This window comes from Ensifer sp. M14, from assembly GCF_003355565.1.
GTDB lineage: Bacteria > Pseudomonadota > Alphaproteobacteria > Rhizobiales > Rhizobiaceae > Ensifer.
This window is the reverse complement of sequence record NZ_QJNR01000007.1, coordinates 342,890-400,560: the sequence shown is the minus strand read 5'-3', so window position 1 is coordinate 400,560 and position 57,671 is coordinate 342,890. Positions and strand designations below refer to the sequence as shown.

Below are 57,671 nucleotides of genomic sequence, written 5' to 3'. Positions count from 1 at the left end.
TCGAATACATGATCGCATAACCGACCGCGTTCCCGCGAGACACGTTGTCACTCAACTCGCTGTCGTTGGTGTACATGTAATGGATGCCAAAGCGGAGGTCGCTGAAGCGGTTACCGTGGAAGACATTGCGCTTGCTTGCGTTGGTCGAAATGCCGTCGCGCCCGTAGCTGATATCGTTCTCGATGACTTTTGCGCCCGGAGCGTTCCATATCGTCACGCCGTTCCCCGATTCGCTCAGACGGCCCTCCTTGTAACCGACAATCCGGTTACCGCGTGCGACAGAGTCTTTCGCACCGTGTAAGTAGACGCCGAACAGGTTGTCGGTGATCGTGTTAGCCTCAATGACCGCGCCTTCCGCCGTTCGCGCCGCGAAAACCCCGGAATCAAGCGCGACCAAATCGTGCCCAGAGCCGCTGATCAGCAAATTGCGGACCGCCACACCGACGCCCGAGATCGTCACGACGCTCCCCTTGCCGTTTCCAACAATGGCTGCCCCGTCATCGCCGACTAAGGTGACACTCTTCGAAATCTCTATTGGCCCGCGATGCGTTCCAGCCCGCAGTCTGACAACATCCCCGGATGCCGCGCGTTCGATCACGGGCTGCAACTCGTCCCCTGGACTCACAGTGAACTCAGCCGCGGTCGCGCCGAATGGTGTGGCGCTCAAAACGAGCGCCACACCGAGCCAGGCTATGTTGGCAAAATGCCGCATCATGCCCCCTGGGGCTCAACGAACATACGGCCCTTCATCTCCATGTGCATTGCGTGGCAGAACCATGAGCAATAGTACCAGTAAACACCCGGTTTGCTGGCCTTGAAGGTGACGGAAGCAGTCGCTTGCGGTGCAACTTCCATGTTGATGCCGTAGTTCACGATCGCGAACCCGTGGGTGAGGTCCTCGACCTCGTCGATGTTGGTGACGTACACCGTCACTTCATCCCCCTGCTTGACGCTGAAGCTATCCAGACCGAAGGCCGGAGCAGCGGACGTCATGTAGACCCGGACTTTGTTGCCATCGCGGATGACCTCGGAATCGATCAACAGATCGATATTGTCAGCCTTGGCCTGTGTAACCGCATCCGCGAAGAATGGGTCTGCGCGGTTCCACAAATGCACCGGATTGATCTTTGACGCGTGTACGAGCGTCGCGTCGTGAGGTTCGGCGAAGGTGGGATTGTCGTGCACAATGACCATCTCATCACCGGAGATGTCGATCAGCTGATCGTTCTCGGGTTTCAGCGGTCCGACGTTAAGGTAACGGTCCTTGGAGAACTTATTGAGCGAGACGAGCCACTTGCCGTCAGCCTCCTTGGTTTGCCCCATCGAAGTGTGGTTGTGACCTGGCTGATAGTGGACATCGAGCTTCTGCCGAATTGGATCGACCTTCTCGCCGGCATAGGCGCGTTTCGCGTCATCAATATTCCACTTGCAAACCTGGCTGTCGATGAACAGCGTCGTGTAGGCATTGCCCTTGCCGTCATAGGCAGTGTGCAGCGGACCAAGCCCGAGCTCCGGTTCGGCAACGACGGTATCGCGGGGCTTGATCTTGTCGGCGAACAGGTCGTCGAACTTGCGCACGTCGAATACCGTCACCGTCGGCGACAGCTTGCCGTTGGCAACCACATGGATCCCATCCGGCGCGGTATTCATCCCGTGCGGGCTGTTAGAGACCGGAATATAACGCGTGAACGGAGAGCCTTTGCGTCCGTCCAATACGGGGACGCCGCCCATTTCTTTGTACTCACCCTTGGCAACGGCTTCTTCGATCCGCTTCAGATTGAAGACGACGACCCAATCCTGTTCACTGGCCATCATCTCGGCGAGATTGACGCCCTCTTCCGAGTTATAGCACGTCGCGAAAGCGTATTTGCCCTGATAGTCAGCATCGACGTTGTCGAGGTTGCCGTCGACCATTACCTGCCAGGCGACCTTCATGGTCTCACCATCGACAGCCGTGAAGATGGCGCTGTACTGCTTGTGGTCGTCGAGCACTTTACCGTCGTTCGGGATCGGCACGCGATCTTCGCCATTGCAGAAGACATAACCTGTCTTCGGGTACTTCTGGACCCGCAAGCCGTGAACCGTGTGCTGGTTCGGCAGTTGAATGATCTTGTCGCACTTCATTACATCGAGCCGGATGCGGCATACGCGCGTGTTTGCCTTGTCGTTGGCAAACAGGTAGCGCCCGTCATAGGTGCCGTCCGTGAACGACGGGTGCGGATGATGAAGGTCACCGTTGAGATAAATCCCACCCTGCTCCTTGAGAAACTCGACCGTTTCCGGAAGCAGCCCTTCCGTCAGGACCTTGCGGCTCTCGTTCGTTTGACCCCAGCCGGTGGCGCTGCAGCGGTTGAAAACAGGAATACGCATCATTTCGCGCATCGACGGTACGCCAACGATCCTCACTTCGCCGGATTGTCCGCTCGAGAAGAACGCGTAGTACTCGTCCAGTTCGCCCGGCTTAACCTCCCAAGAAGCACCAGATGCTTCCTGGGCGCGCGCGGGAGTAGCCGCGCCGCCCGAGAGCCCCAGGGTCCCGCCGACACCAGCGACACCAGCCGCCGCTGCCAGCGCTGTCGATCCCAGGATCTGACGTCTGTTCAGGCGTATTTTGCTATTCGATTCTTCCGACATATTGCCTCTCCTTAGATGGCTGCTTCAGGATTGGTTCCGGAAGCCTCTTGAGGTTTAGGAATGGGTGCCCCCTTGTGGGTGACCTCTGTTTTCGCTGGTTTGTCGCCTCGTGACGCGGGTGTCGACAGCGCCATGAATTTCTCGCGCTTCAGCCGAACCTGGATCATGTGCGGACAGCGTTGATCGTCGTGGTAGAGTTCTTGGCAGTGCATGCAATAGATGCACTCGTTGACGTTGATCTGGCCCTCTGGGTGGATCGATTGAACCGGGCATTCCTTGGCACAGCGCTGGCAGGGCGAGCCGCATTCAGGCCAACGCTTCAGCCATTCGAACATGCGGATGCGTCCTGGAATGGCCAGTGCCGCCCCGAGCGGGCAAAGGTAGCGACAGTAGAAACGCTCGATAAAAAGCCCGGCCGCCAACAGCGTCAGCGCAAAGATGACAAAGGGCCATTCACGCGCAAACTTGAGGATTATCGCTGTTTTGAAGGGCTCGACTTCCGAGAACATCTCCGCCAAGGCGATCGAGTAAAGCGATAGCCCAAAGAGGCCCAGGAAGATGATGTACTTGATTGGCCACAAGCGCTCGTGCAATCCCCAGGGGAGTTTTACCTGAGGCACTTTCAGCCATTGCGCAAGGTTGTTCGTCAGTTCCTGGAGAGCGCCAAAGGGGCACAACCAGCCGCAGAACGGGCCTCTGCCCCAAAACAGGAGTCCCGCGGCGACGGCGGCCCAGAGAATGAACACCAAGGGAGCCGAAAGAAAGAACTCCCAATGGAACCCCGTGATCAAAGCATTGAAGAATGTCAGTACGTTCACGACCGACAATTGGGCATTGGCGTACCATCCAAGCCACACGAGCGTGAACAGCAGGTAGCCGCGTCGAACCCACTTGAACAGTCTCGGCCGTTTAACCAACCAGTCCTGAAAGAAGAAGATCAACGTTAGAACGAGGAGCGCGGCGATGGTGACACCTGCGGTCAACCTGTTCATGTCCCACATCGTCATCCACAGTGGCTTCTCTTCAGGAAGCGGCTCTGCAGGCGCGGCTTCCGACACTGGCGCGGCTTGAACGCCAGCTGGCTCCGCTGCGGGTACCTTCTCAATCGTGACGTAGGAATCCGGAAGTGTGTAGCCGAGATTGTATGGAAGAATTGCCTTCTCGCGGCCACCTGCCCCACGTTGCACCAGCAACTGCAGCTCGAACGGCTGGGTGACGTCGAACGAAAAATCCTTCGGAACTGTAAAAAGTGCTATCTCGCGTAGACGAGGAGCTCCTTCCGCCGAAAGCGAAGCAATTCGCGTGTGGTCGCGATCCCGAAACCGAACGCCTTGCCCATCTTGCAACAGCTCGATGCGATCGAAGATCCCACCGCGAACATAGCCGGAGCCCTTGAACGAATAGGCACCGTCACCGGCGACGAGGATCGCGGATTGATCCGGTCCCAACGATTGCGCCAAGCGCTCGTATGCAATGTCTCCCAGCAACGACCGACCGATGAGCGGCACGCTGACAGGAGCAACAAAGAGGTCGATGAAACGGGCCTTCGCATCGCGTGTTTCGGGTCGATCAGCGGCTTCCGGTCTGCCAGCCTGACGAAATCCATCTGAGACTTCTCCCACGGTCAGGCGGAGGCTCCGGACCGAACCGTCACCGATGAGCGTTTGCCAATCAGAGCTGCCCTGCTTCGAAACATCCACCTTCTTCGTTTGGAGGACGTTCGCGGCCAAACTATCGTTGCTGCCGTCAAGCCGCTTGCTCCGAATGAGCTGGACCGCCGAGCGAACCACGCTGTCCCCCATCACCAGGACGGTCACGGTGGCCCCGCTGACGATGTCAACCTGGGGCGGACGGTCCGCCCCGGCCGCGACGCGCCCCATGTCCTTGCCGATAAAGGAGTTGAGTGCGGCGACGACTTTCGCCTCGGGAATGCCGATCAAGACAATCGGTTCCTTGTGGTCGACCAGGCGAAGGCCGTGGATGACACCCTTGGGGTCAATGCCCACCAGGATATGGATTGGCTTTCCGGAGTAGCCTACTGAGCTTGTAAAATCCGAGTTCAAATATGCGTAGCCCAGTAGCGCCTCGCCTTTGTAAACAGGCGCAATCGGCGGTTCACCCTGAGCGGGACCAATCCTATCCGCCTCGGCGAACAATTCGTTGGCTGCGACCTTCTCGAGGTATGACGACAGTTGGGCAGTCGCACCTATCGCCGCTGGAGAGGATGCAATGGCGGTCGCGGCCAGGACGAGCGCCAGCACCAGAAATCGGTGGAGACCGCGATAGAAAGCTAATATCGGCACATCATTTATCCCGGTGGTCGTCTGCATCACTGCCCTATTTAGACAGTCTCAGAACCTCGCGGTTTGATCTTGATCAAACAATAAGCGGAAGACCTAGTGCAGCCTTAGACTTTGTCGACCCTGAAATGGGCAACCTTAAGAGGCGGAACAAGTGATGAACCAACAAAATGAGGAAGCCTGGGACCTCGAAACCCTGGATGACCTTCTGGCTGTGGCTCGGGCTATGGAACAGGATGCAATTGACGGATACATCGCTCTTGCCGCGCGAATGCGATCAGAGAACCAACCCGAACTGGCGCTGGTTTTTGACCGCCTCGTCGCGGAAGAGGAATCGCATCTTTCCAAGGTGAACCAATGGATTGGCGATCGACCAGTTGTCCAAGCGCACCCGGCAGAGGATCTTTTCGACGATGAGGGCGCAGGCGTCGTTTCGCCCGAATTGCTCAACTCATACCGTGCATTCTCGATGGCCGTTCGGAATGAAGAACGCGCGTTCGTATTCTGGACGTACGTCGCCGCGCATACACGATCGGCGGAAATTCAATCTGCCGCGGAACGGATGGCTCGCGAAGAGTTGGGCCACGTTTCGACGTTGCGCCGGGAGCGGCGGAAAGCGTTCCACGAAATGCGGAGGGAAGAGAATTACGGAGTTCGGAACACCCTTGACGCTCTGGAAAACCGTCTAGCAGGCTTCCTGGAAAAAACGGCGCTCGATTCCGACGACACGGGGATCCCGCAACTTGTTGCCCAGTCTCGCGCTCGCGCCCAAGAGCTGTCAACCGATCGACCTTTATCGACGCCACTGTTGTCGAGCCTTTCTCAGGCAGCGTTGGATAGCCCTCTTCCCTTGTGCGAGCTACTTCTCGACTGCTATTTGGATCTGGCTGAGCGTTCGACGGAAGACGATGTCCGCAAGCGTATGCAGATATTCGCGAGCGAGCTGGTCCACTTACTGCACAGTTTGCGGGGTCGAGGCGCAAGCTGAAGGATTTCGCCCCTTTTCTCCTCAACCCCATAGCTACACTATGTTAGCCCGTACTGTCGCAGTCAGATACCACATCAGGATGGAACTATCTCTGATTGCCGAAGTTTAGCGGTCACGGCGGAACGAGGCCGCCGGGTTCAAGTTGAGGAGATCTGACATGTTACGCGTTGTTAAGTTGGTATTGCCGGCCACGATGGCTGCAGCATTCGGTGTTTCGGCGTGGGCTGCGGACCACGAAGTAAAAATGCTCAATAAGGGGACGGGCGGCGCAATGGTTTTCGAGCCGATGCTTGTCAAAGCGGAGCCCGGGGATACAGTTTCGTTCGTTGTTGTAGACAAGGGCCACAATGCCGAAACGGTCAAGGATCTGATCCCGGAGGGCGCGGAACCGTTCAAGGGCAAGATCAACGAAGCAGTCAAGATGACGGTCAGGGCGCCAGGTGCCTACCTTATCAAATGCACCCCGCATTTCAGCATGGGTATGGTTTCCCTCATCGTTGTTGGCCCCGGCCCCAGCAATCTTGACAAAATAAAATCGGCGAAAATGCCGAAAAAAGCCAAGGAGCGGGTCGAAGCGGCTTTGGCTGGCCTATAGTCTTCACGATCAGTCATTCACACTCCGCTCATCCTAAAGAAACTCCGCGCGTGAGCGGAAATATAGACTAAACGAGAGGCTGCTCACACATCGGGTCGAAAGGCCTTGATCCTGGCAGGATCCGTTTCGACCCGGCCCGCGCCGATCAGATCGAGGCAGTAAGGCACCGCCGCGAAGATCGTGTCTAGGCTGAAACGAATAGAGCTCGGCCTGCCAGGTAGGTTAATAATCAGCGTTTTGCCCCGGGTGCCGGCCGTCTGGCGCGACAGGATTGCTGTCGGCGTCTGCTGGAGGCTGGCACTCCGAAGCTGCTCGCCAAATCCGGGCAGTTCCTTTGACAGAACCTCGCGCATCGCCTCAGGCGTCTGGTCTCGCGGAGCGGGACCGGTACCACCCGTGGTAAGGATGAGATCGGCTCCATTATTGTCACTGAGCGCAATCAGCGTGTCTCGTACGGACGCAAATCCGTCGGCGATCACGCGCCTCAAGATGGAACAGGGTGACGTAACCACCTCTGCAAGCCACCTCTCAATGGCTGGGCCGCTCAGGTCCTCGTAATCTCCATGGCTTGCGCGGTCTGATATGGTGACAATAGCAATCTTCATATTCACGCTCCAAGAACCAATACGTATCGGAGTTTTCGATGGCGTTCGGGTTTTTCGGGAAATGGCCTATAAGTCAAATCAATGCGTAGCGAACGAGTTCGCCGCGCATCGCTCCACACGGCGATTTCGTGCCGATCTCCATGCGGTCAGGTCTTTTCCGTTACAGACCTCCCTTGTGGATAGCCGAGAAAGCGGGACAGTCTTTGCGAAACCGCAAGGACCTACGTGACTGAAGCCTATATTGCCGAACGATAACAGAAGGGATCGGTTATCCGAGCGACTAGGTCGCGCATAATGGTTCGTAGCGGATGGATGGCACCCGCACTTCGAATCAACGCGTCGCGGGTTCGGGGATCGCCACCAAGGAGCTTGAGATGAACACACCGGCGAGTCCACTTAATGCGGCAGAGATCAGCCGTCTGGAGACCCTCCACCGCGATCTGCTCGCAATTTGTCTTCGGCTTGAAGAAGTTGCAGCAGACATCGAAACGAGCGCCAGCGAGCCCGTGGATCCCAATCTAGCGGAGGCGATCCCAGCCGTTCTTCGAGAGGCTCATAATATTGAGGAAAAGGTCCTCTTTCCCGATTTCAACCGTAACGCGGGCTCCGTGTTTGCCGCGCAGGCGATCGGAAGGCTGAAGGCCGACCATCGATGCGATTTGTTGACGGCAGAGGAAATCTCCCTCGTCTTGCGAGGGTTGGCTGATGGCCAATGCGATCTCCGGCCTGACAACATCGCCCGCCTGCTGCACGGCTTTCAGGAAGCGCTCCGCCGGCATATTCACGCTGAGAGCCTCTTGATGGAGACGCTGTTAGCTGCCAAAGCGGACGACCGGGAGGTTTTCCAGTAACGGGCGAAGCGAGGCGGGTGTCGAGTGCATTGAAACAAGCTCGCCGTGGTCTCGTGAGTCGGATCGAGTTTACCGTGGCGTTCGTCGTGCCAAAGAACCGTCGTCACGGTGGCGAAATCACGGTCCCATCGCCGCCAGTTTGTGCCAGAGCAAACACTAAGTCAGATAATGACGCCGCGGCTTCTAATACATCCCAGGCGGTCATTGGTACGGCAGTGCCCGCGTGGTAACAGAGATCACTTCATAGGTGCCCGGGCTGGTTTGGATCTGCACGGGAGAATCGGGAATGCAGTGCAAATCTGCAACGCGCCCAGCGCTGTGGTGGGGACTGGAAGGACGGATGCCACTGGCGATCGCTGGGAAGGTGTCCTTTCAGGGTGAACCTAAGTCAGAAGACCGGCCTGTGAAAGATGACCCGTCCGAAAGGACAGCGAGACGGGTCCGCATCCATTAAGGGGAAACAATTGACCATACAGATCTTTTGACCGCACAGCCTCTGCATTCGGCCGAGCGTGCGGGTTTATATCGAGCCATCTTCACAAGAAGGGATACCAGAGGCGAGTTCCTTCCGGATCCGGTTTCGGACGAGCAGTTAAGCCGTATCCTCCTCGCTGCGCATCACGCACCATCTGTCGGATTCATGCAACCTTGGAGTTTCATCAAAGCCCGCGAGGAAACCCGGTCGTTCACGGCTTGGAGGAAAGCGGCCAGGTCTGCTTGAAGCGGAGCAATCCGCCAGCTAGTCAATCAATGGACCGCGGTAATCCCGAACGTGCGGATGGTTGCTATAGCGGTTCGCCAGCAAGCGCCGTTCTGCCGGCTATTGACGAGGCCTTTGTTTTCGAAGTCCCATTGAAGCATTCCTCCGGCATGCTTCCTCTTGCGAACAATTCCGATACTTCAAGGCACGAGCCACCTGTCTGCCCCGGCTTTCCGCATGGATCCGGGCCGCCTGCGAACCATGTCGGCGTAAAGCAACATGGCGTATGGCAAGGGCAAAGACAAAGAGCTCATGAAGAGGATGGCCGATCTCGGCAGACTTGCCATGTCAGGCGAACTTGCAGATCTAAGGTCCAGAATTATCGTTGTTCTCGACAAGATGGCCGCCGCCATCTGGCCATCTGATATTCTCAGGCCAATGCCGTCTGGCAAAGACATCGACGCGGTGATGCTAAGGGTACAATCCGATGCGTCCAAGGACTGAACAGCGTCTGGGGTGAGAAAGCCAGGTTGATCGCAAAATCGGCGGTTCTCGAACAATGGAAACGCGGGCAGCGCAACCTGTTCGGCGCGTTCAGAAACATTGCCGTGTTCGGGGACATCGTGATGCAGGACGGCACGAAGGGCGTGGTCAATCTACCGGAGGAGTACTCGCGGACGTTGACGGCGCAAGATGTCAAGGAATTGGCAGACCTCGTCGGAAAGCTCGACTTCTTCTCGACACTCCAGCTCTTCCGCAACCTTGAAAGCGGCGACTGTGGGCTGCCAGCGCATCATGCCGATGTGTTGCGCGCCATGGCAAGAACGGTGCGGAACCGCTTCCAGCGACCCGTCTGGAAGGATGACGCCATCATCCAGCTGCACCTGGATTATCGCTGTCTGCGCGGCGGAAAGGCGGCGCTCGCCGATACGCTTGGAGCACTCGGCAGCGCTCTGGAAACTAAAGCTTCCACGACCATTGATTTGCCGTTGACCTCGGTGTCGCCGAGAGGAGGCGGCATCACGTTACCAATGCGGCTATCGCGTTCGATCAAAGCCAAGCATGTGAAGCATGGAAGCGATGACGTGCATGTCGCGTCATTGGTGCTCGAACTCGGCCCGGTGAAGGCGCAGGTGAAGATGATCGTGACGCGACCACCGACACTCCCCTCCGCTCAAGGGTGCCGGACGGTCGTGGCCGAGGACTTCGGGTTTATCAATACCTCCAGCATCGTCGTGTTGCGTAGCCGGTCGCCGATCGGTGTAGGCGCGCTGGCCCGCGTCGCCGGTCATAACGGCGGTGATGGCAAGAAGCTGACCAAAGAGCAGGCAAGAATGTTCCTGGAGACCCACGTTTCCGAGGATGACGTCGAAGTCCTGGATTACGTGCAGTTCGATGGCAGCGATTTCCTTGGGCGCATCGCCGCACAGGCGACGAAGATCGATGGACTTCGCTCCGAGATCGACCGTCTCTACAATCGTCTCGACCGCATCCGTGCCGAGCTCAATCGCGTAGCGGACGCCGAGGCGGCAGCACTCGTCCCCGAGATCGCAGCCATGCCGAGCCACCCTCGCTACATGGCAATGCATGGCCGGTTCTTCCGGCTGATGGCCGCAGTCGGATGGCTCAAGCAGGCACGTCTTGCCGTCTACCGAGCAGTGGCAGGACTGAAGAAATCCTGGTTCGGCCATGTGGCGCAGCGAAAGGCAGACCTTGCCGAGAAATACGGCGCGGTGGTGGTCACCGAAGACCTCGACATCGTTGCGGTGCCCACGGACGATCCCGCCTACAAGGGGCGGACGTTCAACAAGATGATCAACAACGGCGCGAAGGGGCAGTATATCCTTCGATCCGAGAACACGCTGAAATGGAGAGGCATTGCCTCGGTAAAAGTGCCGAGTTTCTACACCAGTAGCACGGACTGGAGAACCGGAACGGTCGACAAGGCGCAACGTCGTGGATTGGTGTTCAAGGCGGAATTCGACGGCCGCTTATGGGATGCCGACCTGCATGCGGCGGAAATGATCGGGCGCTACCTGTTCCTCAGGCCCAAATCAGAGAGCGAACCTGCGGCACTTGCCGCCTAGTGACAAACGCATTCCTCCTGCCGAAGGCCGTGGCCATCGGTGGACGGGAAGCCCGGCCCTTCCGGGAGTGTTCACCATAACTCGGGACATAGATACGCGCGGGCAAGTCCATGAAGCGTTCCTGAAAGCACGTGCAGAAGCGGAACTCGTGTTCCCCGATCCACTCCGAAGCACGTATCGAGCCCTAAAACTCGAAGGGATAATGGAGGCACCTGTCAACATCTGTATCGACTGCGACCGCGACCGGGCAGGCCCTGCTGTGATCGGACGCACGCACATTCGGGCGATGGATCTCTACAGCACCGCGTGCGCCGTCCAGAACCTGTGGCTCGCCGCCCGCGCCGAAGGACTGGGCGTTGGATGGGTGAGCATTTTCGACAACGGGACGGTCCAGCGCATTCTGAAAATTCCGAAGCGTATTGTGCCGATTGCCTATCTCTGCGTCGGACAGGTCAAAGGCTATCACGAGCGTCCCGAGTTGGAAAAGGCCAGCTGGCGCGAGCGTCTTCCGATTGGATCCCTCGTGCATTTCGAGGAATGGGGCCGCCAGGATACTCGACAGGACCTTATCAGCCAGCTCGAGCGCGACGAGCGTGATGTTCGCGAGCATCTGTGGCCGTGAACCATCCGTAGCTCCGGGCTTCAAAAAGCGTTGCGGAGAACGTCCGCAACGCTACACTCCCAACGGGGCCGCCCCGTTTTTTAAGGTTCTTTAGCGTGCGTTTAAACGCATTTGCTTCTGTGGAGAGATTTGCAAGGGATATGCTCGTTGACAGCACAGTGTTGCCGGCATGTTGTGCTCCTCAGGCCTAGTTAATTGGCTGAACTCACCGCGCACCGGCCTGCCGTGTTCTGCAAATAAGGTCGAACGTCACTTCCCGCTTTGCCGCAAACCGCGGCTGGTGCGCTAAAGACCGGTCTGGGCACAGGACGGCGCATCGCCTGAACAAAGACCATCATGAAGAGAGCCCACGCGGCCATCCAGCAGATGGCCGCGGCAACAACGGGTTCGAAATACGCGTCACGCATCCCGTCGCCGAAAACACGCAGCAAGGCGGAGACAGATAGAAGCGAGAACGCGCAGGCCGTGGGCCTGCTGAGGATCAGCCTCTCGCCGTCGCGTACCGAGGCCGACCGCATCATGAAGGCGGCGATCATCGTTCCCATCGCTCCCATCGTCATTGCATGCAGGGCGGCGATCGATGGAAACTGAGCGGGAACAATAACGGCAAGACCGTTCAGGATGAGTGCCGCCGGCATCCAGGCGAAGGCGATATGCAGGATAAACAGTGCCGGATACCGCACGGCCTTGACGCTTTGCCAACTCGCCATTTGCAACAACAACACAGCGCCTGAAAGCATCAACAGGTAGCCGGATATGTTTTGGCTGGCGCCTCGAAGACAAATGGCGGCCAGAATACCCAGGATCGCCAGGTACGAAAATGCCGGCCGATCGCGAAAGCGGGTCTGTGTCCCCGTCCGGACCAGCCAATGCCGCGTGAAGGCAGGCACGGCGCGTCCACCAATCACGATAATCAACAGGCTATATATCCCCCACGGCGCACCCATCGAGTTCAAGCCATCAAAGGTGGAGAGCACCGCACTAATTCCAAGCACGGCCGCTCCGAGTGGTGCCCACAGGCGATGCCGAGCCCCGGCCTTTAGCAACGCAACCGCTAGGACAGCCGCCAAGAACACGAAATATGCAGATGCCCCGATGACAGACGCGAGATGCGACAAATGCGTAGAAAATGCGGCCGTGAGCCGGGCAATACACCAAAGGGAAGAAGCAATTGTTGTGACCGCGGGTGGGACGGGACCTCTCTTCGTCCACGCGGGCAAGACCGTAAGGAGATAGCCCCCTACCGCAGCACCGGCCATGCCGAACAAAAGCTCGCTACTATGCCAACTGACTCTCTCCAGCGCGATTTCTTCCGGGAGGATCCAGACAAGGGGTACGACGAGCGCCCAAAGTCCGGCGAGAAAAAACAGCGGCCGATATGGTGCCCGCCAAATGGATTTCGAATTGATCACCGCTGAAATCAAATTCCTGTCTTGGATTGAGCTCCGAAGCGCGCAAGCAGGTCCGCGTTCACAAGCTGCATATGCATCACCCGACCGTCAGCTGACTGGCACCGTCGTCGATAGATCGCAATGCAAACGCATCGCGGTGACAGGAATAGCGTGGCACCCGGCAATATGGTCGCGATCATACCTATCGAGCATCAACGGATTTGCAGGTTAAATGATGCGTACCCGCCTGCTGGGTAGACCGCACGGATAGCCTCGGTACCGAGAGGGAGGACAAAGTTCCCGATGCCGCTAAGCAGTTCGTCCAAGACGACCCTCAGTTGCATCCTCGCCAATTCTGCGCCGGGGCAGATATGGATCCCCGCACCATAGAGCAGATTTTGCGACTGATCCCGATCGGGACGAAACTGATCTGCATCCTCGAACACTGCACCGTCGCGGTTTGCTGATGCCCAAATTACTGTCATCCTTTCCCCTGCGTTGATCGTCCGCTCACCGATTGTCACGGATCGAGACGCAACGCGCCGATTGGAAATCAACGGTCCATGGAGACGAAGTATTTCGTCCACGGCTTGCGGAAGGAAAGTCCTGTCACGGCGTAGCTGTGATTGGACTTCGGGATGTTCCGCAAGGAAATGGACAATGATACCGACGCAGGCAGAGATGGTACCCAGTTCGCCCACGGTCCAGTTGCGCAGGATGCTAACGATCTCCGCATGTCGGAGCAGCCGTCCATCAACGGCCTGCCGCACCAAGCTGGTGGTGATATCGTCCGGTGCAGCAGCGCCGGCCTGCTGGCGTATTTCCAGCTGTGATCGGATATAGCCATCGAATTCGAGCGCTATGGACGCAAGGGCATTCGTATCGCGCGCCAGCGTCGCCTCGCGGTTCTTGCGGACCCATTGCCGTAGTGGTTCGTGCAATGATCGGGGCCAGCCCAAGAAGCCACACTGGATTCGTATGGCATATGGTTCAGCAAATCCCATCATGAATTCGCTGGACGGATCCTTCTTGAGTGAGGCGACCAGATCGCGAGCAATCCGGCGGCATGCCGGCTCGAAGGCTTCAATCCGTTCCACCGCGAAGTAGGGCTCGATCATCTGCCGGTAGTGTGAATGTTCAGGCGGATCCATTCCGTTGGGAACTGACGGGTGGCGCGAAACAACGTTGCTGAAGGTTTCGTGATCATTCAGTACCTGCAAGACATCCGCATGGCGGAAAAGCGACCATCCGAGGTAGTCGCTATGGGCCACCGGGCACGCCTCGCGCATCTGGTCGTAGGCTTGGATCTGATTGGCTAGAACCTCGCGACTGCGAGGATCCCAATCGGAGACGGCCTCCATAGGACACTTGTGCTGGTTGGAGGCCTCTCCCGTTGCCGATTCCATTCATGCGCCCTTTCCGCCAATATGTGCCCATATGTGCATCAGCAGCAGGCGCGTTCTTTGTCGTCACTCAAATAGATTGTCCCTATTCAGCATATGCATCCGCCAAGGCGATTGCTTGGGGATACACGCACATCTTCCATTGCGCTGGCGGATTTCCAGAATGGCAGGACGCCGGCTATGCGGTCGCGGCTGCTCCCAAGCAGTAGACTGCTGTAGGAATGGCCATGCGGCACCGCATCTCGCACCACATGCGGGCTGCGATTTTCACTGGCGCTACAGGCCTGAATTCGAAGCACGCTACCGGGAAGAGCTGCGCTGTAACCCGGCGTTGCGCGCGAAGCGGGCGTCGCGGCAGGCATGATCACGCTGCTCTATGGCTCGCGCAACCTGCTTGCTGATTTTCTAATGAAAGATAGCCAAGGCCGCGCGCCCGCTACGGAAGCAAGCTGAAACAGAAAACCATACACGAGCACGGATGAAGCTCTGGCAGAAAATCTCTACCGGTGACATGCCTCGGGCGAGTTTTGATTTCGCGCAATGCCGCGTCTGGAGCATGAGGATACTCTGTGCTCTGACGGTAGTGCAAAGGAGCACACCTTGAAGAAGGGGTATCCCTACAGGTGGACGGTTCATCGCGGAAAATTCTGATCGTGGCTTCCGACGGAAGCCTTCGGCGCTCCCTTGCATTTGCCCTGCAAATTGAAGGGTATCAGGTTGATCTTGCCGAGAAGCTTTCGCTGGCGATACCCCGTTTATCGTCGTTCGTTTGCATGCTGCTCGATGAAGAATTGCTTGCGGGAGAATCGGCTTTGTGGTCTTCAGTAGGTGTCGACAGCAGTCGAATAATTCTTTTGAGCCAAGGCGCGACGGTTGTGTCCAACCCACCGCCAGCAGCTACCGTGTTCACACCATTCTCGATGACTGACCTGCTAGAAGCGATATCCACGCTCGCACGCGTGCGAAACATATAGCGCGCGCAGTTGCGGAATTACATAATTCCGCACTGCTGTTTGGCCCGGAGACGTATATCAAACGTCATCGTGAACCAGAAATCAACCTCGCCTCACACCACTAAAGTTCGCCGCCGCCGCGGGTGCGGCTGGGCGCAAATTGTCGTGTGCACCACCGCCTATCATACGCGACTCCGTAAAACTACGTAGTGGAATAACCGAATTGCCGCGGTCGACCGCTTTTCGCAAAAAGGTAGCGAAAACAACTCGGGAGACACACAATGCTGGCGGTATCCAACACATCTCATCCCCAACTCATCCGCCTCACAGAAGGCAGAACGGCCGACCGAGCATTCGGGCGCGTCGCACCGATCACTGTTTACGCCGTCGGGTCGGAAATCTATGGACAGGGTGAAACATCAGGAACCTGCTATCAGATAGAATTTGGTGCAGTTCGGATCTGCCGTCTACGAGAGGATGGACGCCGCCAGATCGTCGCCTTTCATCTGCCAGGTGAGGTTTTCGGGTTTGAACCGGACGACATCCATCATTTCTATGCCGAAGCCGTTTCACATACGGCTCTGCGGAGCTTTCGCCAAGCCTCCTCCGGCGAGGCGTCGTTGGAGTTGCTTAAGCTCACAATGCGAAGCATGATACGCGCGCAAGAGCATTCGCTCCTGCTTGCAGGGCAATCCTCATTTGAACGTGTAGCCACTTTTTTGGTTGATATGATGGAGCGTCAGGGCGGTGTAGCTCAGGTGGATTTACCAATGTCGCGGCAGGATATGGCCGACTATCTTGGTTTAACGATCGAAACGGTGTCCCGGACGATGACAAAGCTTCGATCCGAAGGTGTTATTCAGCTCGCCGGCATGCGATCAATTGAGGTTCTAAAGCCGGCCTATCTCCAGCGGCTTTGCCGTTGAACTACTGCTCCGGCATGCGAATAGGACATCCTGATGGAGCGGCCGTGACTGAGAGGACCTTCGAACAACGGATGCTCGAGCTCGTTTCCAGTTTACCTCTGGCTCCCCGTCCCTTGATTTTCCATATGCCCACGTTGACTGGTTCGAACATCGTTGAGTTCGAGGCTTCAATGGAAAACTTGAGCGAATGCGCAGTGCGATGGAGTGTGGAAGCGACCAATCGAATAGACACAGTCATAGACATGGCAAAATTGACTGCCATGTCGGGCTCCGCAGATGTGTTTCGTTTGCACACGAGCACGTTGATTGCCTCCATAGAAGAGCAACTAGAATACGTTCGCGCTGAGTGCAGATTTCCGGTTGAGTTTGAAAGACAAACGGATGCCGCTCGGGCGCTACTAGCCCTGTCGGGAAAGACCGCTAGGCGTTTGCGGATCAAACGTGATCAGGTCCTGCTTACCTATCGAAAGGTGTACATTGTTGTTTCCGAACGGATCGAGCGTCTGAGACAACAGGAAATAACGCTGTCATAAAGCGCTTGGCTGACGTAAAGAAACCTTTCCCGGATCAGAGAATGTGCTTATTCTCCGGAGTGTTTTCGCATTCCGCGCTTCACCATGATGCGAAAAGACGCTCCATTCTTGTCGAAATTACCCACCCACTGATGTCCGCGATCCGACAGTTCGGGAAAAAGTCGCAAAGGCTCCTCAGCGAAGACTGCAAACAACACGTCGCCGGGAGTCAATGTCACGAGTTCGGAGAGAACGCGCGCCTGCGACTTCGTGGGATTGAGATCAGTAAGGTCAAGTGCGCGGACCGGTTGGGGCCACTCTTCGGCGTTCCGTACGTCGCCGGAAGCGAGCACCTCGGTAGCACGTGGCGTGAATTGGATCTTGAAGTCGCCGCCCTCGAGTTCGAAAACCTGATGCGAGAATCCCTTTCGTTCCATGACGGAAAAGAGTGGGGATGGTCGAAAGGGAGCAAGAAGGATGAGGCCCTGACCGGTGCCCAGACTGTCGACAGCCGCCATTATTGCTTGGAACGGCTCGCGGCCGTCCGCTAGTATCGGCCTGACATCGAATTCCTTGTAATCGAATGCCATGCTCAATCCCTCGACTTGAGATGCGGTCTCGCCAACTATTTGAGACTGTCGCCTGGGCCGCAGAAAGTTCTAAACGCCAAGCACAGCCGTTGGGCATTTGGCAAAGCCCTTTACGAGCCTCCGGCCGATGCAGGCAGTTTCCCGCTACTGTAACAGTCCTGTTTGCCAGCCAGGCTAGCCAACTATGCACCAGAAATCGATCGGGATTCGGGCACGGAGTGCCCACCCTCGACTTGGCCACTGATGCGGACCGCCCTTCCTGGGTATGCCTGGAACGGCGTGATTCCAACTTCTCTCACCCGTCCCATGGCCGCTATTCAGGAGCCGTATGTCGCGATCAGCGCCTTTGTGCCTGCGGCGACCGCGAAGAATGCGGACCATCCGACAAGTGCCATCGATAATCGAGGGCGTAGATCACGCAGCCCCATAAAGTAGACCACCACCCAGCGCGATTTGATGACGGTTAGGATCAGAATGACGCCGAAAGCCGTGAAGGGAACGGCTTCGTGCTTCCATTGAGCCGAGATAAGAGCGGCGATGATTGCAAGCAACAGTAGTTTTGCGGCACGACCAAGCAGCCATATGGAATTGTTCATTTGCATCGTCTACCCCAGATAGATGACTGGAAAAATTACCAGCCAGACGATGTCAATCACGTGCCAGACAGTCGTAACCAACACCACATTGGATCGCTCCATCCGTCGTGCGATCAGCAACATGAGCAGGCTCAGGAATACGACATGCGCGAGATGGAAACCTGTGATCATGAAGTAGAGTTCGAAGAAGGCATTGAATGTCGCGTCACCGATGAACCGTAACTCGCCTTGGTATTCAACGACCTTGGTCGCTGCGAACAAAAATCCAAGCATCGCTGATGCGACCAAGGCGAACCTTCGCTTTTGGTATGTCGCCGCACGCACCGCCTCCGCCGCCAACCATCCACTTGCGATCAATACGAGCGTGTTGAGACTAGCGAGCCGCCCATTCAAATGAATTTTGGCAAGCGAAAAGCTGTCCGGGTGAAGGTACGACATCACCATGAACCCGCCAAGCAAGACGCCGAACGCAAACAATTCGCTCCAAACGAGAATCCAGAGGACCAGATCATCACTCGGTTCGTCGCTTTGCGCCAGTTCAACTGCCATGAACTCGAAATCTCCACTTTATGCACTGGTGCTACAAAACACCGCGGCGTTCTTTGTGCTTGCACAAAGAACGGTCCGAGTGCGCTTTTCGCGATGCTGATCGTAAATGGTTGGAGAGGCTCAACCGCCGGAAAGCAATTTGACTCGGCTTTGCAAGCTAACCAGATCAAAATCCGAGATGAGCAGATCGAGGCGGACGTTCCATTCGCAATCGCAGGGTACCGGGACGTGCTGCACGCTCCAGAAACCCGGCGACACTCGACGGATAGGCACCTTGAATTTTGAAACCGAGCCGTCAACCGACGACATCTCAAGTGTGACTTCACGAGGATCCAAGCCGCCTAATTCGGCAGTCGACAGAGATATCTCTGCATTGAAGATCAGATCGGGCGTCGTTTCGAACGCCAGCATTGCCATTGTTTCGGCATCCTGGAGGTGAACGGATGTGGCGATTGGCTGCTTTAGCGCGAGCGCACGCGGCGGCGGGGTGAACCGCCACAATGAAGTGACTGCCAATACCAGCACGACCAGGAAAACTTCGACCGAGACTAGGTTTTTCATGCTTTTGGCCGCACGAAGGCAGCCCGACGCGACACGTGGCGTTAGAACGAGGCGATTCCATGCGCCGAGTACAAGTGCGCCGCTCACCAATGTCACTTTCGCGACCAGAACCTTGCCGTAATCAAAACCCAAGATCGCGGGGGGCCAGCCAACCTGGACATAGGCTAGATACCCTCCGGCGACCAGCATGACAGCGATCGAGTAGGGAATTGCGGCCGAGAACCTCAGTAAACTGTCACGTTGCCCTTGATGGCGGGGCCCTAGAACATGCCACAACCCCGGCAACGAGCCCGCCCAGAAGCAGACCGCCGTCACATGAAGTGATACCGCGGCAAATGAGAGCCATTTAATGGCAGCTCCGGACGCATGTCCCGTCAAAGCAAAAGCGGGGCCAATCAAAGCCAACGATGCAAACGTCAGCGCCTTACCGCCCATCGCTTGCGGCCTTGCACAAACTGCCAATAGGAGCGTGAGTCCCACCAAGAGTATCGAACGCGCCAGGCTGCTATCGAGTGCGTCGGCCCAAGCCTTCGCTTCAAACAACGCCGCCCATGACGCGCTGTTTTCAACTGCGAGGAGCCCGATCAGAAACACAGCACATACCGCCGCGGTATATAGAAGAGTGATTGTGGATCTCGTCGGCGTTCTATGCGCGATCCAGAACGAGAAGAAAGTTCCGCCGATGCCGAACAGGCAAGCCAGGTAAAATAGAAACTTCGTTCCGAGTGTTAACAACGCAACCCGCGCCGCGCCTCCGGTGTCACCCTTCAACTCGCTCATGTCGTAGCTAGCGCCAACAGCAAAGACGACGGAGGCCGCGACGGGGTGGCCATCTTCGGAAAGGATCCGCCAATTTAGAGCGTAAGCGCCCTCCCCAAGCGGCTCGGCGAGCTCGACTACGACGTCGTTGCCGGAAATCGTCGCTGGCAGATTGGCTGGTTTCGCATTGCGGTCGACGAGCGTGAGGTCGACGTGGGTTACAGCTTCCGAAAACCGAAGGGACAATTGAAGTGGCCGGGAGGTCAGACGTTCTCCTTGTGCCGGAGTGGAGGAGACCAAGACTGCGTGTGCAAAGGCGTGCTGCCAAGGCATAACCAGGCAGAGCGCAAGGGTGACCAGAAACACCAACACAGAAGCGTTGCGGGGGCGGGCAAGTTCGAAAGTACGGATCATGCCTATGCCCCCGCCAGCGTCGTCACTTTTCGATGACGGTCAAAGTCGGCGCGGGATGTTCGTAATCGTCAGCGCTCTTTCCTTCAGTCGGGACCTCGATCCACCTTGTCGTAGCGCCGCCCACGCATTCCTGAACGACGGGAAACGCGACAGTTGCACCAGGCTTGAAGGCGTCGGTGATGTAAGCGCGGAACACAAACTCGTCGTATTCGTCGTCCGCCAGGTTGCCACCTGACCAGATGAGTTCGCGGACGCCGCTTGTCTGTTGCTGACCGTGCAGTTCGTACGCTTTCGCATATTCGCCATGCGTCTTCTCGACCTTCCAACCGGGCTTAGGCATGGGCTTCACTGAAATTACGCCTTCCGGAAGCCGCACCCTGAGAGCAACCGTGGCCTTGCCGTCACAACCGTGCCCGACCCGCAGAATGGCTTTGTAGGTTGATCCGACCTTTGCGCTGCCGTTGTCGAGGGTTATGTGCGCCATGGCAGGAAACACCGTTCCGGCCGCCAGCAAGATGGCGGCCAACGAAGTCTTGAAGAGGGACATCTCTTAGGTCCTTTCACTTTGTGACCGCTGTCATTCCAGGGGACTCGGTCCGATTGTTTCGACATCGCCACCCGCGACGCTAAAAAAGCAAATAGACTTGAGTGCTCCCGGCAACTTTGATTTGCGTCAAGGAAAGCGAGCTTTAAGGGCGACGCAGTTTTCGTTCAGATTGATCTACGACAAAGAGGAAAGTTGCTCGAGCATTCTATCTGTTGGTCCGTTCTTCCCAACGAAGAGCGTGCGGGGGATGCGCATTGGCGGATGCCATCCTCCGCTACACGTCACGGGTTAAGCTCCACAAGCCTCCCTGGACTTCCCGCTGGGCCGCGCCACACTTGGTGGTAAAACGTTTAGCGCCCGGAACGGGCCAATCGTATTAATCAAGCTCAACAAGAGCTGATCACCACAACCTATTAATATCCATCACTATCTCCTCCATATCTATAGTTATAATTTGATCATCATCAATAGAGTTTCCGATATAAATTGACCATAGTCCTGCTCCTCATAATATTCATCTGAACGCGTTCCTCAAATTAACCCCCGGTAAACAAATATTTGGCACTGCAATTGCACGGTATTCAACTATAGCTCTGACAGAACCGCCATCAGTCTCCAGCTCTCGAATTTGAAAATCGGAATTTTCGATCCTCGCTATGGAGAGCCCTATGAGGCGGTTTAAAATCAAGACCACCCTTTCTGCTATCTTTGTCGGCATCGCCCTCATGGTCGGGACATTCGCCGCCTACACCCTGGATCGGCTGCGCGCCGTCGATGACAAGGTTGGCGAAGTCGCAAATGTCTGGATGCCCACCCTGGAAAAGGTCAAGGACATCGAAGTGCGGTTGGGCGACATTCGGACGGCGTATCGTAATCACATCTTGCAACCCGAAGACGCCGGAAAGCGTGCCGCGGTAGAACTCATTGAGCAGTCCGTTGAATTGCTGGAGAATGACATGTTGGCGTTGCAAGGCTTCTCGACCAGCGACGCACAACGCATCCTTCTGCGGAAGATCAAGGAGAGTTTCGGGGAGTACGTATCAAAGGGTAGAGAGGTCTTGGTCCTCTCAGCATCCGGGCAGGAGGACAAAGCTGCGAAATGGCTCAGGGAAGTCATGATGGAGCGTGCGGAAGGCCTGAGAAATGCCTCAGCTCAATTGTCCAAAATTACCAAAACTGCATCTGAGAACGCATATATCGAAGTCGAGCGCGATTTTTCCGCCACCTTCACTGTCGCGATTGGTTCAGTCGCCGTCCTTCTAGTCGTAGTCGCGGGCGCGGTCTACTTTGTCGCGACCAATGTCGCGCGCCCGATCGAGAGAATTACGCTAGCGATGCGCGGGCTGACCGATGGCGACCTCGGAATTACGGTACCTTTCGCGGACCGAAACGACGAGATCGGCGACATGTCTCGCGCCGTAGAAATTTTTCGAATGAACGCAGTGGAGAATAGGCGCCTCGAAAAGGAAACTGCTGACAGCAGGTCCGAAAAAGAGCGAGATCGCGATCGACATGCCCGCGATCAGGCGCACCATGCGGAAGCGCTGGAGCAAGCAACGCAAGGCTTGGGCGATGGCCTCCGACATCTTGCTGGAGGAGATCTCGAGTTCCGCCTGACGGAAGCATTCGCGACTGACTTTGAGCCGCTACGAGCGGATTTCAATTCGGCAGCGGAGACGTTGAGGAATACGCTGTTCGAAGTCATACGCACGACTGGCTCTATAGACGGTGGCTCCTCGGAAATAAGCCGAAGCGTCGACAATCTATCGAAGCGAACTGAGCAGCAGGCAGCCGCCCTCGAAGAGACGGCCGCAGCTCTCGACGAGATCACCGCGAATGTTGCCCAATCGGCGAAACGGGCCGACGAAGCGCGCAATACTGCCAAGCAGGCTGCCTTAAGCACCGACAGGAGTGGCACGATCGTCAACGAAGCGATTGTAGCGATGGTCAAGATTGAACAGTCGTCGAACCAGATTGCCGGCATCATTGCCGTGATCGACGAAATAGCATTTCAGACCAATCTTCTTGCATTGAACGCCGGGGTGGAAGCGGCCCGGGCGGGCGAAGCTGGCAAGGGTTTTGCTGTGGTCGCGCAAGAAGTGCGTGAACTTGCGCAGCGATCTGCAGGAGCTGCTCGAGAAATCAAAAACCTCATCCAGAGCTCTCGTATCGACGTCGAAAGTGGTGTCCAACTCGTCAAGGACACAGGGGAAGCCCTCAGGAGTATCGAAGGCCAGGTTAATGCCATTAACCTGAACATGGATGCCATTGCCACCTCGACCAATGAGCAATCCACTGGGCTCCTGCAGGTCAACGCGGCTATCAATCAAATGGATCAGGTTACCCAACAGAACGCCGCAATGGTGGAGGAGACCAATGGCGCAAGCGCGACTTTGGCCGCAGAGACAAACCACCTCCGCAGACTTGTGGAACGGTTTTCCCTCGGAAGTATGGAAGCCACTCGGTCCGGGACTTTACGGCTTGTCGAAGAGCCTTCGCGCGAGGGCAACTCCCTGTCGAGGATAGGAGAGCGACTACGGCAACGCGTTGCGTGAGCGATTTTCCCAAAGGTCGAGTTATTTGCGTTTCGTCAAAGTTCACGGCGTCTTCTCCGGTAAATCAACGTCAACGGAGCCAAGCGGCTTCACGAACAGGAGAAGAGCAATGAAACGACTGGCGAATCTAACGATCGGAACTGCAATGGCTTTGGCGGTGATGGCTACCGCATCGCAGGCCGCCGACCACGAAGTGCACATGTTGAACAAGGGCAAAGACGGTGTGATGGTGTTCGAGCCGGGGCTTACGCGAGTGGCTCCGGGAGACACCGTAACATTCATACCGACCGACAAGTCTCACAATGCCGAAACAATCGCCAACCTCATCCCGGAAGGTGCGCAGCCTTTTAAAGGGAAGATGAACGAAACGGTGAAAATCACTTTCGATGTGAACGGCGCGTACGCAATCAAATGCGCTCCTCACATGAGCATGGGAATGGTCGCCCTCATTGTTGTGGGAGACGCTCCGGCAAACCTCGAAACCGTGAAGACTGCTAAGCTCCCGAAGAAGGCACGGGATCGTATCGACGCAGACATAGCAGCGGGAGCGTTGTAACAACGCCGCGGCCACCAGCCCCCCACGTTCCCGGAACGTGGGGGGTTCACATGAGCCTGTTGATCGCGCCCTGGCCTACGCCTCTCCCCGTGGACACCCTTTCTTTCCGCATGCTAACACTCGAGCCTATCCCAAAGGCAATTGAGGGTCGGTACGGAAAAATGCTCTCAAGTGGTCCGGGTAAGTCTGCGAAGGCGGTTTCAAGGCTGGTTCTGCGCCGCCACGTACCTGTCGGCTTGCAGTACGCTCTCGCCGCATTCGCCGTGTTCTTGGCTTTCGCCGTGCGGTCCGAACTTCAGAGTCTCCTCGACGAACGTGCCACTTTCATCATATTTGTTCCATCAATCCTCTTAGCCGCCATAATCGGCGGCCTTGGTCCTGGTGCGTTTGCAACCCTGCTTGCGTCAGCCTTCGCTTTCTATTTGAAGTCCCAAACGCCAGTAGGCGTTTATCCACTCGAGTTGCTCGTATTCATCTTCGTCGGGCTCGCCATCACTGTGATGGGGGAACTGCTGCATGCGGCGCGAAGAGGTGTTGTGTCAGCCGAGGAAGCGCTCGACAGGCGCGAAGCTCACCTCAAATCGATTTTGGATACAGTTCTTGATGCGACGATTGTGAGCGAGCAGGATGGCACTATCGTGTCATTCAACGCCGCGGCCGTCCGGCAGTTCGGATACTCTGAAGAAGAAGCCGTAGGTCAGAACCTGCGCATGCTTATGCCCCAACCGTACCGACGGGAGCACGACGGCTATCTGCATCGTTATCTCGCAACAGGAGAGAAGCGCATCATCGGAACCGATCGCGTAGTGGTTGGACAACGGAAAGACGGATCAACTTTTCCGATGAAGCTCGCCGTGGGTGAAATGCGCTCGGGTGGAAAGCGGTTCTTCACCGGATTTGTACGTGATCTGACGGAACGAGAAGAATCTGCAGCCCGGCTCCAAGAAGTGCAGGCGGAGCTAGCGCGGTTGGCAAGGTTGAACGAAATGGGCGAAATGGCCTCGACCCTCGCTCACGAATTGAATCAGCCGCTCTCCGCCATTGCAAACTATGTCCACGGTTGCGCACGGCTTTTGCAGGATGTGGAGGGGCAGAACGCCGAGACACTCCGGGAGGCCTTGCGGGAAGCCGGTGAGCAAAGCTTGCGGGCGGGGCAGATCATCAAGCACCTCCGAGAATTTGTTACCAAGGGCGAGACCGAGAAGGCTCCCCACAACATTCGACAACTCGTCGAGGAGTCTGGCGCGCTCGCGTTGGTTGGCTCTCGGGAGAAAGGCGTCAGATCGGTATTCGATTTCGAGATGGGTGCAAACCTGGTCATGGTCGACCGCATCCAGATACAGCAGGTCCTGACCAACCTGATGCGCAACGCTGTAGAGGCCATGAAGGATACGGCGAATAAGGAACTTCTCGTGCGCGTTCGCCCGTCCGGACCCGATGAAGTTTCCGTGGTGGTCGAGGATTCGGGTCCCGGCATTCCAGAAGAGATCGCCCCCCAGCTTTTCAAGCCGTTCACAACGACAAAGGCCGGAGGAATGGGAATCGGCCTGTCCATCTCCAAGCGAATAATCGAAGCACATGGAGGCAAAATGATCGTATCACGCAGTACGCTTGGTGGCGCTAATTTCAGTTTCACATTGCCCGCGCACGATGAGGACCAAAATGCCGATTGATGACTACACGATACATATCGTCGACGACGAGGAGGCGGTCAGAAAGTCGCTGGCATTCATGCTGACAATGAACGGTCTTGCAGTGCGAGTACACGAATCGGCCACTGCTTTCCTCGGTATCGCCTTGAACCTCCGACAAGCCATCCTGGTCACAGACTTAAGGATGCCCGATATGAGCGGCGTCGATCTGATCAGGAGAATTCGAGCCACCGGCTCTCAAATGCCTTCCATCGTGATAACCGGACACGGCGACGTGCCGATGGCCGTCGATGCGATGAAGGCTGGCGCGATCGATTTCATTGAAAAGCCATTTGACGACAAGACGATGATGGACGCCGTCCGACGTGCCGCCGAGCTGCTGACTGATGACGGCGCCAGAGCGGAGACTACAGAAGAAATAAGGGGGCGACTTGAGACGTTGAGCGAGCGTGAACGGCAGGTACTGACGTGCGTGATCACTGGGCAGCCCAACAAAGCAATCGCCTTCAACCTTGAAATCAGCCCTCGAACCGTGGAAGTTCATCGAGCGAACGTTATGGCGAAAATGAAGGCGCACAGTCTTCCGGAGTTGGTTCGGATGTCCCTGCTCGTGGGCATAAAATAGCTTGTTTTGCCGAGCAGGGTTACCCGCCTCTCCGGTTGGAAGGAATGAGATAAACCGATCACCTTGTAGAGCGCCAACGCAGCCACCGCGCTCCGCGACAAGCGACGGCGACCGAACGTGACCAAACATCAATCAGAAACGCAGATGAGCACCTGCCTTCGCTCCAACCGCCTGCTCGCCGTCACTTTCGATTCCATAGAGCAGCGAGAAGTCGAAATCCCAGTTGAGGTCGTTGGAGAGGTTCAGCCCGGCGCTGACTGCGCCGAAAGCGCCGCTGTTGTCCAGCGTCGCAAATCCCGCTGTGCCGCCTAAGCGGGGCGTCAGCAGCAGGCCGCTTTCGAGGCGATAAGCACGCTCCAGTTCAGCGCCGACGCTGAACCGCAGTTGCTCCTGTGCGAACCCTTTGAGATCGACTTTGGTACCGTCGCCGTTCGAGACGCTGTAGTCGTCAACGGTCTCGTTGAGGAGGACGGCACGTAGCGCAGGAGTGAGTACGGTTGCGTCCCCGAGTTGCCACTGCCCCTGCAGTTTCGAGTCCCACATCACCCGGTGCGTATCGAACGAGCCGTCGAAATGTTCCGTGTCGACGTCGTTCCAGGAACCGCCGTAAAGCAGGCTGGTGTCGAGGAACACGCCGGAGCCGAGCTCGAACGAAGCATAGGGGCCGGTCAGCCAGCCGTTACCTGTCAGTTCGGCATCGGCGTCGGTGGGGTCAGTCATGCTGTCGAAGTGGAACGACAGGCCGATCAGGGCCTTCTCCGACAGCAGATAGTCGGCGCCGGCAGAGATGAGACCGAAGGCTCCCCAACGTCCGCCATTCTCATCACGTTTGTGCACGGAAACTGTGCCGTCGATCCAGGCATTGAACGGTGATGCCGCCGCCATGCCTTCGCCTCCCTCTCCCACCTCTTCGGCGGACCGAAGCCGAGTCAGACTGGTCGAAAAACCGAGCGTCATTCCGTCTTCCGATGGCGACATGGTGGTCGAGATCGGGTCCCCGCCGGCGCGGCCCATCTTGCGACGCTCGATCAGGCCGGGCACTTCAATCGCTGTCGACAGGAGATTCTGCCTCGTGCGCACGAAGTCCCGCACCAGCCCGTCGATCTCGGCCGCGACCTTTTCGCTATCGCGCCCGATCACATAGCTGATCGTGCCCGTATCGGATGCGCCGAGCGCGCTTTCCAACCTGTATCCCACGACCGCCGTGCCGAAGAAGCCGGGATTGGGCGTGAACTTCAAGTAGTAGCCGACTGGTACGAAGTCCCCGCTTGCCGCAAGTTCGCCTTCGATGATCTCGGCCTTGCCGGCGTTGGAGGGCATGACAAATGCGATCCTGGCGCCGGTGAACGGCCCGCCCGTGGCGCCAGCATTCAGATAGACGTTCCGGGGCGTGTCGCCTTCCTCCAGCGTGTAGGACCGGCTTATCACAGTCACTCCCCGCGTCTTGACGGCCAGACGATAACTCGCCTCTCCGGTATTGCCGATCGCGTCGACCGCCGCGATCGTGAAACTGTAACTTCTGCCGTCTGCGTCAGCGGACAGCGGACCGGTTAGTTCGCCCGTGGAGACGTTCAGGACCATGCCCTTCGGGAGTTCCCCGTGCGAATGGCTGTAGAGAATGCCGCCTCGACCGCCCTTGGCGATCACCATCGCCGAATAGGCTTCTCCCGCCATAGCGTCAGGCAGGTCGCCGCCCGCTGGCGAAAAAACGAGCTTCGACGCCACGACGGTGGTGTTTACCGTCGCCGGAGCCGAGGTGCCGGTCCCGTTGGTCGCCGTATAGGTAAAGCTGTCCGCACCGGAATAGCCAGGATCCGGCGTATAGCGGATCGACGCGCCGGAGGCGGTCGCCGTCCCATGCGACGGAACGACGGCGACCGAGACACTGTCGGCCGGGCCACCTGAGAGCGAGAGCGTGACCGGATTGACTGTCGAGTTTGCCGCGACCGTCGCGGAGACGTTGCCGGCGACAGGGATCTGCCGGCCGATGGCAATCGTATAGGCGGCCGAGCCGGTGGCCCCGTTCGCGTCGGTTGCCGCGATCGTGAAGCTGTGACTTCCCTCCACCGACGGCGTTCCCGTGATCGCCCCGGACGAGGCGTCGATAAGCAAGCCCGCTGGCAGCACGCCGGCCGAAACGGCGTGGTGGTAGGGTGCTGTGCCGTGCCCCACGCTGATCGACTGGGTATAGGGCCGCCCCCGCGTTCCAGCATTCAGTGCGCCGGCGGCGGGTGTGAAGGAGAAGGTCGGCGCGCTCACTGTGACGGTAACGGTCGCCGGAGCAGAGGTTCCCGTCGCGTTCGTCGCTGTGTAACTGAAGCTATCCGCGCCGGAATAGCCAGGATCCGGCGTATAGCTGATCGCGGTGCCCGAGACCGTAACGTTGCCATGCGACGGCGCGGCGGCGACCGCGACATTGTCGGCCACACCACCGGAAAGCGAAAGCGTGATCGGATTGGCTGTCGAGTTTGCCGCCACCGTCGCGGAAACGTTGCCGCTAACTGGAAGCTGCGGATTGATGGCAAAGGACTGGGTAACTGTTGGCGCGGCCATGTAGGCAGCGTTGCCGGGCTGATCGACGCTGATCGTGCAGGTGCCGATGGTAACCGGCGTCAACGTCGCACTCCCGGTGATGGCGCATATGCTCGGTGTGCGCGAGATGAACACCGGCGTGAGGCCGGAACTGGTCGTTGCCGCCAATGTTGAGACAGTTCCCACCGCCTGCGAACCGGGATTTGCGAAGGTGATGAACTGCGCCGCCACCGGTGTTATCGCGTTCGACGCCGCGGAAGGCGCACCCGTGCCGGCTGCGTTGGTCGCCGCGACGGTGAAGGTGTAGGCAGTGCCGTTGGTCAATGCGGTGGCGGTGATGGGGCTGGACGAGGCGGCGAAGGTTGCGCCACCCGGATTGACCGTCACGATGTAGTCGACGACCGCTGCCCCGCCATTAGATGCGGGTGCAGTGAAAGTGATCGTGGCCTGCCTGTCTCCAGCCGTCGCACTGCCAATGAGGGGCGTGCTCGGTACTACCGCATTGACTGCGAATGAATGGCTGACCTCGGCCGCCGGAAGATAGGCCGCGTTCCCCGCTTGAAGGGCATGGATCGTGCAAGTGCCAGCGGAAGCGAAGGTCAATTCACCACTGCTCGTGATCGTACAGACGTCGATCGTGCTGGACGTAAAGGTCGGTAGCAGCCCCGAATCTGACGTCGCCGTCAGGGTCGGGGAGGTGCCAAAATTCTGCGCACCGGGATTGGCGAAGGCAATGGTCTGGCTCGCCGCCGGCGTGATCGAATTGGAAACGGCCGATGCACCGCCCGTCCCTGCTGCGTTGGTCGCTGTCACGGTAAAGGTGTAGGCGGCTCCATTTGTCAGTCCGGCGACAGTGACGGGGCTGGATGCGCCAGAGCCGGTCGCCCCGCCTGGGTTCGCCGTTACCGTATAGGTTACCGGCGCACCGCCGGTGGAGGCTGGCACTCCGAAGGTGACGTCGGCCTGTGCGTCTCCCGCCGTCGCTGTGCCGATGGTCGGCGCGCTGGGCAAGGCCGGATTGACGTTGAACGATCGCGTGACCGTCGGCGCTGGATAATAGGCCTGATCGCCCGCAGCATCAGCATTGATCGTGCAGGTGCCTGCGGAATGGAACGTCAGATCGCCATACGGCGTCACCGTGCATATAGCAAGTGTCGTGGAACTGAAGGCCACGGGCCTTCCCGAATTGCTCATCGCCGACAGTGTCGGTGGCGTACCAAAAGTCTGGGGCCCCGGATTGAAGGTGATGAACTGATAGTTTCTCGGCACAACCGCCTGCGACGCCGCCGATGCCGGACCAGCCCCCGACGCGTTCTTTGCCGTCACCGTGAAGGTGTAGGAGACGCCGCTCCAAAGGCCATGGACCGCGATCGGGCTTTGGGTGCCGACGCCGGTCTTACCGTGCGGGCTGGACGTTACGACGTACTCGGTGATCGCCCCACCGCCATTGTCGGCCGGTGGTGTGAAAGTGACATGGGCCCCTTCCGGATCGAGCGCGGTTGCCGTGCCGATGGTCGGCGCGCTGGGCAAGGCCGGGTTGACAGTGAATGATCGCGTGACCGTTGGCGCGGGATAATAGGCCTGATCGCCCGCAGCATCAGCATTGATCGTGCAGGTGCCTGCGGAATGGAACGTCAGATCGCCATACGGCGTCACCGTGCATATAGCAAGTGTCGTGGAACTGAAGGCCACGGGCCTTCCCGAATTGCTCATCGCCGACAGTGTCGGTGGCGTACCAAAAGTCTGGGGCCCCGGATTGAAGGTGATGAACTGATAGTTTCTCGGCACAACCGCCTGCGACGCCGCCGACGCCGGACCGATTCCCACGGCATTCTTCGCCGTCACTGTGAAAGTGTAGGAGATACCGCTCCAGAGCCCGTGGACCGCGATCGGGCTTTGGCTACCGACACCGGTCTTCCCATGCGGACTGGACGTGACGACATACTCGGTGATCGCGGCGCCGCCATCGTCGGTGGGTGGCGTGAATTCGACATGGGCCCCATCCGGGTCGAGCGTCATTACCGCGCCGATCGTCGGCGCGCCGGGCAGGCTTGCCGCGTACCTGAAGTTTGCCAGACTTGAGTCACCACCCGCCGTGACCACGATGTCCGCGGGACCAATCGCGCCTGCCGGCGTGACAGCCGTAATCTGGGTTGCGCTGTCGATCGTGAAGCCTGCCGCAGGGGTGCCACCAAATTTGACGGATGTGACGCCGGAAAGTCCGGTTCCTGTAATGACCACCGAGGTTCCGCCCATTGGCGAACCGGTTGTGGGGCTGACACTACCTATCGCGGGAAAGCCGTTGGGCAGCGTGACTGAGATCCTATTGGCCTGGGTGGCTTCAGCGCGCTCGCCACCATAGGGAGCCCCGCCTTTGTCATGACTGTAAAGTACGATCGTATCCGACGTCGCGGCCGGGTTTCGGAGGGAAAGCAGCCTTATCGTGTAGGTGCCGGAAGCAGAGTTGAAGGTGAAGCCGTAGCGAGCATTGGCTGTCTCAACCGGGTCGTCAGTTTTGGGAGTGGTGAATGAACCACCGCCTACAATCCCGATCGGAGCCTGATTTTCCAGCGAGGCGCCATAGGCCTGGTAGAGTCCACCCCAGGTCGAAGGAGCGCCGGGGAATAAGACATCACAGGAGTTGACGTTTTGCGCGACCGCCAAGCCCACGCTCGAAAAGGAAATGCTCGGCGTGCAAGGGGCGGCAGTCGCCCCATCTGCCGAGGAGCACAACAGGGCCAGCCCAACGACGAACATCCAAAGTGCCCGTGGAATGTGCAAACTGAGTTGCAACGATCTCAGAATTAACGCTGGCAGGACAAACGACGAGAACATTGGAGCGCGCGTCAGGCTGTTGAGCATAGGATTTGGCCTAAGGGGGAGTTGTTGCAGAAACCGGACGAAGGATGTGACAAGCCCTGCCCCGTGGCACGCCTTGCGAGAGGCGCCTGGAGCCTGGGTGGAACTATTCGGGCGGGCAGCTGAAAGTCTTCTCGGCGCACCGAGAGCCGACCTCAAGACGATGGCTCAACCTGCGCACAGGCGACAAAGAATTGATTTCATGATGTTTCCCCCAGAAGCTGGCCACTCATAGCGAGAGAGAGGGAACAGGATCAACTAAAGAAGCAGTCTGTGGGCGAGTGCACCCAAAATTGAGTCACAGGGGTGACGACGCGACACAGTGATGCAATATGGGATGGGTAGTATTGCCGGAAATACCAACAGCCGCGGTGCGACAGACACAACTATGCCCTTGGGAACGCAAGACGCTTTCAGTCCCAACACGTGGAGTGGCGGACCGGCATTCTTTGCCGTCCTACGGGATGCAGCGAAAGAACTGCTCGCGATGCACGATGTCGCGCCGAGGGTGGTGCGCTATGTCGCCAGCATGCAGAAGTGGATGATAACGCAAGCCATCATCGCCCTTCATTTTGAGCACAAGCACGACGAGACGCGCCCGCCTTTGACGGCTGCAGCACTCATCGAGTTCTTTGCGCCGCAGCTGCCCTTCAGCAAGAACACTCTCACGGCCCATCTGGCAGAAATGGTTGCCTACGGCTTGCTTGTTCCATTGCAAAGCCGGGACAGGCGCATCAGGCCATTGCGGTTGAGTGCCTACGGCGAAAGCATGATTGGTGAATGGCTGGCAAGTCATCTTGCTGCTCTCGACCGGGTCGATGGAGGTGACCGCGCGCTCAGCTTCGATGGCAACCAGCCTCTGCTTGCGCGCATCCACTCGCTGGTTATTCGCTCTCTTGTGTTCGATCCGCGTTGGTCGCAGCCGCCAGCGAGCGTGGAACTGTTCGTGCGAACGGAAACCGGAAGTAATATCCTGCACGAACTCATCTGCCGGGTACCGGCCGGTCTTGAACGCTTTGATCGCCCGGTGTGCCTCGGACCACTCCCCGCTGGTGACGTCTCGAACCGGCACACCTTGTCGAGGGGTCACCTGCAAAGGGTGTTTGCCCGGGCAAAATCAGAAGGGCTCCTAGTCTGGAGCCTTCCTGGCAATCGCGGCGACTTATTCGTCTCCCAAACTCTGCTCCAAGATTATGTTCGGTGGCAAGCCATCAAGTTCCGTGCCATTGCCGTCGCCTACGAGCGGACGCTAAATGACTTCGATGGCCTGGGCAGTCCGATAGCAGATGGCGGGACAACTATGCAGCTGGTTAGCCTATGAACATGTCATTTGAAGCACTTGCAGGCTTCCAGGTAACGGATACCAATCACATCCCATAGCCGCGTTCTCGATTCAACAGAACAGCCATGCGGCAGCAATACGCCACCTGATGTGGCGCGAGTCAACCGGCGTTTTTTTCGATACCCGCCTTCGCGGCCCGGCCGACGAACCGTTCTTTGCCAGCGTCGATGCGGCCCTGATCGGCGGTGTCGGGGTTGCACGCACCCGTTCGAACGGCCAGGATTTCGATCGGTGCGGCTCCAAGATCGCCCGGGATGGCATGGACGGGTACCTCGTGCAGTTCTATCTCAGCGGCCAAAACGGCAGCCGCGGCAGCTCCAGCAGCATTGCCCGACCCGGGGGCCTCTATGTGATCGACATGGCGCAACCGCTCGCTGCATCCACAATCGATCATGAGCATCTCTGCCTCGTCATTCCGCGCCAGATGCTGGCCATGGCGTCGGTGAGGGAGACCGTGCGTGACGCGCCTGACGTCGCGTTCGAAATCTTCGGCTTTGGCCGCGTGCCGTTGGCAATCTCGGCGCGCTGCGCTCACGCCCGCTCCAAGGGCCTGGTGAAGGACAATTGCCAGTTCATCTGCGGCGATGACAGCGATGGCCTCATCGTCGAGACGCTTGATCGCCAGCCGTTCCTCGTCCTCAACGGGGTCCAGACCATGTCCCACACATGCCAAAGCCTGCTGCAGGAACTTGCCGACCTCCGGATCCGGCTCTCGCCGCAGGACTGCGACATGGTGGCGGTCGCCCGTATCTACGAAGCCGTTGCCGCCGGACGAACATCTACGGCCGAAGGCCTCGAGCGTCTGGTGCTCGCCTATCCCGGCGTGCCGCTGTCAAACGGCTTTCATTATGGCCAGACCGGCGCGTCGTGGATCGCAGCACCCGTTGGCGCACACGAGGGAGGCAAGCAATGGCGAACGAGTTGATCAGCGATGCCAAAGGGCCGACTGCCGACGCCGACCCCGCTGACATGGTCGGCAGCATTTGCCGCCTGATCGACGACGCCGTGCGCGGTTGAATGTGCCGCAAGGAAAACGATCAATTGCTCGCGCAGCTTGGTCGTCAGCTCGGACGACCGGTTAGTGTTCTCCCGATCCAGCTTAGCTCTTCTTTTCGGCAGACCCGGCAGTATCGTCGCTCAGACCGTTCTTGAAGCTGCGAATGCCTTTGGCGACATCGCCCATCAACTCCGGAATCTTGCCGCGCCCGAACAGGAGCAACACGACTGCCAGCACGATCATCCAATGCCAGACGCTAAAAGATCCCATATCGTTGTCTCCTTCATTCTAGCGTTACAATGTCGCGCGGCGATGACGCCGCGGCGACATTCGGGAAGCTAGCGGACTAAGAGGCACCGATCTTTGTCAAGTCGCAAACATTTAAAGCGCGAAACGCTCACTCGGATGGTGTACTCTGCGACAGTGAAGCCGCTACACCGCCTTCGGCTTCTTCCATGTAGCTCTTGCGACTTTATGAGAAGTCGACGAATGCCCGCGTGTTACCCTGGTTTTCACTACTTCAAGAGCAACTGAAGAGCGAGCTCCGCCTTCTTGCCGGTTGGAAACACAAAGCAGAGCTGGACCCGTCATAGACCTGTTTTCAGGCCCCACGTCGCGGCACCCATATCGCCGACTCCTCGTCCCCGTACGCACTTGCCGTCCCGTCCATCACGCATGCCCCTACCCACGCGCATACGACAGCATCCAACGAATCCTCGAAGGCCTTCATCTCGTATCTCCGAGCAGTGACCGAGGGCAATGTTAATGCCGCCGCAACGCCTCGTATCCGAGCATCCAAAAGATCGACGATTTGGCTCCAGACCTCGATAAGCTTCTCCAGTCGCGCGCCTGGAGCCACTTCCGGCCAGTATTTGCTTATCTTCGAAGCCTTGTAGGGCAGCCTACGCTCCGCGTCTGCCAATTCGATAAGCGCGGGATGCGGGTAGACCTCGATGAGGACGCGCCCGGCAGGATGCTCGACAGCCAGCGGATATCCGATGTCATTGAACCCGATCCGGAGTTCGTCGCTGAGCTTGCCCGGGCGGGTGACGCTCGGAGTGTGAGTGCTCGCATGTCTCGCGCCGTACAAGGACGAAATCATATTGTCCGATGCTCTCCGTCCGGTGATCGGTGTCATTGATAACGGCATGTCGATTGCCACGAGATCGACTGGGGTGCCGACCTTGCCGCTGGCGACCTCAATAATGGCCGTCGCATCAGGCATTGATCCCCGATGCCGCAGGATCGGAACGCCGCTAAGGTCGCGCTGCAGGAAGGCTGAATAAGAAGCTGCAACCTCGACCAACTGCCAGCCGGAGCCATCGTCGGCGATCAACGCGACCCCGCTAGGCTCGCGTTCGGTCCAAGCTGCGTCGATCCCCAGAACTGATCTCATTTCGTCCTCGTGCAGTTACGCTTTCTCAGCGACTTTCCTCCAAACTATCGGAAAGACAACTGATGAAGAGCCGCATTCTGTGAGAAATTGGGAAGACACCCGTCGCCTTGTTCTGGCGAGGGATGAATACAAATGCGTTTCGTGCGCGGCGAAGGTAAAGTCGCGCGATGCCGACGTGCACCATCTCCTTCCTAAATCGATGGGCGGGTCCGACGAGCTCTCGAACCTCGTCACTCTGTGCGACGGCTGCCATGCTGCCCACCATCCCAATCTCGCCGGAGGGCTAGCACGGAGAGCGATCGAGCGCTGGGCCATCCGCCTTGCTCGCTGGCTCGACAGCAATGTCCGTACTCTTGGATCCGACACGAACTTTGGTCCCGTCCTGCGTCTTTTCGGCGTCTCCCACTTCCGTGGCGACCAGCTTCCCATCGTTCTTGCCGCCCTCGCCGGGAAGTCCGTGCTCGTGGTCAGCCCGACGGGATCCGGGAAGTCGCTATGCTTCCAGATCCCTGCCCTCCTGCGTCGTGGCTGCACGTTCGTCATTAGTCCCTTGAAGACATTGATGAGCGATCAGGTGTCCGGTCTGCTCTGGAAGAAGATCCCAGCGACCTTTGTGAACAGCGCTCTCAGCTCCGAGGAGAAAGAAATCCGCTACTCGATGGTCGGGGTAAACGCGGTCAAATTCCTGTACCTGGCCCCTGAACGCTTTTTCGTTCGGAGCCAGGATGAACGAAAGGCTTTGACCGAGAAACATCCTGAATACCTCGTCGTTGACGAAGCCCACTGCGTGGATGCGTGGGGCCGCGACTTCCGCCCGGAGTACGGTCGTCTCGGCGAGGTCCGGAAGAAGCTTGGCTCGCCGCCCGTCCTGGCCTTCACAGCAACTGCGGGCCAAGCGATGCAGAAGCGGATCCTCTCCTCGCTCGGGATCGAAGATGCCGAAGTGTTCGTTCGCGGCGTTGACCGACCGAATATCGCCTTGATTCGTTGGAACGCGCATCCCATAGCCCGCCACCATGAGATCGCGTCGCTACTTCGACTTCCTTTGTTTTCCGCACGGAAGGCCATGATCTTCGTCCCGACGGCGCGGATCGGCCAGGAACTGCAAACTGATCTTCGCAACAACGGCCTCGAAATCCCATTCTACCATTCGAAGCTAGGCAACGAATGGGAGAGGCAGGAACTTCTGAAGCGATTCCAGGGAGAAAGCCGTCCGGTCGTGAAACATATCATCTGCACGAATGCTTTCGGGATGGGACTGGATGTCCCCGATGTCCGGCTGGTCGTCCACTGGCAGCAGCCCGCCTCGGTCGAAGACTACCTCCAGGAGTTCGGTCGGGCCGGACGTGACGGCAAGCAGTCCGTCGCCGTCACGTTCACCGAAGGTGAGCGCGGCACTGGACGGGATGTGGGCCTCTTGAGGTTCATGGCGGAGAAGACGTCCACTGGCTCGGGGCTGGACGAATCGGCGGCACGCTCCATGCTGCGGCAGCGGTTCTCGCAGATCGAAGATCTGACGGCCCTCCTCGACTCGAAAGACTGCTTCCGCAAGGGGCTCATCGAATACTTCGAAGGACCGAAGGTTCCTTCGCGCTTAGGCCTTGGCATGAAGATCCTGAACTGGGCCTTCAGCAAGGAAGCCACTCCTCGGCGCTTTCGCTACTGCTGCGATTCCTGCGCTGCCCTCGATCGGCGACACGAGACACTTCCGGATCATGTGAACTCGGCGTTTGCAAAGAGGGTCACTAGAACGTGAACTAGCGCTCGTCGTCCGACGCACCACACCGGCACGCCGTGGCAGCCGCGAAAATGCGGCCGACCCGACAGGTCGCTCTAGTTTCTCAAGTAGCTCTTGCCGCCGCTATCGGTCACGCAGAAGCGTCCTCCGCGGGGACCCGTGCAGTATTTCCCAGCCCGACACAAACACTGGCCGTCCTCAGTCGGAGCCATGTTCGAGCCTCCACCTCCGACCAGACCAAGCGCACCGCCGCCCATGTATGCCGAACAGGATCGCTTGCTGCCGCTGACAGAGCCGTCATTGCATATGAAGGTCTCACCTTGGCATCTGGCAACACCTCCCTTGCTACCACTGCAGGGAGTGTTCACCGCCCCGGCATCGCCCACATTCATGGCTGTCGTAGCCAGCAAAACGAGACATAAGCGGATGTACATTCGTGATCAGCCGGCGAGAAAGAAGTGGGTTCGGCACATCATTCGCAGCAGACCCTGCGGACATATGTGTTTCCAAGCGTGACCATAGAATCCTCGGCTATCAATCCGTTGCTCTTCAGCGCGTTTAAGACGTCCTTTGCTTCCTGCGCGGCATAGATGTCCTTCAAAGTAACCGCTAACCAGCCGTTGGCCGCGAGATGGACGACAAGCGGCACAGAGGATTGCTTCACGAAGGCCTCTGCTTCCGGAAGGGAGCTAAAACTCTTGACTTGTACGAACCGACGATCGCCGGACCTCTCCTCGAATTGGTCGACCCTAATCCAAGAAGAATGCATGTAGCCGATGTGACCAGCCGTCGACACGCGATACCAATCCCTGCTCGTCGCCAGGATTTTCACCGCCGTACCGTTGGGCGCGCTGGCAACGCTCTTTGCAGCGGCATCTTCCGCCAGCTTGATCGGAGCACTGCCCCTCGGATGTAAAATGGATCCACTGCTTGCCAAGGGTATTTCGAGAGACTGCAGTGTATTGGCCTGTTGGCTATTGGAACTGCTCGCTCGTCGCTCCGCGCTTTCTGCGGGAACATCGATGGAGAGTGTCTGCGCGGAGGCGCCGGTCGTCACCTTGTATTTTGCCATCTCGCTTCCCGATAGATAGCGGATGTCGTCACTGTCGTAACTCAAAGAAAGCTGAAGCAAGGCCGGATCGGTGCCCATCTCCATCATGTAGCCGATGACCTCGGCAGTTAGCTGTTGCACGGCCGAGACAGCGTCATGCGTTGGAATTCCGCTCGTATCGCTGAAGGAAGACTTATGTACCCCAATCGAACCCGGTTGCGCGGCCCGGCTGACACCGCCTAGAAAAGCGAGCGAACAAGCAGAAGCACATTCGGCGTCGCGCACCTGAAACGTGGATAGTCCGAGGGCTCGGATGATGCGCCCCAACTCCATCGCCTTTGCGACATTTCCGCCAGGGCTGTCGAAGCCTATAGCGGCAGGTTGCTCTCGGATGACGATGGCTCGAAAGTCGGCGAGATTGTCACTGAACTCGAAGGAGCCACGGACTATGACGAATCTGATGCCTCCGTCTGTAAGATGCGCCGAATAAGCGAGACGAGCTTCCGTAGGGTCTGCGGCCATCCCCGCGCAGACGGCAAACCCGACAGATAGCGACTTCCTCAATGAGAACATGTGAATCGAACCCCAGCTAGGGCGATAGATGCATGTCAGGGCAGAATGTTGCAAGTGCTGCGTGCAGTTGTTAGGAAAACTAATCTGTAGTCATCGCGACGCTTTCCGAACAAGGTGTCTTCCCCGCACGCGCGATCGGCCTTGGCTTAACACATCCCACGTGTTCCAGCTTGCCGAATGGCTCCGCACCGCCGGGTGGCTGCGCCGAGCCTCACCGTCCAAGGTCGTTCCGGTGTTTCGTGCCTGGATCTAGTTCGCCGGTAGCCATCTGAAGTTATCGCTCCGCCTTTAACGATAGAGCGTCGTGCCATCTCAAGCTCGGTGAAGCTGCTATATAGACCACCCCCCAATTTCCTGCTGAAGAAGAAGACCCGCGACGTCAATCCGTCGGTCGTCTGGGCGCTTGGCGAGGGAACCCTATGGCCAGTCTTGCTCGTTCCGCTGGTCAGCGGACGGCGGCCAGCCGTTCTGCCCCAAGTGTGGAAACAACGAACCGTACGGTATCCGTCGCCGCCGCTTCCACTGTTCGGAGAGCGAGTGCATGCGCGATTTCTCGGTGACATCTGGCACCGTCTTCCACTCCAGAAAGCTCTCTTCAAGAAGCTCCTGATGGCGACCTGGGAAGAGTTGACAGCAAGCACAGCAACAGCTGTCATAACAGGCGCTTTACATTGCCAATTCAGAATCAGAGCACATTCTGCAGTTGTGTGACCGGCAGTAACAGCAAAAATCACGGTGGACTTCGCCTCGGCAGCAAAACCGCATTCCTTCCGTGAACGGCCAAGTTCCCGCGGGCTGACAACAAGCGGCGTCAGATGATCGACAGTTTCTCGTGGGGTACGGGTGAACATTCCCAAACGGCGCGAAAGTTCGAAGTCTTCTCTGCAACATTCCTAGTGTGCTTGCAGATCATTCCGAGGACCTCCAAAGTGCGCTCATAGTTCGCTTCAGCCGGCTTGCAGACGATATTCTTATGGTGCGCGATGTTGTTTCGAAAGCTCCGAACGAATTCGACACCGTCATGTAGGTCGGTTATGGTTTTGCCGCGCGGGAAGTCGACGAGCATCGTGTAGATTGCCGGCTGCCAGAGGTCGAGATGAAAGGTCTTTGTGAAGACGTTCACCCAAAATCCGAACGTCAATTCACTTGTAATATAATTGGTGAGCTCGCCCCGCCGTCCAATATCGATCTCACGCTGGTAGACATCGGCCAACTGTTGGGAAAGTGACTTGGATAGCCTATATTGAAGCAGAGCAGGATTACGATACCACTGTGCTCCATATTTTGCCCTAAGTCTGCTGACCGCGAAATTGCGGATAGCAACCTCCGCATGGTGAACGGTGGGCAACAACGAAGCAGCAACTGCCGCGTTCCAAGCGTGAAGTCGGATGGCGACTCGTAAGTCTCCTTCCGCAATCCTCAGGTACCGCGACAACCTCGCAGGAGATATTGCTTTTCGACTGACCTCGAAGGACCTTACATTTATTTTGGTTTCGTCTTGTAGAACGGAATCGAGTGCGGTATATGAAGTGCATGCGCTATTGGGCTTTTTAATCACTGCCTCTCGAGGTAGATCCCCAGTAGACACAGATATGGGGGCCGCACTCACGGGTGACGGCCCTCCTTTGTTTTCAGCGGTGCCGCTCATAAGTCCTATTCTCCGTTCGTCGCAGGCGGTTGAACATCATTGCCTTATCGCGGTTGGTTCCTCACAGTCAAACTGGTTTACATCGGCCGCGCAGTCTGAACAGAATGTGCTTTGAAACCGCTGCCACGGGATGCGAACCCTCGACGCCTTCAGATCAGCACCTAGCAGCGGCCCGCGTATCTATGTAACTTCGGCATAGGAACCGCAGACGTTGCCCAATAACCGCCCCGGGGCTTGCTGTCCTCAATAGACGGGTCGCCCGCCTCCGTAGAATGGTCATCTTACCGCTGCTTTTGCGCACTGGATTGTGACCACCGTGGAGGCACGTAGTGCTTTTTGTGAATGATGGCTTCGGCGTGCTCGAGTCTGGGAATTACCTGGATCCCGAACAGCACGGTGAACGCGCTTGGACGTCACCTGATTGTTCTAAGCCGGTCCGAAATCTGCCGAGTGGCATTGGCGATGCTAAGCAGCTCCTCATTCAACAGTGAGCCATTATGGCTGTTGAGGTCTGCCTCGAATGTCGTCATCAGCGTCGCTCTCCTACGGGATTGTATCAATCGAAACCTGAACACTCGGTCAGCAGTGGCGCAGGTTTCGCTGACGCTAACGAACTTTTGCTCTTCGGTAAAATATTGAATCAATTAAATAAAAGACATTAGGTGGACCGACACGATGCCCGCGCTTAGGCGCACCGAACGCGTGCGCTTCACGGACGCAGGTACGGATCGTCAGTATTCGGGACAGACAAGGTTCTTGCCAATCGTCAAGAATGCGAGGGCTTTGACGCGCGGAGAGCAATCCTCCCGGAGCATGTCGGTCGCCTCAAATTCTTCGAGGTCCCGATCGTCCTTCTCTTTTTCTTCATTGGGGAGGGACCAATAAATGGAATCTGACATTTCAAGCGCATCCCACTTTATGGCGTTGAAGTAGGAGTACGGAGTTTCATCCTCACGAACTGGCCTCTCAGCATGGTACCCGAGACGCCGGATTTCCGTTGCGAGAATTGCCCACGCACAATCAACCGTTTCGATCGCCACGGTGCCGAGGCGACAATCCCACTGACGATCGAGGCTTGCGTGTCGCTCCAACTCCTCCGCGACCCCATCTTTGCACTGCATCTGCATGCCTCCCCGCCTTGATTGTTCAATTGTGAGACGACCGGCGGATCGGCGCAAGCAACGTGCGTTACCGCCATTTAGGATTACCGGCGCCATTTTTTTTGGGGGTTCGAAACTCGTGAATGCGGACCTCATCATCCGTTCATTCGAAGGCGCAAACTGCATCAAGATGCGCAGACTTGTGGTACATTCGTCGAAAGGCGGCGACCAAACCGAACCCACTGGTTCCAAGGCTTCCACCGCGTTTCTCCGTGCTCGACAATCATGCTCCGGTTGCCGTAGCACTTAGTCCGAAAGCAGTCGGTAGCACGCGCCGCGCTTGTCAACGATCCAGTCGCTCCTGTAGCGGCGTCCTACGCCCCTGTTGAGCGACAGGAATGCGGCGCCGGAGGCCTTTTCCGCCTGGCCGGCGAATAAGACGGGCGTGATTTTGCAGAGCTTTTCGTTCTTCCTTATCTGTGTGTAAAAAATCGGACCGCCGATGATTTCGAGTCGCTCGGATAGCGTTGTACGGTCCGTCAGGTTTTCGTAGCGCTCGACGAGCGAACACCCCGAAATCCCGTATCGTGACCCGCGGAGCGCCCACTGAACATTTTGCCTCCAGTTCACGTCCCAACCCTGTAGCGCAACCGTGTTGGTAGCCACGACGAGCGCCATGAGACCGCGTGTCAGATCTAGCAGATCGTTCGATTGCCGAGCCTTTCGCGCCATTCCGTCGAACGTGTTTAAGCCGTCCACATAGGTCTGGTAGAGATCGGGGAAGCAAGCCTTCGGCCACCAACGTTCGTGCGATGCGACGCTCGGCCGAAACCTGATTTCAGATGATGGCAGGTACTTGGCGCGCGCCTACGAAGATCAAGAAAACTGTCTGGCCTACAAAGCGATTGGGCACCGGGCATTCTCAGAAACGCGGTATGCTCGGATCGCAGAGGAAGTGGAAGAAGCTCGTCGACAAGCCGTCAAAAGGGCCACTGACGTCCGAGCACAAGGCGTCGCGAACATGTAGGCAGAAGACCTATTAATGAGCGTCACGTCCAACCGGAATGCCGCACACTGCTTTTGTTATCAAATTTGCCTTCCCAGCCAACTTCTATCCGGAATGAACTTCACACCGATCCGGAATAGGTCGCGCAGACTTCACATCTATCCGCATTGGCTCCCGAACTGAGGATATCCTTAGTTGACTAAGGATATCCTTTTCTGTATAAGGATAACCTTACGAAAATAAGGATATCCTCAGTTAAGGTGACCAATGGCACGACCTGTTCCACAAAGCGCGTTGCGTTTCCCACTCTCTTCCATCTTCGGAACGGAAACCAACGTCCGGCTCCTTCGGGAACTCGCGCGTCATGGGGGACAGCTCACCCCGTCTAATCTCGCCACCAGAACAAAACTGGCGCTGCCATCGGTCGTTGCGGCCCTTTCGAGCCTCGTCGATACCAATGTCGTTGCTGAAGTTGGAACTGGACGGGCTCGCCTTTACAATCTGAAAGAAGCAGCGCCATTGTTCGCACCGATCCAGGCACTGTTCGAAGCCGAAGAGGTTCGATTTGCCGGCATCATCGATGCGGTTCGTGACTGCGCCGAATCTTTCGGTGATGCGCTGGTCGCGTCTTGGGTGTTCGGGAGTGTTGCGAGGGGAGAAGATCAGGCCTCAAGCGACTTCGATATCGCTTTCGTGGCGACCCGCGACGACGACGTTTCGTCTATCCAAAATAGAGGGATCGACGCCTTGTCTACTTCAGCCGAGAAGTTGATCTTCTCGCCATCGATCAACACTTTCTCTGTGACCGATCTCAAGAGGTTGCGAGATAGCGGTGCCCCCCTATGGAAAGCATTCCTAAACGAAGCGTTGGTTATAACCGGACCTCGACCAGAGTTCATTTTTTAGAACCCATTTGAGGCCAATGTGACAAGAAGTGGCTCATCCAAATCCGTCGATGCTAATCATGGCGCAAGTCGCCTTGTAATTGCTCGAGGATTTCTGAAGTCCGCTGAGGACCAGATCGCTGTTGCTGGATCAGGCACCCTCGGCAATCCAATCGTCGCCACCATAGTCAACGCAGCGATCGCCTACACAGATGCGTTGACTGCGACCTTTGCAAACAAGGTAAACCAACAGGATCATGCCGCAGCCGTTAAGACCCTGCGTAGTGCGATAGGTAATCGTTTCCCAAAGGCCCAAGAAACCAGGTTGGTTCGGCTCCTGGGCATCAAAGACCAAGCGCAATATGGCGCGCGTATCCTGCTGCTAAACGACGCCGAGTTATTGCTGTCGCAATTAAAGGAATACGCCAAGTGGGTGGAAGCGGAGATGGCCCGCTAACCCGACGGAACCCCGCTCAGCCATCTTTTCCGAGCGAGCTAGCGTCTAGGACGCGGCCCTGGTGTCGAGATCGGTTTGGGCGCGGCCCTAACATCAGCCGGGTCGACCCTCCGCGCGCGATAGGGGCCAGTGATCTCCGAAAAGTGCTTCCGCATTAAGACATGGTCGCCTTTGGCGCTATTGATTGCCGCCTGTATAAGCTCGTCGTGGGAAATCTTCTTCCAATCGAATTGAAGATCGTGTCTTCGCGCAACAACCGAAAAGAAGGCACGTAGTGTTCTTCCGTTCCCTTCGCGGAAAGCATGAACCTTATTGAGAGCAGCGTAGGCCTCAGCGAAACCGTCCGTTAGATCAGCAAGCTTCTTCCGTCCAGCCATCACGTGACCAAATGTCCGCTCCAGTGATTTCATCGCGGCAGTTGCGTGCGCGTGATCTTGTTCTTTTGCCCGATACGGGCCTCATCCTCGAACCAAATCTCTATCCGTTTTCCTCGGGCTGCTCCGGCGGCAATCTGTGCCACTGCAGCGGGGAAACTTTTTTAAAATCCTCAATGGCTTGAGGGTCTTGAGCGTGATGTTTGGGCCGAGCAGCCAGCTTGCGATAGCCCATGGCCCGTACTTCGCGGCTCAGCGTTTGCTCGCTTACCGAAACGCGAAACTCTTCCCAAAGCCATTGAGCCAGGTCGCACAGACGCCAGCGAACAACGCCGTCGAGATAGGGTGTCGGCCCACGCTCGATGGTCTGCGCCAGGGCCGCACGCTGCTGATCGTTCAAGCGCGACTGCGGGCCGGGAGCCTTGCCATTGATCAGGCCTTGGGGACCGCGTTCGTTGAACCGCATGACCCAGTCCCGGACAATTTGGAGCGTGACGTTGCCGAGGCGGGCGGCATCGGAACGCGAGCCTCCATCGTAGATCGACGCGAGTGCCAACAGACGTCGTGCCTGGGCTGCGTCCTTCGTCTGCCGCGCCAGTCGCCGCAGACCTTCTCCATCAAAATCGTCACGTAATGAAATCCCTGATCGCATCGCAGACCTCCGGTTTGCACCAGAGATTCAGATTCACCGCGCTTTGGGAAGGCCAAAGAGTCGAGGTCAGCGAGCCGGCGTATAAGTGTCGATCACGATTATCCGGACACAGGGGCTCTTGCAGCAAATATCGGATCTGTTCGGCGAGGTTGTAAACAAGCCGCTGCTGCGTGTCGAGCGCCCAGTTCTTTGAGCGCTCGATCTCGAAGCCCAGCAGCCGGCCGACCTATGCCGAAGCCGAAGTGCTCGACGCGTTTTTCTCTCCGCAGTTCTGTCCGCTGATCGACGATAGTGAAGAAGCGCAGGAGGCAATGGAATTACTGGCGGTAGAAGACGCATCCCTTCGAATGCACGCCGATATATTTCGAGCGGACAGCGGAATGGAAGCTTCGTCAACTCCGTGCGTCGGCGTCTCAGTTCGACTATCGTACGCGAAAGGTGGTTGAATCGATACACCTGCTGGCATGCGCAGTCGAATGGGCGAAGCACGACAGCCACAATTATTGGAGCCGGTGCGACAAGGTCTTCGCGGATATCAGAGACTGCTTGTTGGGGATGATCGAGTTCAAACTTACCCAAGAGGAACGGGAGGTCATGAGTATCAAAGAGGACTTGTTCACGACCAAAACGAGAGTCGAACGAAGTCTGAGGATGACAAGCCAGTGGCGGAATCAAGCGGACCGATGACTGCAGCCGCTGGTCCCAGCGTAGATCAGGGGGCTAAGACTTCAGGCGAAGCCAGATTTGAGCCAAACGGCTCCAGTTGCGACTAGCGATAGCTAGATCACCTGTCCTGGAAGCACCCCACGCCAGGAGGTGGCCACGAAAAATGGAGGTGAAGAGCCGTAGTTCTTGATCAAATCGGCATTGTGAACCACCAGACGCTTCAGCGGGACCTCGTGCCGGATCGAGTGGTACATAACTTGGACCGTGGCGATGCGCACGAGCCGCTGATCTAGGTCGTTGATCGAGTAGTCGACGTGCGAAACGGCGTCCTTTCCGCCTACCTCGTAGGTCTGCCGTAAATCACCCATCACCAAAGCGCCGGTTCCGCATGTCGGTTCGCCTCGCTTGTTTCCCCTCTCTCCGGCAGCACCCAGGAATCCGCTGACTGCATTCGACAAGGCAGTCGGTGTCATGAACTGTCCGAGATCACCCTGGAGCAAGGCCCCATATTTGTCCGTTACAACGTCTTCAAACGGGGCAGCGTTATCAAGCTCCGCCGTCAGCATTACAAAAAGTCGCACCAATTCGTCCCGGTCGGCATCGCGATAGCCATCAACAGGCTGCGCTGTTCGAGGGTCATAGGAGACGGCTGGGTAGAGATGCTCATACTCTTTTTTCCCTGTGCAAATGTGGTTGTAGAGCAGTGCAAAAAGGTCGTCGAAAATACGCCTTGCCGGAAAACCACAGTAATCGGCGAAAACGTTAATGTTATTTACTAAGTCTGACATCGCATCCGTTATGTGCTTCGCCATCGGAGAGGTCGGTCCTCGCACACAGCATTGAAGGCGCTTATTCGACAGCCGGCTGCCCTCTGCAAGTAAATTTTATTGTATCCCCGCCGACTTTTTCTTTCGAAACCAAAAATTAACCATACACCGCGATCGTGTGCCAATTCCGGATAAAGCAACTCCGGATATCCTTGCCGTCATCGAAAGAAATCTATACGTAGACCAGACTGAAACCGAGAGGCACTCTTATGAGACCTACGAGCATAACGATAGAGAAGCGGGCTGGCCGCTACACGACTCTCTAGTCCGGTATGCTCTACCGCGACTTGAGATCGCGGCCAACCCTCGAATGCGCATGTTAACGCTGAGGGAAATCGGTTGAAGACCATCATTACTACATCGTCTGATTTCTGCCACTGGGCTCGCCCCGAAGCGCCACGTGCCTCGATTTCCGCGGCGCGCGTACACTGCTGCGCGGCTGAGATCGCTACTTCGCGACTCGCTGCCTTCGTCCTTTCAAACAACTTCTACACCGAGCTTCCCGTCGCTACACGCGCCGGGGTAATGCCCTCCTTCGTATTCCTTCCGGGCCCCATACGCCTGTCGGCGTAGTCGTCGAGCCCGCACAAAGCGGAACCGACGGCTCTCTACAACCGTCTGAGAACAAAGGAGTTCTCGGACCGCTTGCGCACGGAAAAGGGGCGTCGAATGAAGGCGAAGGCAGTACTGCGCTTCATGAAGGAGCAGCAATTCGGTTTTGACCGAGACAAACTTGAGGAAGTCCCCGCGGCCCTGGCACCCGACAAGGTGACTTCAGGTCGCGATCAGACAGTCAACTTCCTGGATGAGGACGGCGTTCCGGCACATGACGTCTTGTGGATTCCCCCCAAGCGCTCGACGGGAACCCGTCAACCTACCCCGCGCACCCAAGGGCATAGCCGTGGCTATCTCGTCGATCCGGGCACGGAGCGCGCCGTGGGATTCGAAAGTACGCACGAGTTGGCTTGCGCCCTGATGCTGCTTGCCAACCGTGCTGTCGTCGATATCGAGGACCAGCCGCCTGAAGTGGAGTACATGGGTGCTGACGGCAAGGTTCACGGACACACGTTCGACTACCGGGCAACCCTCCGGAGCGGAGCTACCACGGCGATTGCCGTGAAACCGTCCCACCTGGTGGAGAAGACGGGAATCCGCGACGTGCTCAAGCGCGTTCGACCGGTCTTGCACGGGTTCGCCGACACAGCGATCCTCCTGACCGACGAGCAACTGACGAAGGCACGAGCCTGGAACGCTAAAAACATCCTCCGAGCCCGCCGCTGCCGGAATGACAGCGACTGCAACGAGGTGCGTGACTTCCTGCAGGGTGTCCACGGCAGCATCAACGTCTACGACCTCGGGCAGCGCTTCGGCGATTTTCCGTCGGCGATGAACGCAATCTGGTGCCTCATCTACGAACGCACCCTCGTACAGAACAAGCCCGGCAACAAGCTTTGCGACGCGCCGTACGTGCATGTCGCGCAACGTCCGGCTGAAGTTCTCGGACGCCGGCGGCAAGTAGCAAAGTCTACCGCCGAATAGGTCCGGTAGTCCACCTCCCCTCGAACCTCTGAATCTGCTCGTGAAAGGAGCAAGTGAAATGACGGCTGCGAATACAATCTATGAGAGCAAGCGACAGAAACAAATGAACCAGGGCGTGCCTTCTGGCGATCGCTACCGGTTCTTTTCCCCGGAGGAAGAGACGATGCTTGAAAAGCACGCCTGGATGTACGTTTCGCGTAATCGTCCCACTGTGATTGGTCTCTATCACGAGATGGTCGACGAGATGACGCGTTGGAATGAAACTCGTTTGACGAACGGCGAACCTCCGCTGCGCGTCCCCTCGCTCAAGACCTTTCACCGCCGCGTCAAAGGGCTCCCTCGCGAAGTTGTCCTCGTCGGTCGCGGCCTGGTGCGTATGCGTCGCCCACGGCGGGTTGCGAAGACCCGCTGGGACTTCGTCGGTTCGGCCGAAACCGTAGCAGTTGACTCAGCCAATTGGTTCGCCAGTCGCGCCTTCCGGGTGGCGGTGAATGATGTTGGGCAAACGCTCTCCATGCCTTCGGCACGCAAACCAGAGTGCCTGGCTGTCGTCGCCGGTCACGCGCCGATCCCGATGCCCCAGCCTCTCCGTGCCGAAGACTCTGAACTGAGCTTCGGAACCAAAACTGCCTGATCCCACAGACCAAAACCGAACACATCGAAGGAGACGTAACATGACGATCGCAATCAAGCAGAACACCGCCCCCGTAGTTCCGACCTACGACTTCCGCGAGGGCGACGGTTTCGAGTATCGCAGCACCGATTACTGCTGGGAGGCCGAGTTCATCGGCGGCCAAACCCTGAAGCGCGTAAACGACCAGTTGCCCGTGTCGTTCACCCACGAGCAGATCCACGAGATGCTCAACGCGCCGCTCGCGCCGATGGTCTACTACAAGGGCCGTTATTCCGCGAAAGGTGCAGAGCACGCTGCTCGCCCGCGTGCTCACGTCGGTGATCTCCCCCACGAGGAGCAGGAGAAGCTCCTTTTCCGCATCGACTACTGCGAACGCTTTCTGCGTAAGGAAAGCACAGACAAGCGTGTCACCCGCTCTGACCGGAGCATGCTTGTCGCGTTGCGGGACATCGCCAACGAGCGGTCTTCGGAGGCGACGAAGGGCGGGGGCAGGCAGACCTATGTCACGCAAAAGCGCGAGCCCAGCCCGCGATCCGTCCGTCGCTGGCTGACAATCTACGAAAACGACAACCATCCGCTGGCCCTGTGCCGCTCCTATGGCGCGCCTCGCCAGAACACGCACTTCGATGCCGACGAGACCGAGATCCTCGAACGCTACGCGCTGAAGTACGCCTCCGACAACAAGCCGAAGATGGTCGATCTTCACGGGGACATGAGCGACGAGATCGACGATCTCAATGAGGAGCGCGCTGCCGCTGGCAATCCCCGCAAGTTGCGCACGCCCTCGTTGCGGACGTTCCAGAACCGCGTGAATAGCCTGTCGCCGGCTTACCGCGACTACGGCCGTCTGGGCAAAGAGGCTGCCTCCAAGAAATGGAATGCGATCAGTAAGGGCCTGGAAATCCTGCGCCCCATGGAGCGCATCGAGATGGACGAGTGGCGGCTCGACCTTCACGTTCTCCTGGCGACCCTCGGCATCTGGCAGAAGATGAGCAAGAAGGAGCAGAATAAGGTACCGCGTATCCGTCTCTGGGTCACCGCGGCCATCGATGTCGCGTCAAAGTGTCTCGTTGCATTGCGTGTCCACCGCCAGGCCCCTTCGGCGATGACCGCGATCGCGACTCTTGAAATGACCACGATCGACAAGACCCAGATCGCTCGGCAGTTCGGCTGCCAGGATGCTTGGGACTTCTTCGGGTCCGCCGAGATGGTCGCCGTCGACTCTGCCAAGTGGTTCACCAACCAACCATTCCGGGTGACCGTCAATGACCTTGGGGCAACATTGTTCTTGCCCCCGGCTGGAAAGGCCTCGTGCCGCGGAACGATCGAAAGCTTCTTCCGCACGTCGAGCAGCCAGGCACTGGACTTCTTTTCCGGACGCACCTGGGGCTCGGTCGAGGAGAAAGGCGATCGCGATTCGGAAGCTGAGGCCAGCGTCATGTTCGACGCAATCGCCGGCGCCCTGACTCGCTTCTACGTTGACGTCTACCACAACACGCCTCACTCGGGCTTGCACGGTGAGACGCCCCGCGACGCGTGGAAACGGCTTCTTCGTCAGCACAAGGTCATCCCGGCCCCCACCGGCAGCCTCCGCCGTCACATCTTCGGCATCAACATGCACCGCGTCATCGATCAAAACGGCGTGCGGTTCATGGGAATCCACTACCAGTCGGTTGCCCTCCAGGCGCTTCGTCGAAACCGCACGAGCCAAGTGCTCATTCGTGTCGACCACTACGATCTCGGCGAGATCTCGGTCTGGGCTGGCGACGGATGGCTCAGCGTAAAGGCGTTCGACGAGGAGTTTCAGGGCATGAGCATCTGGGTCTGGACCGCGCTCTGCGACGCGCTCCGCCGGCGCCACCTCGAAAAGGCGAAGCTCGCGCGAGCGACCATCCGGAAGGCGAAAGAAACTCTGCGGACAGACGGCAAGATCGCGCGCCTCGAAGCAGGCATCGACAACCCGGTCGCGTCCGAGTCCCAGTACGAATACTGGGAATCCAAGATGAACATGAACATCGAAGTCACCGAAAAGACGAGTTCCGTTCCGGAGGACTTCGCCAACGGTGCGTCGTTGCCGGAGGACTTCTGGGTGGCGATGGGCATCGAAATCTCCGATGAAGCTCTGCCGGACCCCAACATCGGTTGGAGCGACCCCATGGCTACGCAGCCCGACGGCGACGGCCTCGTGGAGACCGATGCGCAAGTCGCAACCAACGTGGTCGTCGCCGGTGACGCGCCGCCCCGTCGCAGCAAGAAATCGAGCGTAGCTCAAGACTTCGACAGCAAGGCGTGAGTTGGATGACCTCGACGAACAAGAAAACTGACGCCATCTCGGGCTTGCGCGAGATGGCCCCGCATAGAACTGACCGTGCAGCGAAACTGCGTGTGCACCACGTCAGCCTCGCTCGTGACGTGCGCCTGGATGCGGCCCTCCAGCGTAGTTTCGCCGAACTTCGACCGGCCGAGGCCAGCCAGAGCTTCTTCTGGAACGACCGTAGGGAAACGAAGCCGTTGTCGAGCTTCGAGGCTCCCCAGCCCTGCACAACAAGCCGACTCGCGCTCGATGGCCTGAAGGCCCTCGGTATGACGCTTTGCAGCCTTGAAGCAAGTCTCACAGCAGGCGGGGAACGGAAGGTCGATGGAAAGTGCAAAACCGTGACCGCCGACGAGCGGCGGCATCCCCAAAAAACGAGTGTAGCTCGAGACCTCAACAGTAAGGAGCAAGGTCAAATGAACTGGACGAACAAGGAAAACGACGCCATCTCGCGATTCCGCGAAATGATGAGCCCCGAAGAGCTTCAGCTCGCCGATCGGGTTGAGAAGCTGCATGGGCAGTACTTCGGCCTCGATCGCGACGTAAAGCTGAATGCGGCCCTGAAAGCCCTCCAGCGTAGCGTTGCTGCACATCGGCCAGAGGAGGCCACCAGGCCTGACAAGCGGCGCATTGTCGTCATCTGCGGGGAATCCGGCGCAGGTAAGTCCCGGGCGATTACGCAACACATCCGTAACTTCCCGGCACTGCAGCCCTACGTCGATAAGGACGGCGTGCAAGCAAGACCGCTTCTGTGCTTCGAAGCTCCCTCGCCTTGCTCGCCAAAACGGCTTGCCTTGGAGGGGCTCAAGGCGCTCGGGTTGCCCATTCGGAACACCGTCAAGGAGCACGAGGCCTGGGACGCCTTCAGGACCGCGCTCCGCACTCATCGCGTCAACATCGTCATGATCGATGAAGCTCAACAGGCTTTCGAGACCTCCAACGAGGTCCAGCGCCAGCTCATCCGGAACACGCTGAAGCATCTGGTTCAGATGCCCGACTGGCCTGTCCGCCTCGTTCTCGCGGGCGTCTCTCCGCTGTTCGAGTTCCTTAGCTGCGACAGACAGCTGCTCAACCGGATGACTCCTGTGCGCTTCGAGAAGCATCGGGGAAAAGCGGCGCGGAAAAAAACTGCCGACTACCTCACGAGGATCATCGTCGAACATGCAGCCATGCAAATGGCTGACGATCTGAACGCAGACTTGGTGCACCGCCTGCATCACGCGTCCGACGACGAGTTCGGCACGATCCTGCAAACCGTGCGTGGTGCGGTGGAAGTGGCCATGGGCGATGATCGTGACGTCGTCCGCGCGTCCGATTTCGCCGAAACGTACGAGAACATCTCCGGGTGCCTTCCGGACGAGAATGTCTTCGAATGCGTCACCTGGCAGGCCGTCGTTCCCGGGCAGGCGTTGCTCCGCCCCGACGATCGCGAAATGCCTGGCACAAAGAAGCCGCGCCGTAAATCCAAGCCCTTCAAGTTCGGAGATCGCCCATGAACGCGATGTCGCTCGTGCCGTGCCTTCATGCCGACGAAACCATCGCCAGTTTCGCCTCTCGCACCGCCGCCCTTCACGAGTTTCCCGACGCGCGGACCTTCGCGTCGCTGCTGGGGTTTGACTTCGTCGGCCTGTGTCGCGGCCAGACTGACGATGTCAAGAAGTTCGCCAAGATCATCGGACGGGAAACCGCGGAGCTGCAGGCGTCGCTGACGGTGTTTGACTTTCGATGGTCAATCACCGTCCGCGGTCACGCACTCTCAAAAGAGTTCGTGGCGTGGAACCAGAACCGCGTCTGCCCAGGCTGCATCAACGACGACGAGGAAACCCTTCCGGGTCGTGCTGGAACCAGAGCGTATTCGAGGCTTGTCTGGCTTCCCCGCTTCGTGCGCGCCTGCCCGGTTCACGGACGCAAGCTCGTCGAAACGGGCGTCTGGAATTGGCAGATGGGCGCGGACTTTTCCGCGCGCCTGCGAACTGGTCGTCGCAGCTTCGACGAACTCCAGCGCGCCAGCCACGAGCTCGCGGCTACCGACCACGAACGATATCTGGTCGACCGCTTCCAAGGCGGCCGTCCCTCCGGGCATTGGCTCGACCGCTTCCCGCTTCAGCTGGCGGCTCACCTGCCAAGGCTCGTCGGCTTCGCCCAAAACCCGCGGTCGTTCCTCTCCGCGGATCCCTCGGCTCCCGAGCGCGCGAAAGTCGCGTCGGAAGGCTTCGCGATCTTGGCCGGCGGCGAGGACGCCTTTCGCGACGTCGTGTTGTCTCTGATCAAGGCGAACTATCGTCCGAGGGAAGAGTTCTGCGCCAAGACGATCCTTGGCAACCTGTCGACCGAGCTGCTCGATCTTCAGGACCATCCCGGATACGCGGATGCTCTGTCGCTTATTCGGGAAACCGCCGCCGACGTCGTGCCGGTAGGCCCATCGGATGACTTCCTCGGCACTTCTTTACCGCGTCGCATGCATTCACTGCATACGGCCGCTCGCGAATTCGGGCTGCCGTACACCCCCCTGCGAAAGGCCGTCGAAGAGTCCGGGCTAGCTGCCACCGGCGATTTCTGTGGGGTAGTTTTCCCGGCTGCTTCCTTGGCAGAAATCGCCGAAAACCTTCCGGGAAAGACCCCGAGGTTGGAAAGCGAGATCGCCGCGCATCGCCAATTTCTCGCGGAAGCCGAGTCTGGTTGGGAGACTTCGACGTACCAGCCCAAAGACTTCATCACCCTCGAACGAGCCTACATCAGGTTGAAGGTTACGCCGTCGGTCGTCGAAGCCCTGATTGACGACGGCTACCTCTACCAAGCCCGCGTCCCCACCAAGCACCGATCCTTTCGTATCCGGGCTCGTGATGTCGCTGAGTTTCAAAAAATCTACATCTCGGAAAGCGAGCTTCGGCATTCAAAGAAATTCAGAAACGATTTCGAGGCGAAAATCAAAGAACTAGGCCTGAAGCCCGCAATCCCGAGTGACAGCGTCGGCACGAATTTCTTCCGGATCGACCAAATCTAGGCTGTTCAGATAAGCGCAAAAATGACCTGGCATTTGCCGGGTCTTTTTTTGTGTGCGTAAAATGGGCCACTAGAAGGTTCATTTTGGGCATTCGGCGTTGCCGATTTTGAATTGAGTGCCTATTTTCCTAATGAAATCAATGGCAGAAAAACGCTGTGAGGCAGAGTTAGTTGCTTTCAGCACGGCCTCTGTTGCCCGGCCGCGGGAATGGACCTATGACCGGGAAGACGGGAGGTGCCGCACCGCCTGAGCCAGAGACACAAACCACCGGGAACTGGACGCGATGAAACTCGATGCCGTTGATGTCAGGCAAGCTGCTTCCGCCGCCGATATCGTCTACGAGGCATTGCGCAAGGCGATCATCGAGGGCGCGCTCGCCGAAGGGGAAAATCTGCGGCAGGACCAGATCGCCCAGATGTTCAACACCAGCCGTATCCCGGTGCGCGAAGCGCTGTCGCGCCTTGAGCAGCACGGGCTGATCACCACGCAGCGCTACAAGGGCGCCGTCGTCGCCGGTCTTTCCATCGAGGAGATCGAGGAGATCTTCGAATTCCGCGCCCTTCTCGAAGCCGAGGTCATCCGGCTCGCCGTTCCCAATCTGGATCGAAAGACACTCGACCTTGCCCGCAGGCACTGTGACGAATTCGGCAAGGAGTCCGATTCTGCCAAGTGGGGCGAAACCAACCGCAACTTCCACTACAGCCTCTATGAGGCCGCACGTCGGCCATACTATCTGCAGATCGTGCGCGCTTCGCTCGACCGCATCGATCGCTACCTGCGCGCCCAGTTGACGCTGACGGACGGCATGAAACGCGCAGCGCGCGAGCATGAGGCGATCTTCGAGGCCTGCACCAAGGGGGATGCCGATCTTGCCTCCGCACTGACCCGCGATCATATCCTCGACGCCGGACGTTCGCTCGTTGTTTTCCTGAGGGAACAGAGGGGTTAAGCGCCTCTACGAAGGGTCGCAGCCATCCGGAGACGGGTTGTTTGTTCCTGCACAAATCGTCTTTCAACTCTTGGACTTCCAAGGTTGACAAGGCGTCCCGAACCTTGAAAAAGTGAAGCCCTATCGAGACCGGTTGGGTTGGGAGGACTTGATGTCTGTGCGCGCGTTTTTCGGCCTTTCCACACTTCTTGTTTCAGTTTTGGCCGCCGGGTACCCGGTGTTTTCGGCTGAGACCGGCCGCCAGGTCGAGATCACCCAGGACGCCGACTATTTCGGCTTCGATCTGCGAACCGAGCAGAATGTCTCGCTCGATCAGTGCGAGACGGCCTGCATCGCGGATCAATCTTGCCGTGCGTTCACCTACAATCCCAAGGTGAAATGGTGCTTCCTGAAGTCCGACTTCAACCAGTTGAACGCTTTCCCCGGCGCCATCGCCGGCAAGATCGTCCAGGCACAGGCGGTTCAGGCCGATTTGGGTGCCCCACCCCGCCTTTCCTTCCTCTCCGACCAGATCCTGCAGGACGCGCGCGACGCCAAGGCAAACCTTGCGCTTGCCGACGACCAGCAGGGCTTCGGCGTCAACAGCCTGATCGAAACGGCCCGCGCCCAGGCGGCGTCGGGTGTCATCGACGCTGCCTTGAAAGCATTCCAGGGCGCGCTTGCGATCACCCCTGAGGACAGCGAACTGTGGCTCGAGACGGCGCGCACGGCAAACCGGGTGACCGGCAATACCGAAGTCGCCACACAAGCCGCTCTTGCCGCGATCAACGGGTACCAGCTGACCCGCACCGCGGAAAGCCGCGCCCATGCGTTGGCCGTTCTCGCCAAGGCGCTGGAAAATGCCGAGAATTTCCGCGGCTCGCTGAACGCCTACAAGGCCAGCCTCGAGCTCGTGCAATCGAAGACGGTCGAAACTGCCTATCTCGACCTCAAGGAGCGCAAGCGCTTCCGCGTCATCGAAAACACGGTCGACGCCGACAGCGCCTCGCCGCGCGCCTGCGTGCAATTCTCCGAGCAACTGCTGAAAAGCGGCGCCGACTATGCCTCCTTCGTTACGGTCGATGGGGCAGCGCCCAAGGCCGTGGACGCCAAGGGCGACCAGATCTGCGTCGAGGGGCTGTCTCATGGCCAGCGCTACAAGCTGACGCTGCGCACCGGTCTTCCCTCGTCGGTCGACGAAGTGCTGGAAGCGCCGGTCACGCTTGAGGTCTACGTCAAGGATCGCGGCCAGGTGGTGCGCTTCACCGGCGACAGCTTCGTGCTGCCGTCGACGGCGCGCCGCGGCATTCCGATCGTTTCCGTCAACACGGATAGCGCCAAGCTCAAGCTCTATCGCATCGGTGACCGAAGCCTGGCGCAGGTGTTACAGAACTCGCAGTTCCTGACGCAGATCGACGGCTACAGCGCCCAGCGCATTCAGGACGAAAGCGGCGAACTGGTCTGGGAAGGATCGATCGCCATTGACAGCGTCCTCAACAAGGAAGTGGTCACCAGCTTCCCCGTCGATGAAGCCTTGCCTAAGCGCAAGGCCGGCGTCTACGTGTTGACGGCTGCGTCCGAAACCAGCCTTAGCCAGGACTGGGACGCCCGCGCCACCCAATGGTTCGTGGTCTCCGATATCGGCGTGTCGACCTATGCAGGCACCGACGGCCTGAACGTCTTTGCCCGGTCGCTCGCAACCGCCAAGCCGATCGAAGGCGTCGAGTTACAGCTGGTCGCCAAGAACAACGAGATCCTCGGGACGGCAACGACCGACGGCGACGGCCGCGCCACCTTCACAGCCGGCCTCATCCGCGGCACGGCGGCGCTGACCCCGGCCGTGATCACCGCCAAGAGCGGCGAAGACGATTTCGTCTTCCTCGACATGACCCGGGCCGGCTTCGACCTTTCGGATCGCGGCGTCACCGGCCGTGCAGCCCCAGGCGCGATCGACATTCTCGCCTGGACGGAGCGCGGCATCTACCGGGTCGGCGAAACGGTGCATGCGGCAGCGCTTGCCCGCGATGTCAACGGCGAAGCGATCGAGAACCTACCGCTCACCTTCGTATTCCTGCGCCCTGATGGCGTCGAATACCGGCGGATGATCAGCGACGGCGGCAAGCTCGGCGGTCATACGCTCGACCTCGATGTCCAGGCAAACGCCATGCGCGGCACCTGGACGATGCAGATCTTCACCGACCCCAAGGCCTCACCGATCGGCGAGAAGCAGTTCCTGGTGGACGATTTCGTGCCGGATCGCACGGAGTTCGACCTGACGAGCGAAGCCAAGGAAATCGCCATCGGCGAACCGGTGCAGGTCGCAGTCGATGGACGCTATCTCTATGGCGCCCCGGCTGCGGGCCTTGAGCTCGAAGGCGAAGTCATCCTGAAGCCGACGCGCGAAAGTGCTGCCTTCAAGGGATACTTCTTCGGCCTTGCCGACGAAGAGGCCAGCGAGGATACGCGCCTGCCGCTGGAAGAACTCGCGCCGCTCGATGACGAAGGCAAGTCGACTTTCGACGTTGCCCTCGCTGAAGTGCCTTCGACGACACAACTCATCAACGCCAATGTCACGGTGCGCATGCGCGAGGCCGGAGGCCGTGCCGTCGAGCGCTCCCTGACGCTGCCGGTGAAGCCGGAAGGTCCTGTAATCGGCATCAAGCCGGAGTTCTCGGGCGACCTGCAGGAAAACTCGGTCGGCAAGTTCCGCGTGATCGCCATCGATGCGAATGGGGGCAAGGCCGCCATGCCGGGCGCTCTCTGGAAGCTCATCAAGGTCGAGCGCAACTATCAATGGTACCGTGACGGAACCGCCTGGAAATACGAACCCGTCGTCACCACACAGCAGGTGGCGAACGGCACGCTCGACGTAACCGCCGATGGCGCCGAGATCGCCGTTCCGGTCGGCTGGGGTCGCTATCGTCTCGAAGTCGAGACGGCTGCCCTCGACGGACCGACGTCGAGCGTCGAGTTCGATGCCGGCTGGTATGTCGCATCGACATCGACCGAAACACCCGATGGTCTCGAGATCGCTCTGGACAAGGAAAACTACGCCGTCGGCGAAACCGCCAAGCTCAAGGTCTCGCCGCGTTTTGCCGGCGAACTGCTGGTAACCGTCGGAACGGAAGACCTGGTGACGACCAAGAGCGCGACGATTGCCGCAGAAGGCGGCGAGGTTG

At 58.2% G+C, this 57,671-nt stretch carries 45 protein-coding genes, 2 pseudogenes and 1 riboswitch (2 of these 48 running past the window's edge); of the genes and pseudogenes, 26 read left to right on the top strand and 21 right to left on the bottom strand.

The window, feature by feature from the left end; genetic code table 11:
- The 3 genes in view from BLJAPNOD_RS23555 to BLJAPNOD_RS23545 are tightly spaced (at most 11 nt apart) and all read right to left on the bottom strand, a layout consistent with a single transcriptional unit that may run on beyond the window.
- Window positions 1–715: the 5' portion of a nitrous oxide reductase family maturation protein NosD gene (locus BLJAPNOD_RS23555; protein ID WP_115421665.1), read on the bottom strand. It extends 653 nt beyond the left edge of the window; 715 of the gene's 1,368 nt are visible here — the first part of the coding sequence; its start codon is at window positions 713–715; the stop codon falls past the left edge of the window.
- Entirely contained in the window at window positions 712–2,634 is a 1,923-nt protein-coding gene (gene nosZ / locus BLJAPNOD_RS23550) for a TAT-dependent nitrous-oxide reductase (protein WP_115421664.1), read from the bottom strand. The genes BLJAPNOD_RS23555 and nosZ overlap by 4 nt, the downstream gene beginning before the upstream one ends.
- A gap of 11 nt (window positions 2,635–2,645) precedes the next feature.
- Complete coding sequence (locus BLJAPNOD_RS23545; protein ID WP_115421663.1) at window positions 2,646–4,964, bottom strand: NosR/NirI family protein; 2,319 nt, start codon at window positions 4,962–4,964, stop codon at window positions 2,646–2,648.
- 127 nt (window positions 4,965–5,091) lie between these two features.
- Between BLJAPNOD_RS23545 and BLJAPNOD_RS23540 the strand changes: the two genes are divergently transcribed.
- Together BLJAPNOD_RS23540 and BLJAPNOD_RS23535 are read left to right on the top strand one after the other, a co-directional pair.
- Window positions 5,092–5,922 carry a ferritin family protein gene (locus BLJAPNOD_RS23540; RefSeq protein ID WP_115421662.1) on the top strand — a complete coding sequence of 277 codons (831 nt, stop codon included), beginning with the start codon at window positions 5,092–5,094 and terminating at the stop codon, window positions 5,920–5,922.
- Window positions 5,923–6,079: 157 nt separating this feature from the next.
- Window positions 6,080–6,517 carry a pseudoazurin gene (locus BLJAPNOD_RS23535; protein ID WP_115421661.1) on the top strand — a complete coding sequence of 146 codons (438 nt, stop codon included), beginning with the start codon at window positions 6,080–6,082 and terminating at the stop codon, window positions 6,515–6,517.
- 83 nt (window positions 6,518–6,600) lie between these two features.
- Here BLJAPNOD_RS23535 and mog read toward each other — a convergent pair whose 3' ends face one another.
- Window positions 6,601–7,122, bottom strand: coding sequence for a molybdopterin adenylyltransferase (mog, locus tag BLJAPNOD_RS23530; RefSeq protein WP_115421660.1), 522 nt, complete (start codon window positions 7,120–7,122; stop codon window positions 6,601–6,603).
- A gap of 374 nt (window positions 7,123–7,496) precedes the next feature.
- Between mog and BLJAPNOD_RS23525 the strand changes: the two genes are divergently transcribed.
- The 5 genes and pseudogenes from BLJAPNOD_RS23525 to bluB all read left to right on the top strand — a co-directional run bounded on the left by BLJAPNOD_RS23525 (window position 7,497) and on the right by bluB (window position 11,382).
- Window positions 7,497–7,973 (top strand): hemerythrin domain-containing protein, encoded by a 477-nt coding sequence (locus tag BLJAPNOD_RS23525; protein ID WP_115421886.1) that lies wholly within the window; start codon window positions 7,497–7,499, stop codon window positions 7,971–7,973.
- Window positions 7,974–8,201: 228 nt separating this feature from the next.
- A riboswitch (cobalamin riboswitch) is annotated at window positions 8,202–8,393 on the top strand.
- Window positions 8,394–8,436: 43 nt separating this feature from the next.
- A pseudogene (locus tag BLJAPNOD_RS23520) lies at window positions 8,437–8,652 on the top strand (nitroreductase family protein); the annotation flags it as partial.
- A gap of 300 nt (window positions 8,653–8,952) precedes the next feature.
- Window positions 8,953–9,177, top strand: a complete 225-nt coding sequence (locus BLJAPNOD_RS23515) for a hypothetical protein (RefSeq protein ID WP_115421658.1) — start codon at window positions 8,953–8,955, stop codon at window positions 9,175–9,177.
- Window positions 9,178–9,203: 26 nt separating this feature from the next.
- Window positions 9,204–10,760 carry a hypothetical protein gene (locus BLJAPNOD_RS23510; RefSeq protein ID WP_115421657.1) on the top strand — a complete coding sequence of 519 codons (1,557 nt, stop codon included), beginning with the start codon at window positions 9,204–9,206 and terminating at the stop codon, window positions 10,758–10,760.
- Between the two features lie 67 nt (window positions 10,761–10,827).
- On the top strand, window positions 10,828–11,382 hold the full coding sequence (gene bluB / locus BLJAPNOD_RS23505; protein WP_199566019.1) for a 5,6-dimethylbenzimidazole synthase: 555 nt from the start codon (window positions 10,828–10,830) through the stop codon (window positions 11,380–11,382).
- A 191-nt stretch (window positions 11,383–11,573) separates the two neighbouring features.
- On the opposite strand, the gene BLJAPNOD_RS23500 is transcribed toward bluB, so the two are convergent.
- Complete coding sequence (locus tag BLJAPNOD_RS23500; RefSeq protein WP_244611059.1) at window positions 11,574–12,794, bottom strand: NnrS family protein; 1,221 nt, start codon at window positions 12,792–12,794, stop codon at window positions 11,574–11,576.
- Between the two features lie 191 nt (window positions 12,795–12,985).
- Entirely contained in the window at window positions 12,986–14,134 is a 1,149-nt protein-coding gene (locus BLJAPNOD_RS23495; protein WP_115421885.1) for a cytochrome P450, read from the bottom strand.
- A 665-nt stretch (window positions 14,135–14,799) separates the two neighbouring features.
- On the opposite strand from BLJAPNOD_RS23495, the gene BLJAPNOD_RS35205 reads away from it, so the two are divergent.
- The 3 genes from BLJAPNOD_RS35205 to BLJAPNOD_RS23485 all read left to right on the top strand — a co-directional run bounded on the left by BLJAPNOD_RS35205 (window position 14,800) and on the right by BLJAPNOD_RS23485 (window position 16,588).
- On the top strand, window positions 14,800–15,150 hold the full coding sequence (locus BLJAPNOD_RS35205) for a hypothetical protein (RefSeq protein ID WP_147294576.1): 351 nt from the start codon (window positions 14,800–14,802) through the stop codon (window positions 15,148–15,150).
- Between the two features lie 260 nt (window positions 15,151–15,410).
- Complete coding sequence (locus BLJAPNOD_RS23490) at window positions 15,411–16,055, top strand: helix-turn-helix domain-containing protein (RefSeq protein WP_115421654.1); 645 nt, start codon at window positions 15,411–15,413, stop codon at window positions 16,053–16,055.
- 44 nt (window positions 16,056–16,099) lie between these two features.
- On the top strand, window positions 16,100–16,588 hold the full coding sequence (locus BLJAPNOD_RS23485; RefSeq protein WP_147294575.1) for a hypothetical protein: 489 nt from the start codon (window positions 16,100–16,102) through the stop codon (window positions 16,586–16,588).
- Between the two features lie 47 nt (window positions 16,589–16,635).
- On the opposite strand, the gene BLJAPNOD_RS23480 is transcribed toward BLJAPNOD_RS23485, so the two are convergent.
- The 5 genes from BLJAPNOD_RS23480 to BLJAPNOD_RS23460 form a co-directional block, all read right to left on the bottom strand.
- Window positions 16,636–17,157 carry a DUF2249 domain-containing protein gene (locus tag BLJAPNOD_RS23480; protein WP_115421652.1) on the bottom strand — a complete coding sequence of 174 codons (522 nt, stop codon included), beginning with the start codon at window positions 17,155–17,157 and terminating at the stop codon, window positions 16,636–16,638.
- A 317-nt stretch (window positions 17,158–17,474) separates the two neighbouring features.
- Window positions 17,475–17,759 carry a cytochrome C oxidase subunit IV family protein gene (locus tag BLJAPNOD_RS23475; protein ID WP_115421651.1) on the bottom strand — a complete coding sequence of 95 codons (285 nt, stop codon included), beginning with the start codon at window positions 17,757–17,759 and terminating at the stop codon, window positions 17,475–17,477.
- A 3-nt stretch (window positions 17,760–17,762) separates the two neighbouring features.
- A complete protein-coding gene (locus BLJAPNOD_RS23470; protein WP_057214994.1) occupies window positions 17,763–18,302 on the bottom strand; it encodes a cytochrome c oxidase subunit 3 in 540 nt (179 codons plus the stop codon).
- A gap of 120 nt (window positions 18,303–18,422) precedes the next feature.
- Window positions 18,423–20,036 carry a copper resistance protein CopC gene (locus BLJAPNOD_RS23465; protein WP_115421650.1) on the bottom strand — a complete coding sequence of 538 codons (1,614 nt, stop codon included), beginning with the start codon at window positions 20,034–20,036 and terminating at the stop codon, window positions 18,423–18,425.
- A 22-nt stretch (window positions 20,037–20,058) separates the two neighbouring features.
- Window positions 20,059–20,583, bottom strand: a complete 525-nt coding sequence (locus BLJAPNOD_RS23460) for a DUF1775 domain-containing protein (protein WP_115421649.1) — start codon at window positions 20,581–20,583, stop codon at window positions 20,059–20,061.
- 668 nt (window positions 20,584–21,251) lie between these two features.
- Between BLJAPNOD_RS23460 and BLJAPNOD_RS23455 the strand changes: the two genes are divergently transcribed.
- The 4 genes from BLJAPNOD_RS23455 (at window position 21,252) to fixJ (ending at window position 25,971) form a co-directional block, all read left to right on the top strand.
- Window positions 21,252–23,138 (top strand): HAMP domain-containing methyl-accepting chemotaxis protein, encoded by a 1,887-nt coding sequence (locus tag BLJAPNOD_RS23455; RefSeq protein ID WP_158556156.1) that lies wholly within the window; start codon window positions 21,252–21,254, stop codon window positions 23,136–23,138.
- Window positions 23,139–23,283: 145 nt separating this feature from the next.
- Entirely contained in the window at window positions 23,284–23,694 is a 411-nt protein-coding gene (locus BLJAPNOD_RS23450; RefSeq protein ID WP_244611095.1) for a pseudoazurin, read from the top strand.
- 50 nt (window positions 23,695–23,744) lie between these two features.
- The gene (locus BLJAPNOD_RS23445) at window positions 23,745–25,367 is read left to right on the top strand and encodes a PAS domain-containing sensor histidine kinase (RefSeq protein ID WP_275540241.1); all 1,623 of its coding nucleotides are present in this window, start codon (window positions 23,745–23,747) and stop codon (window positions 25,365–25,367) included.
- Window positions 25,363–25,971 carry a response regulator FixJ gene (gene fixJ, locus BLJAPNOD_RS23440; RefSeq protein WP_199566031.1) on the top strand — a complete coding sequence of 203 codons (609 nt, stop codon included), beginning with the start codon at window positions 25,363–25,365 and terminating at the stop codon, window positions 25,969–25,971. Before BLJAPNOD_RS23445 ends, fixJ begins: the two co-directional genes overlap by 5 nt.
- A 132-nt stretch (window positions 25,972–26,103) precedes the next feature.
- On the opposite strand, the gene BLJAPNOD_RS23435 is transcribed toward fixJ, so the two are convergent.
- A complete protein-coding gene (locus BLJAPNOD_RS23435) occupies window positions 26,104–31,167 on the bottom strand; it encodes a fibronectin type III domain-containing protein (RefSeq protein ID WP_158556155.1) in 5,064 nt (1,687 codons plus the stop codon).
- 532 nt (window positions 31,168–31,699) lie between these two features.
- On the opposite strand from BLJAPNOD_RS23435, the gene BLJAPNOD_RS23430 reads away from it, so the two are divergent.
- On the top strand, window positions 31,700–32,683 hold the full coding sequence (locus BLJAPNOD_RS23430) for a hypothetical protein (protein ID WP_147294574.1): 984 nt from the start codon (window positions 31,700–31,702) through the stop codon (window positions 32,681–32,683).
- A 109-nt stretch (window positions 32,684–32,792) separates the two neighbouring features.
- Window positions 32,793–33,629: pseudogene (locus tag BLJAPNOD_RS23425) on the top strand (hypothetical protein); the annotation flags it as partial.
- Between the two features lie 174 nt (window positions 33,630–33,803).
- Here BLJAPNOD_RS23425 and BLJAPNOD_RS23420 read toward each other — a convergent pair.
- Window positions 33,804–33,971, bottom strand: a complete 168-nt coding sequence (locus BLJAPNOD_RS23420) for a twin-arginine translocase TatA/TatE family subunit (protein ID WP_115421642.1) — start codon at window positions 33,969–33,971, stop codon at window positions 33,804–33,806.
- Window positions 33,972–34,302: 331 nt separating this feature from the next.
- On the bottom strand, window positions 34,303–35,097 hold the full coding sequence (locus BLJAPNOD_RS23415) for a DUF429 domain-containing protein (RefSeq protein ID WP_199566018.1): 795 nt from the start codon (window positions 35,095–35,097) through the stop codon (window positions 34,303–34,305).
- A gap of 79 nt (window positions 35,098–35,176) precedes the next feature.
- Between BLJAPNOD_RS23415 and BLJAPNOD_RS23410 the strand changes: the two genes are divergently transcribed.
- A complete protein-coding gene (locus BLJAPNOD_RS23410; protein ID WP_115421641.1) occupies window positions 35,177–36,853 on the top strand; it encodes a RecQ family ATP-dependent DNA helicase in 1,677 nt (558 codons plus the stop codon).
- Window positions 36,854–37,307: 454 nt separating this feature from the next.
- Here BLJAPNOD_RS23410 and BLJAPNOD_RS23400 read toward each other — a convergent pair whose 3' ends face one another.
- The 4 genes from BLJAPNOD_RS23400 to BLJAPNOD_RS23380 all read right to left on the bottom strand — a co-directional run bounded on the left by BLJAPNOD_RS23400 (window position 37,308) and on the right by BLJAPNOD_RS23380 (window position 41,885).
- Window positions 37,308–38,459, bottom strand: coding sequence for an SH3 domain-containing protein (locus BLJAPNOD_RS23400; protein ID WP_147294573.1), 1,152 nt, complete (start codon window positions 38,457–38,459; stop codon window positions 37,308–37,310).
- Window positions 38,460–39,270: 811 nt separating this feature from the next.
- Entirely contained in the window at window positions 39,271–40,107 is an 837-nt protein-coding gene (locus BLJAPNOD_RS23390) for an Abi family protein (RefSeq protein ID WP_115421638.1), read from the bottom strand.
- Window positions 40,108–40,838: 731 nt separating this feature from the next.
- Window positions 40,839–41,228: a hypothetical protein gene (locus BLJAPNOD_RS23385; RefSeq protein WP_147294572.1), complete on the bottom strand. Its 390-nt coding sequence runs from the start codon at window positions 41,226–41,228 to the stop codon at window positions 40,839–40,841.
- A gap of 285 nt (window positions 41,229–41,513) precedes the next feature.
- Entirely contained in the window at window positions 41,514–41,885 is a 372-nt protein-coding gene (locus BLJAPNOD_RS23380; RefSeq protein WP_147294571.1) for a hypothetical protein, read from the bottom strand.
- A gap of 595 nt (window positions 41,886–42,480) precedes the next feature.
- Here BLJAPNOD_RS23380 and BLJAPNOD_RS36100 point away from each other — a divergent pair.
- Window positions 42,481–43,119, top strand: a complete 639-nt coding sequence (locus tag BLJAPNOD_RS36100) for a nucleotidyltransferase domain-containing protein (protein WP_244611058.1) — start codon at window positions 42,481–42,483, stop codon at window positions 43,117–43,119.
- 18 nt (window positions 43,120–43,137) lie between these two features.
- Window positions 43,138–43,554 carry a hypothetical protein gene (locus BLJAPNOD_RS23370; RefSeq protein WP_115421635.1) on the top strand — a complete coding sequence of 139 codons (417 nt, stop codon included), beginning with the start codon at window positions 43,138–43,140 and terminating at the stop codon, window positions 43,552–43,554.
- A gap of 38 nt (window positions 43,555–43,592) precedes the next feature.
- Here BLJAPNOD_RS23370 and BLJAPNOD_RS23365 read toward each other — a convergent pair whose 3' ends face one another.
- From BLJAPNOD_RS23365 to BLJAPNOD_RS23350, 3 genes are all read right to left on the bottom strand, one after another.
- Window positions 43,593–43,964: a Fic family protein gene (locus tag BLJAPNOD_RS23365; protein ID WP_115421634.1), complete on the bottom strand. Its 372-nt coding sequence runs from the start codon at window positions 43,962–43,964 to the stop codon at window positions 43,593–43,595.
- Between the two features lie 67 nt (window positions 43,965–44,031).
- The gene (locus tag BLJAPNOD_RS23360) at window positions 44,032–44,580 is read right to left on the bottom strand and encodes a winged helix-turn-helix domain-containing protein (protein WP_090427265.1); all 549 of its coding nucleotides are present in this window, start codon (window positions 44,578–44,580) and stop codon (window positions 44,032–44,034) included.
- A 779-nt stretch (window positions 44,581–45,359) separates the two neighbouring features.
- Window positions 45,360–46,058 (bottom strand): hypothetical protein, encoded by a 699-nt coding sequence (locus tag BLJAPNOD_RS23350; RefSeq protein WP_115421632.1) that lies wholly within the window; start codon window positions 46,056–46,058, stop codon window positions 45,360–45,362.
- A 684-nt stretch (window positions 46,059–46,742) separates the two neighbouring features.
- Here BLJAPNOD_RS23350 and BLJAPNOD_RS23345 point away from each other — a divergent pair.
- The 7 genes from BLJAPNOD_RS23345 to BLJAPNOD_RS23315 form a co-directional block, all read left to right on the top strand.
- Entirely contained in the window at window positions 46,743–47,612 is an 870-nt protein-coding gene (locus BLJAPNOD_RS23345) for a hypothetical protein (RefSeq protein ID WP_115421631.1), read from the top strand.
- A 58-nt stretch (window positions 47,613–47,670) separates the two neighbouring features.
- Window positions 47,671–48,246 carry a hypothetical protein gene (locus tag BLJAPNOD_RS23340; RefSeq protein ID WP_115421630.1) on the top strand — a complete coding sequence of 192 codons (576 nt, stop codon included), beginning with the start codon at window positions 47,671–47,673 and terminating at the stop codon, window positions 48,244–48,246.
- 40 nt (window positions 48,247–48,286) lie between these two features.
- Complete coding sequence (locus BLJAPNOD_RS23335; protein ID WP_115421629.1) at window positions 48,287–50,539, top strand: Mu transposase C-terminal domain-containing protein; 2,253 nt, start codon at window positions 48,287–48,289, stop codon at window positions 50,537–50,539.
- Window positions 50,540–50,544: 5 nt separating this feature from the next.
- A complete protein-coding gene (locus tag BLJAPNOD_RS23330) occupies window positions 50,545–52,056 on the top strand; it encodes an ATP-binding protein (RefSeq protein ID WP_115421628.1) in 1,512 nt (503 codons plus the stop codon).
- The gene (locus BLJAPNOD_RS23325) at window positions 52,053–53,564 is read left to right on the top strand and encodes a TniQ family protein (RefSeq protein WP_115421627.1); all 1,512 of its coding nucleotides are present in this window, start codon (window positions 52,053–52,055) and stop codon (window positions 53,562–53,564) included. Before BLJAPNOD_RS23330 ends, BLJAPNOD_RS23325 begins: the two co-directional genes overlap by 4 nt.
- A gap of 283 nt (window positions 53,565–53,847) precedes the next feature.
- Entirely contained in the window at window positions 53,848–54,513 is a 666-nt protein-coding gene (locus BLJAPNOD_RS23320) for a GntR family transcriptional regulator (protein WP_077501876.1), read from the top strand.
- Window positions 54,514–54,670: 157 nt separating this feature from the next.
- Window positions 54,671–57,671: the 5' portion of an alpha-2-macroglobulin family protein gene (locus BLJAPNOD_RS23315; protein WP_115421880.1), read on the top strand. The gene runs 2,450 nt beyond the window's last position; the window shows 3,001 of its 5,451 coding nt (coding positions 1–3,001); its start codon is at window positions 54,671–54,673; its stop codon lies beyond the right edge, outside the window.

Bases quoted from the DNA above. Each gene is read 5' to 3' on its own strand.
- nosZ (WP_115421664.1), bottom strand. From the start codon at position 2,634: ATGTCGGAAGAATCGAATAGCAAAATACGCCTGAACAGACGTCAGATC.
- BLJAPNOD_RS23545 (WP_115421663.1), bottom strand. From the start codon at position 4,964: ATGCAGACGACCACCGGGATAAATGATGTGCCGATATTAGCTTTCTAT.
- BLJAPNOD_RS23540 (WP_115421662.1), top strand. From the start codon at position 5,092: ATGAACCAACAAAATGAGGAAGCCTGGGACCTCGAAACCCTGGATGAC.
- BLJAPNOD_RS23535 (WP_115421661.1), top strand. From the start codon at position 6,080: ATGTTACGCGTTGTTAAGTTGGTATTGCCGGCCACGATGGCTGCAGCA.
- mog (WP_115421660.1), bottom strand. From the start codon at position 7,122: ATGAAGATTGCTATTGTCACCATATCAGACCGCGCAAGCCATGGAGAT.
- BLJAPNOD_RS23525 (WP_115421886.1), top strand. From the start codon at position 7,497: ATGAACACACCGGCGAGTCCACTTAATGCGGCAGAGATCAGCCGTCTG.
- BLJAPNOD_RS23515 (WP_115421658.1), top strand. From the start codon at position 8,953: ATGGCGTATGGCAAGGGCAAAGACAAAGAGCTCATGAAGAGGATGGCC.
- BLJAPNOD_RS23495 (WP_115421885.1), bottom strand. From the start codon at position 14,134: ATGGAGGCCGTCTCCGATTGGGATCCTCGCAGTCGCGAGGTTCTAGCC.
- BLJAPNOD_RS23490 (WP_115421654.1), top strand. From the start codon at position 15,411: ATGCTGGCGGTATCCAACACATCTCATCCCCAACTCATCCGCCTCACA.
- BLJAPNOD_RS23480 (WP_115421652.1), bottom strand. From the start codon at position 17,157: ATGGCATTCGATTACAAGGAATTCGATGTCAGGCCGATACTAGCGGAC.
- BLJAPNOD_RS23475 (WP_115421651.1), bottom strand. From the start codon at position 17,759: ATGCAAATGAACAATTCCATATGGCTGCTTGGTCGTGCCGCAAAACTA.
- BLJAPNOD_RS23470 (WP_057214994.1), bottom strand. From the start codon at position 18,302: ATGGCAGTTGAACTGGCGCAAAGCGACGAACCGAGTGATGATCTGGTC.
- BLJAPNOD_RS23465 (WP_115421650.1), bottom strand. From the start codon at position 20,036: ATGATCCGTACTTTCGAACTTGCCCGCCCCCGCAACGCTTCTGTGTTG.
- BLJAPNOD_RS23460 (WP_115421649.1), bottom strand. From the start codon at position 20,583: ATGTCCCTCTTCAAGACTTCGTTGGCCGCCATCTTGCTGGCGGCCGGA.
- BLJAPNOD_RS23455 (WP_158556156.1), top strand. From the start codon at position 21,252: ATGAGGCGGTTTAAAATCAAGACCACCCTTTCTGCTATCTTTGTCGGC.
- BLJAPNOD_RS23450 (WP_244611095.1), top strand. From the start codon at position 23,284: ATGGCTTTGGCGGTGATGGCTACCGCATCGCAGGCCGCCGACCACGAA.
- BLJAPNOD_RS23445 (WP_275540241.1), top strand. From the start codon at position 23,745: ATGAGCCTGTTGATCGCGCCCTGGCCTACGCCTCTCCCCGTGGACACC.
- BLJAPNOD_RS23430 (WP_147294574.1), top strand. From the start codon at position 31,700: ATGGGTAGTATTGCCGGAAATACCAACAGCCGCGGTGCGACAGACACA.
- BLJAPNOD_RS23420 (WP_115421642.1), bottom strand. From the start codon at position 33,971: ATGGGATCTTTTAGCGTCTGGCATTGGATGATCGTGCTGGCAGTCGTG.
- BLJAPNOD_RS23415 (WP_199566018.1), bottom strand. From the start codon at position 35,097: ATGAGATCAGTTCTGGGGATCGACGCAGCTTGGACCGAACGCGAGCCT.
- BLJAPNOD_RS23400 (WP_147294573.1), bottom strand. From the start codon at position 38,459: ATGTTCTCATTGAGGAAGTCGCTATCTGTCGGGTTTGCCGTCTGCGCG.
- BLJAPNOD_RS23390 (WP_115421638.1), bottom strand. From the start codon at position 40,107: ATGAGCGGCACCGCTGAAAACAAAGGAGGGCCGTCACCCGTGAGTGCG.
- BLJAPNOD_RS23385 (WP_147294572.1), bottom strand. From the start codon at position 41,228: ATGCAGTGCAAAGATGGGGTCGCGGAGGAGTTGGAGCGACACGCAAGC.
- BLJAPNOD_RS23380 (WP_147294571.1), bottom strand. From the start codon at position 41,885: ATGGCGCTCGTCGTGGCTACCAACACGGTTGCGCTACAGGGTTGGGAC.
- BLJAPNOD_RS36100 (WP_244611058.1), top strand. From the start codon at position 42,481: ATGGCACGACCTGTTCCACAAAGCGCGTTGCGTTTCCCACTCTCTTCC.
- BLJAPNOD_RS23365 (WP_115421634.1), bottom strand. From the start codon at position 43,964: ATGAAATCACTGGAGCGGACATTTGGTCACGTGATGGCTGGACGGAAG.
- BLJAPNOD_RS23360 (WP_090427265.1), bottom strand. From the start codon at position 44,580: ATGCGATCAGGGATTTCATTACGTGACGATTTTGATGGAGAAGGTCTG.
- BLJAPNOD_RS23350 (WP_115421632.1), bottom strand. From the start codon at position 46,058: ATGGCGAAGCACATAACGGATGCGATGTCAGACTTAGTAAATAACATT.
- BLJAPNOD_RS23345 (WP_115421631.1), top strand. From the start codon at position 46,743: ATGAAGGCGAAGGCAGTACTGCGCTTCATGAAGGAGCAGCAATTCGGT.
- BLJAPNOD_RS23340 (WP_115421630.1), top strand. From the start codon at position 47,671: ATGACGGCTGCGAATACAATCTATGAGAGCAAGCGACAGAAACAAATG.
- BLJAPNOD_RS23335 (WP_115421629.1), top strand. From the start codon at position 48,287: ATGACGATCGCAATCAAGCAGAACACCGCCCCCGTAGTTCCGACCTAC.
- BLJAPNOD_RS23330 (WP_115421628.1), top strand. From the start codon at position 50,545: ATGACCTCGACGAACAAGAAAACTGACGCCATCTCGGGCTTGCGCGAG.
- BLJAPNOD_RS23325 (WP_115421627.1), top strand. From the start codon at position 52,053: ATGAACGCGATGTCGCTCGTGCCGTGCCTTCATGCCGACGAAACCATC.
- BLJAPNOD_RS23320 (WP_077501876.1), top strand. From the start codon at position 53,848: ATGAAACTCGATGCCGTTGATGTCAGGCAAGCTGCTTCCGCCGCCGAT.